The following is a 40918-nucleotide window of genomic DNA, read 5'->3' on the forward strand; positions in this document are numbered from 1 at the left end:
CCCGCGAGCAGCATCCGGCCTGCCTTCAATCGCTTCTTTGTTGCGTCGCTTAACCGCTTTTGTGCCATGACAACATTCTCCAATATCACCATTGGAGATACAACGTTTCAGATGATCAAAAGTTGTCATGTTTTACGGAAATATCAATAGCTGAAGGGCTTCGGTGATTACCGCAGCAGGGTCACCTCTTGATCGATCGACAAGCACGGCTGCAACCGCGGGCACGCCAAGTGTTTTTGGCTTCAGCGCCCCTGCAGAGTCTTCAACAATTGCTTCTAATCCATTTAACAGGCTTGCAGTACCCCGACGAAACATCTCTGCGCGTGAAACAGCAGGCGCATACACTGATGCGCTTTCCACTGCCAGCGTATCGTTCAAATACAAACGTAGGAATATTCCCAATTGCTCGAGAAGTGACGGCGTTGCGGCACCAGCTTGCTGAAAGTATTCGCGGACTGCCACTCGGAGTCTAGGCGAGGCCGCGAGCATGAACACGGCTGCTCCGCGCGCGCGCGCACTTAATGCCGTGTGCTCGAACTGACGCAGAACTATCGGGCGTGCGCCAGAAAGGATTTTGAGCATATCGCTTTGCTCTTGCGCTAGGGCGCCGTCGGGAAGGCCCGTCGGAGTTGTTGAACCACCGGGTAATTCTGATGATGCGACGAGGCTCGGTAGTTCTTCCGCAGCAGCGTCCGCCGCAGCAAGACAAGCGCGACCGTAAGAAGCCTCGCTCTGGTTGCCAATAACCAACGCCGACTGATCAAGACCTAGATGCATTAGGTTGTCGCGGATTTCCCTCGTTCGACGTCCGACGGCGTCGAGCTCAAATCCATTGATTTGTAGCCGTTCCGCGAAAACCAATAAGGTTCCAAGCTGAAGCAATCCTCTTACATCTGCCTCCCCGCGTGCGCGGCCAGAGAGACATTCTCCTGCGGCGTGCAAGCCAGTGTTATCTAAGAATAGGTCCATGTCGCACTCGCAGGCCGATGTTGTGTAACGTCAAGTCGGCTGCCTACAAGATGGTAAACAACCCATCAAACGCGCCGCGTTCCACTTCCAGGATTCAAAAATACTGCATTTCACCAGCATGTTGTCCATTTTTAGTGGCACCTAAAATTGGGGTCCGGTACCGGCGCGCTTTACTTGAATTGGATTAGACGATTTATCCGGCATTTCCGCAAGGGTGTGGCGACACGAGCGGCGGTTTGCCTTCCCCTCTGAGCCGCCGAGCGAGGAAGGTTCGCCGGGGGAAGTCCGGGCGCGTTGTCCGACGACGGCCGTCTTTTGGCCGGCTAGTTTAGCGACCGGCCCGGCGGGCCTTTCGCAGCGAGGGCAGCCCGAAGGGCCGGGGAGGCGGGGAGCGCTTCTTTGCCTACTTTCTTGCGCGAACTAGAAAGTAGGTCGCCTGCCGGGGCGAGACCCGGCGCGGACTTGGAAGCGAAGGAAGAAAGTCGGCGCCCCACAGGGACTTCCTTCGGGCGCTTGCGACACGGCGACAATTGCCGCGGCCGCACCCCAATTTCCAGCCCCGCCAGCGAAACCCGCATAATGCCGGCAACGTTCCGCCGAACCCGCGCCCCTCCACCCCCCATGCCGAACTTCAGTTCCGACCGCATTCTCCCCATCCTCGCCCTGGCCCTGCTCGGCGCGGGTTGCGTGCTGGTGCTGTGGCCCTTCCTCACTTCGCTGGTGTGGGCGGCGATCCTGGTGTCGACCAGCTGGCCGGCCTTCCTCTGGCTGGATCGCGCGGTGGGCGCACGGCGCGCGCTGGCGGCAACCCTGATGACGTTGCTGGTGACGGTGGTGCTGCTGGGGCCGGTGGTCGCCGTGGCGCTGGCGATGGCCGACAACGCCGCCGAACTGGGCCGCGCGGCGACCGCGCTGGTCAAGGACGGCCTGCCCGACGCGCCGGCCTGGCTGGCGTCGCTGCCGGTGGTGGGCCAGACCATCCACGACTACTGGCAGGGCTTCGCGCACGACGGGCGCAAGCTGATGGCTGAACTGGAAAAGCTGGCCAAGCCGGCGCAGGCGGCGGCGCTGGCGGCCGGCGGCGTGGTGGCCAGGGGCAGCCTGGACATGGCGATTTCGGTATTCATCGCCTTCTTCTTTTTCCTGCACGGCGAAGCGCTGGCCTCGCGCCTGCGGGTGGCAATGGAGCGGCTGGCCGGCGGGCGGGCGGCCTATCTGCTTGGCATCGTGCGCGGCACGGTGACCGGGGTGATCTACGGCATCCTCGGTACCGGGCTGGCGCAGGGCGTGCTGGCGGCGATCGGCTTTGGCATCGCCGGGGTGCCGGGCGCGGTGCTGCTGGGCGTGGCCACCTTCTTTCTTTCCGTGGTGCCGGTGGGGCCGCCGCTGGTCTGGGGCGGCGCGGCGATCTGGCTGTTCCAGGGCCGCGAGCCGGGCTGGGCGGCCTTCGTCGCGGCCTGGGGCTTCTTCCTGGTCAGCACGGTCGATAACGTGATCAAGCCGTTCATCATCAGCCGCGGCGCCAGCCTGCCCTTCGCCGTGGTCTTCCTCGGCGTGCTGGGCGGCGTGCTGGGCTTCGGCGTGATCGGCGCCTTCCTCGGCCCGACCCTGCTGGCGGTGGGCTACCGGCTGGCGACGGAATGGACCGGCGCGGCGCCGCCGGCGACGAGCGCGCCCGGCAAGGAATGAGCGCCACCCGCGGAATGTTGCACCCGGAATTGCCGCCGCGCCAAGTTGTTAAAATCTAAACCATGATGCGCCGCACCCCTCCCACCATGGCCCTGCCCGGGCCGATCCCCGACACTCGCCACGACTGGCAGACGATCAAGACCCTGCTGCCCTACCTGTGGGCGTGGAAGGGTCGCGTTGTCTTCGCGCTGAGCTGCCTGTTGCTGGCCAAGCTGACCACCGTCGGCGTGCCGCTGGTGTTCAAGGACATCATCGACACCTTCACGCTGCCCGGCGCCGGAAAGCTGGAACAGGCCGCGCTGCTGGTGCCGCTGGGCCTGCTGGCGGCCTACGGCGCGCTGCGTTTTGCGACGGTGCTGTTCACCGAACTGCGCGAGATCTTCTTCGCCCGCGTCACGCAACGCGCGGTGCGCACCATCACGCTGCAGGTGTTCGAGCACCTGCATTCGCTCTCGCTGCGCTTCCACCTCGAGCGCCAGACCGGCGGCATGACGCGCGACATCGAGCGCGGCACGCGGTCGATCGGTTCGCTGATCAGCTACACGCTGTATTCGATCCTGCCGACCCTGGTCGAGATCGCGCTGGTGCTGGGCATCCTCGGCTTCCGCTACGACAAGGATTTCATGCTGATCACGCTGGTCACGCTGGTGCTTTACGTGACCTTCACGATTCTTGTCACCAACTGGCGCACGGTGCTGCGGCGCGAGGTTAACGAGCTGGATTCCGCGGCCAACATCCGCGCGGTAGACAGCCTGATCAATTTCGAGACGGTCAAGTACTTCAACAACGAACGCTGGGAGCACGACCGCTACGACGAGCAGATGCAGAAGTGGGAGACGGCGCAGATCCGCAGCCAGATTTCCCTGTCCTGGCTCAACCTCGGCCAGTCGCTGATCATCGCCGCCGCCGTGACGCTGATGATGTGGCGCGCCGCGGTCGAGGTGGTCGCCGGCAACATGACCGTGGGCGACATCGTGCTGGTGAACGCCTTCCTGATCCAGCTCTACATGCCGCTCAACCACCTCGGCGTGCTCTACCGGGAAATCCGCCAGTCGCTGACCGACATCGAACGCATGTTCGGCCTGCTGAGCAGGAACCGCGAGATCGAGGATGCCCCGGATGCGCGACCGCTGTTTGCCGCGGGCGAAAGCGGCCCCTGCGAGGTCGAGTTCGAGAACGTCGGCTTCGCCTACGAAGCCAACCAGCAGATCCTGTTCGATGTCGATTTCAAAGTCGGCGCCGGCCGCACGGTGGCCGTGGTCGGCCACAGCGGTTCGGGCAAGTCCACGCTGGCGCGCCTGCTGTTCCGCTTCTACGACACCAGCAGCGGCTCGGTCAAGGTCAACGGTTCCGACCTGCGCGCGCTGCAGCAGGGCAGCCTGCGCGCCGCGATCGGCATCGTGCCGCAGGACACCGTGCTGTTCAACGACACCATCTTCTACAACATCCAGTACGGCCGGCCCACGGCCCCGCGCGAGGAGGTGATCGCCGCGGCGCGGGCGGCGCACATCCACGACTTCATCGAACGGCTGCCCGACGGCTACCAGACCCGCGTCGGCGAGCGCGGCCTCAAGCTTTCCGGCGGCGAGAAGCAGCGCGTCGCCATCGCCCGCGCGCTGTTGAAGAATCCGCCTATCCTGATCTTCGACGAGGCCACCTCGGCGCTCGATTCGAAGACCGAAAAGGCGATCCAGGCGGCGCTGGACCAGGCGGCGATCGGCCGCACCACCTTGATCATCGCCCATCGCCTGTCTACCGTGATGAACGCCGACGAGATCCTGGTGCTCGATGCCGGGCGCATCGTCGAACGCGGCAGCCATCGCGCGCTGCTCGAGCGCAACGGGATGTACGCCCAGATGTGGGCCCTGCAGCAGCAGGAACATGAAGTTTCGGTGTAGGCTAGTGCGCCCCTTCCGCGCTGCGCGTCAGACGCAGCCGCCGAGAGCCGTAACCGACCCCAGCCCGATCGGCAATTCCAGGAGACCGCCATGATTCGTCGCACCACCCTTGTTGCTTCCATCGCTCTCACCGCCCTCGCGCTGCCCGCCTTGGCCCAGGACAGCGGCACGCTCAAGAAGATCAAGGATAGCGGCACCGCCACCATGGGCGTGCGCGAATCCTCGGGCGGCCTCTCCTTTACGCTCGGCGACGGCAAGTTCGCCGGCTTCCACGTCGAGCTTTGCCAGCGTGCGCTGGCCGACGTGCAGAAGCAGCTCGGCATGGCCAAGCTGGACATCAAGTACCAGCCGGTGACCTCGCAGAACCGCATTCCGCTGATGCAGAACGGCACCGTCGATATCGAGTGCGGCTCGACCACCAACAACGCCACACGGCAGAAGGATGTTTCCTTCGCCGCCACGACCTACGTCGAGGAAGTCCGCATCGCGGTGAAGGCCAACTCCGGCATCACCTCGATCGGCCAGCTCAACGGCAAGAACGTCGCCACCACCACCGGCACCACCTCGGTGCAGCACCTGCGCAAGCACGAGCGCGCAACCGGGGTGAACTTCAACGAGGTGTTCGGCAAGGATCACGCCGACAGCTTCCTGCTGCTCGAATCCGGCCGCGCCGACGCCTTCGTCATGGACGGCCAGATCCTCGCCGGCAACATCGCCAAATCGAAGAACCCGGGGGACTTCAAGATCGTCGGCGAGGTGCTCTCGGTCGAGCCGATCGCCATCATGGTGCGCAAGGATGATCCCGCCTTCAAGAAGGCGGTGGACAACAGCCTCGCCGCGATGATGAAGTCCGGCGAGATGGCCAAAATCTACGACAAGTGGTTCATGCAGCCGATACCGCCGACCAACACGCGTATCGGCCTGCCGGCTTCCGACGCCACCAGGGCGGCCTGGGCCAGCCCCAACGACAAGCCGATGGAAGACTACGCCAGGAAGTAGGGCCGCATAGGACGCATGGGATGAAGGCGCGGCGCTGACATGTCGGCCCCGCGCCTTCATTCCATCCGGCGCGAACCAAGGCGGGAGGAAGGGACTTGAGCACCTGGGATTGGCAGGTCTTTTGCAAGGAAACCACGAGCGGCGAGGTGGCGTCGACCTGCTTTGGCAAGGGCGGCGACATCACCTACCTCGACTGGCTGCTTTCGGCCTGGGGCTGGACGCTCTCGGTGTCGGTACTGGCTCTGGTGGTGGCCCTGGTGTTCGGCTCGCTGATGGGCATCCTGCGCACCACGCCGCACCGCGGGCTGGTACTGCTGGGCAATGCGTGGACCGAGCTGTTCCGCAACATTCCGCTGCTGGTGCAGATCTTCCTCTGGTACCACGTGGTACCGGCCCTTTTTCCTATCCTGCGCGGCGTGCCCAGCTTCATCCTGGTGGTGATGGGCCTCGGCCTGTTCACCTCGGCGCGGATTTCCGAACAGGTGCGCGCCGGCATCCAGTCGCTGGCCGGGGGACAGCGCATGGCCGGGCTGGCCATGGGCTTCAGCCTGCCGCAGACCTACCGCCACGTGCTGCTGCCGATGGCCTACCGCATCATCATCCCGCCGCTGACCAGCGAATCGATGAACATCATCAAGAATTCCTCGGTGGCGTTCGCGGTGAGCATTTCCGAGCTGACCCTGTTCGCCCTGCAGGCGCAGGAGGAAACCTCGCGCGGCATCGAGGTCTACCTGGCCGTGACCGGGCTGTATTTCATCTCGGCCTTCGCCATCAACCGCGCCGCGCTGTTCATCGAGAACCGCGTGCGCGTCCCCGGCATGATCGGCGGGGGAGGCCACTGATGCTGGCCCTCGACTTCGCCTTCTTCACGCCGGAACTGATCTCCGGCTACATCGTCAAGGGCTTCATCTTCTCGCTGCAGCTGACGCTGGTCGCCATGGTCGGCGGCATCATCCTCGGCACCCTGCTGGCGCTGATGCGGCTCTCGGGCAGGCCCTGGCTGGTGATGCCGGCGGCGGCCTACGTCAACACCATGCGCAGCATCCCGCTGGTGATGGTGATCCTCTGGTTCTTCCTGCTGATTCCGCTGGTAATCGGCAAGCCGCTCGGTGCGGAGACGTCGGCCATCATCACCTTCACCCTGTTCGAGGCGGCCTACTACTCGGAGATCATGCGCGCCGGCATCCAGAGCATTTCGCGCGGCCAGGTCGCCGCGGGCTACGCGCTGGGCATGAGCTACCGGCAGACCATGGGCCTGATCGTCCTGCCACAAGCCTTCCGCAACATGCTGCCGGTGCTGCTGACGCAGACCATCATCCTGTTCCAGGACACCTCGCTGGTGTATGCGATCGGCGCCTACGACCTGCTCAAGGGCTTCGAGATCGCCGGCAAGAACTTCAACCGCCCGGTGGAGACCTATCTGGTCGCCGCCGTGCTCTACTTCATCATCAGCTTCAGCCTGTCCATGCTGGTCAGGAAACTGCAGCAGCGCATTGCCATCGTCCGCTGAAGGGGGGCCCCTCGTGTCCATGATCGAAATAAAGAACATCAGCAAATGGTACGGCGCCTTCCGCGTGCTGACCGACTGCACGACGCAGGTGGAAAAGGGCGAGGTGATCGTCGTCTGCGGCCCCTCCGGCTCCGGCAAATCGACGCTGATCAAGTGCGTGAACGGCCTCGAGGCCTTCCAGCAGGGCGACATCTTCGTCAACGGCACCTCCGTCGGCGATCCCAAGACCAACCTGCCCAAGCTGCGCTCGCACGTCGGCATGGTGTTCCAGCACTTCGAGCTGTTCCCGCACATGACCATCACCGAGAACCTGTCGATCGCCCAGGTCAAGGTGCTGGGACGGAGCAGGGACGAGGCCAACGAACGCGGCATGAAACTGCTCGACCGCGTCGGCCTCAAGCCGCACGCCCACAAACACCCGGGGCAGCTCTCCGGCGGCCAGCAGCAGCGCGTGGCCATCGCGCGGGCGCTGTCCATGGACCCGATCTGCATGCTGTTCGACGAGCCGACCTCGGCGCTCGACCCGGAGATGGTTAACGAGGTGCTCGACGTCATGGTCCAGCTGGCGCATGAAGGCATGACCATGATGGTGGTGACGCACGAGATGGGCTTCGCGCGCAAGGTGTCGGACCGGGTGATCTTCATGGACCAGGGCAGCATCGTCGAAGACGCGACCAAGGAAGATTTCTTCGGCAAGCCGCGCTCGGAACGCGCCCAGCAGTTCCTGTCGAAGATCCTGTCGCACTGAAATTCCGCCTGATGGAGAGCTCGCTGATCGAAGCCGGCGACCTCGCCGCCGATGCCCGGCTCGCCGCGGGCAAGGGCGCGCCGCTGGTCATCCTCTACAGCCGCGAGGACTGCAACTGGTGCGCGAGGCTTCGTCGCGAGTACCTTGGCCCCATGGCGCGCGACCCGAATGCCCAAGCGCTGCTGCGCGAATTGCATATCGACCGCGACACGCCGCTGATAGACTTCGCCGGTCGCCGTACCTCCAGCGCCGACTTTGCCCGCCGCCTGCAGGTCCGCCTTGTTCCCACCGTAATGTTCCACGGGCCGGACGGCGAACCGCTGGCCGAGGCCATCGTCGGCTTTCGCCTGGCGGATTTCTACGGCGCCTATCTTGAACGCGCGATCGAGGAAAGCCGCGCCCGACTGAAAGCCCGCAAATGAGCACCAAGCCAACCGCCGACAAGGACCGACCCCTGCGCGAGGACATCCGCCTGCTCGGACGCCTGCTCGGCGACACCGTGCGCGAGCAGGAGGGCGCCGGGGTCTTCGACCGCGTCGAGCAGATCCGCCAGCTCGCGCTACGCATCCACCGCGACGACGACCACGCGGCGCGCGCCGAAATGGATGCCGTGCTGCGCGAACTGCCGCGCGAACGCACCAACATGGTGGTGCGCGCCTTCAGCTATTTCTCGCACCTGGCCAACATCGCCGAGGACCAGCACCACATCCGCCGCGCGCGTACCTACGCGCGCGCCGGCGCCGCGCCGCGCGAAGGCACCTTGGCGCATTCCCTCGACCGCGCGCAGAAAGCCGGCATCGACGCGAAACGCCTCGCCGGATTCTTCGCCAGCGCCCAGGTGCGCCCGGTGCTGACCGCGCACCCGACCGAAGTCCAGCGCAAGAGCATCCTCGACTGCCAGTGGAAGATCGCGCGCCTGCTCGACGAGCGCGACCGCACCGAGCTCTCGCCCGAGGAACAGGCCGAGCACGACGAGGCACTGCGCCGCGCCGTGCTGCGCCTGTGGCAGACGCGCATGCTGCGCCGGGCCAAGCTCTCGGTGATGGACGAGGTGAACAACGCGCTGTCGTTCTATGACATGACCTTCCTGCGCGAGCTGCCGCGCCTTTTCAACTCCAGCGAGGACCATCTCGCGCAGGCCGTGCCCGGCTGGCGCGAGCAGGGCCTGGCCGAGCTGCCGCCCTACCTGCGCCCCGGCTCCTGGATCGGCGGCGACCGCGACGGCAATCCCTTTGTCACCGCCGAGGTGCTGGAATCCGCGATGCGCGCGCAAAGCCGCAAAGCCATTGCTTTCCTGCTCGAACAACTGCACCAGCTCGGCGCGGAATTGTCGACCACCACCTCGCTGATCGAGGTGCCCGACGTCGAGCTGATGCGCCTGGCGGAACTGTCGCCCGACCGCAGCCCGCATCGCCTCGACGAGCCCTACCGCCGCGCCATCGCCGGCTTCTATGCGCGGCTGGCCGCCACGGCGATGCTGCTCGACAAGCTTGAGGCACCGCGCCATGCCGTGGGGGAAGCCGAGCCTTACGCCACCGCCGCCGAATTCGCCGCCGACCTCGACGTGCTGCACCGCTCGCTGCTCAGCCACAACTGCGGCCTGCTCGGACGCGGCCGCCTGCGCCGCCTGCGCCATGCCGTTGCCATCTTCGGCTTCCACCTGGCGCCGCTCGACCTGCGGCAGAATTCCGATGTGCATGCGCGCACCGTGGCCGAACTGCTCGCCATCGCGAACCCCGGCACGGACTACCTCGCGCTGGACGAGAACGGGCGCATCGCCTTGCTGCTGGAAGAACTCGCCACGCCAAGACCGCTGACGGCGCCCGGCGTCGGGTATTCGGACGAGACGCGCAATGAGCTGGCGATCTTCCACACCGCGCGCAGCATCCACCAGCGCTTTGGCCGCGCGGCGATCGAGAACGTGATCATCTCCAAGACCGACGGCGTCTCCGACATCCTCGAAGTTGCCGTGCTGCTCAAGGAAGTCGGCCTGCTGCGACCATTGGAACATGCGCTGGACGTGAACATCGTGCCGCTGTTCGAGACCATCGGCGACCTGGCGAACGCCGGCACGACCATGGACCGGTTGCTGGCTATCCCGCTCTACAACAGGCTGCTGGGCTCGCGCGGCGGCTTGCAGGAATGCATGCTGGGTTACTCCGACAGCAACAAGGATGGGGGCTTCCTCACTTCGGGCTGGGCGCTGTACCGCGCCGAGATCGCGCTGACCGAAGTTTTCGCCCGCCACGGCATCACGCTGCGCCTGTTCCACGGCCGCGGCGGTTCGGTCGGCCGCGGCGGCGGCCCCAGCTACCAGGCGATCCTGGCGCAGCCGCAGGGCGCCGTGCAGGGCCAGATCCGCATCACCGAACAGGGCGAAGTCATCGCCTCGAAGTATGCCAATCCCGAACTCGGCCGCCGCAACCTGGAAATCCTCGCCGCGGCAACGCTGGAAGCCACGCTGCTGGGCCATGAGCACGATGCACCGAAACCGGAGTTCCTCGCGGCGATGGAGGAACTTTCCGCCAGCGCGTTCGCCGCCTATCGCAGGATGGTGTACGAGACGCCGGGATTCGAGGAGTACTTCTGGGATTCGACGGTGATCGCCGAGATCGCCGCGCTCAATATCGGCAGCCGGCCCGCGTCACGCAAGAAGACCACGGCGATCGAGGACCTGCGCGCGATTCCCTGGGTATTTTCCTGGGCGCAGTGCCGCCTGATGCTGCCGGGCTGGTTCGGCTTCGGCGCCGCCGTCGCCGCCTGGCGCGAGAAGCACGGCGCGCGGGGCATGGCGCTGCTGGCAGAGATGTACCGCGACTGGGGCTTCTTCCGCACTACCTTGTCCAACATGGACATGGTGTTGGGCAAGAGCGACATCGTGATCGCGGAGCGCTATTCGATGCTGGTCAAGGACACAGTGCTGCGCGCGGCCATCTTTCCGCGGATCAAGGCCGAATGGCAGGCCTCGATCGCCGCACTGCTGGCGATTACCGGGGAAAAGGAACTGCTCGACCTCAATCCGCTGCTGAAGCGCTCGATCCGCAACCGTTTCCCCTACCTCGACCCGGTGAACCACATCCAGGTCGAACTGCTGCGCCGCCACCGTGCAGGCGAGACCGACGACCGCGTGCAGCGCGGCATCCACCTCACCATCAACGGCGTCGCCGCCGGCCTGCGCAACAGCGGCTAGCGGCGGATGCCGCAAAGGATTCGATCCCGGGGTGGCAACGGGTTTGCGCGCCTTGCCGGGCACCGGAACCCGTTTCCGGTGCGGTGGCGAAGGCGGACCTGATCCGCTTGCCACGCGCCGGGACGGACATTGCCTGCCGCCCGGACCGGCTTGTTTCTGGTCAGCGCTTGATTGAACGGCTCACGCGGCGGTGGGCGACGTACAGCATCAGGCCGATGCCCGCGACGACCATTTCGCTGGTCCCGGTAGGCGGGGTCGAAAAATAGGTCTGGATAGCGGCCGGAGCTTGAATCCCCAACTCGGAGAACGCCATCGCGGCGCCCGTACTGACCAGTCCTGCCATCAGCGCCATTAGTGTTTTCATTGCCATGCCCTCAAGGATCTTGTGGTGTTCGTGGCAGCGTTTTGCTGCGTTGATTGCATCCTAGGCGGCACGCCGTGGCAGGCCAATAGTCCGTTCGGACCTGCGCGTGACTTATTTCACGACGCCGGCAATCTACAGCGTCGCGCGGTGTCCGCGACCAATCGGCGGGGACCCGCCGCGCATTGACGCTTGCTTGCAACCCTTTGATTTATTTATCTCTCAGCCGGAGTGAAGCGATTCCGGGAGCCAGTTGTCCGGCGCGTGCCGGGGCGCTAGTCGCGGTAGTGCTTCCCGGCGTAGCGGGTGACGCCGACCAGGAAACGCACCACGCTGTAGGCCATGGAGCTGGCGGCGCGGGTGAGCCAGGAACGATGGCGCTGATCCTTGGGCCGCACCTCGCGCGCGGCATCGGCCATCGCGGCATCGAGGCTGGCGAGCAGTTGCGCGGCGAATTCGGCGCCGCGCACCACGACGTTGGCTTCACGCGCCAGCAGCAGGCTGAAAGGATCGATGTTGGAGGAGCCGATGGTGGCCCAATCGCCGTCGACCACCGCCACCTTGGCGTGCAGGTAGGCCGTCTCGTACTCGAAGACGCGGATCCTGGCCGCCATCAGGCGATCGTAAAGGGACAAGGTCGCGAAGTGCAGCATGAGGTGGTCGGAGCGGCCCTGCAGCAGCAGCTCGACACGCACGCCGCGCCGCGCCGCCGCCACAAGTGCCCTGCGGAAGGTTCGGCCGGGCAGGAAATAGGCGTTGGCGATCACCACCCGCTGTCGCGCGCCGGCGATCGCGGCGAGATAGGCGTTCTCGATGTCGCGGCGGTGGCGCAGGTTGTCGCGGATCAGCAGCGCGGCAGCCATGCTGCCTACCACCGGCGGCGGCGGCGGCAGGACCGCGGGCGGCGGCGGGCGGCGGCCCAGGCGCGCCCAGCGCACCAGGCGCCAGACGTGCCGCACCGCGTGGTGCACCCGCGCGGCGAGCGGCCCTTCGATGCGAACTGCGTAATCGAAGCGCGGCGCCGTTTCCCTGCCGTCGTCGAAATCGTCGATCACGTTGATGCCGCCGACGAAGGCCGTGCCGCCGTCGACCACCGCCAGCTTGCGATGCAGCCGGCGCAGCCGATGGCGGCGGAAGGCGAACCTGCCGGCTTCCGGCCGATAGGTCATCACCTCGACCCCGTCGTCCGCCAGCACCGCGCCGAGTCCTCCTGCAAACTCACGCGCGCCGAAGCCATCCACCAGCACCCGCACGGCGACCCCACGCCGTGCCGCGCGCGCCAGCGCGGCCGCGACACGGCGACCGGTGGCGTCATCCTCGAAGATATAGGTCTCCAGTTGCACTTCATGGAGTGCCGCGTCGATCGCCGCGATCAGCGCCGGAAAGTATTCGCCGCCGGATTCGAGCAGTTGCAGGCGGTTGCCGGCGACCAGGCCGGGCGCCGCCGTCGTCCAGAAATCGGCGCTCACGATCTGCGCCTGGCGGCGGCGGGGCCGAATCGAAACTCGGCGGAAAGCGCCGCATGGTCGGAAATGCCCGACCAGGGCGGACCGGCATGGACCTGCCGGGCCCCCACCCGCAACCCGCGCTGGTAAATCCGGTCGAGGCGGAACATCGGCAAGACCGCCGGATAACTGCGCGACGGGCGCTGCGCGTCACCGGCGAAGACTTCGGTGAGGCCAAGGCGCTGCGCCAGCAGGTCGTCCGCATGGTTGCGCCAGTCGTTGAAGTCGCCCGCGATCAGGAGCGGCGCGCCGTCCGGCACGACCTCCTCGATCCGCCGCGCGAGCGCATCCATCTGGCGCCGCCGCGAACGCGCGAACAGCGACAGGTGCACGCACACGCAATGCAGGGCCTGCCCGAGCCGCGGCACCTCCACCGCACAATGCAGCAGGCCGCGCTTCTCGAAGCGCAGATGGGTCACGTCCTGGTTGTGTTCGTGCAGGATCGGGAAGCGCGACAGGATCGCGTTGCCATGGTGGCCGTGGTCGTAGACAACGTTGCGGCCGTAGGCGTGATTGGCCCAGACATCCTCGGCGAGGAATTCGTGCTGCGCCTGCGACGGCCAGTCCGGGTGCGTTTCGACATGGCCCAGGTGCAGGCCCTGCACTTCCTGCAGGAACACGATGTCGGCCGACAACTCGCGCAGCCGGTCGCGCAGATCGTGCACCATCATGCGCCGATTGAACTGCGAGAACCCCTTGTGGATGTTCCAGGTGGCGATCGAAAGTGCGTGCGTCATGCCGTGATCACTGTCAGCCAGGGAGCTCAGGCGAGCACGAAGCGATCGCCGTCCGCGCCCACCCGGCCCTGCGCGGCGAGCTCGTCGAGGTGCATGCGGATCGAATTGAGCTCGGCGCTCTCGACATAGGGCAGGCTCACTCCCCTGGGATAAAGCAGGCGCCGATCGACCAGTTCGGCGAGGGTATGCGGCCCCTCGCGCAGGTAGCCGATCAGCTTGTCCCCGCGTTCGTCGATCTTCGCCGCGAATCGTCCGAGATCGGCGAGAAACTGCGCGCGATCGGTGATCACGGCGCGATGGTGGGAAGTCACCCAGACCTTGGCATCGAGGTGCGCGATTTCGGCGAGGCTGGCGCGAAATGCGGCAAGGCTGGAGGTGGCGTCGCCGTAATAGGGGCCGAAACCGGTCAGGTCGATGTCGCCGATGAAGGCCACGCCCTCGCTTTCGACCACCAGCGCGCAATGCCCCGAGGTGTGGCCGGGCAGGTGGTGGGCGCGGATGCGCACGCCGCCGCCGAGGTCCCAGCGCTGGTCGTGGAGGTAGCCGGTGGCGTCCGGCCGCGGGTGGTAATGGAAATCGCGGACTATCATCTCACGCACGCGCGCCAGCACGTCGTCCGCGTAACCGTAATGCGCCGCCAGCCCCTCCCAGGATTGCACCGCGCGCAGGTCCGCCGCGTGCACCTCCACCCGCGCCCGCGGCAAGCGATGCAGGCCGGCCATGTGGTCCTCGTGGGCATGGCCGAGCAGCACAAGGTCGACTTCGTCGAAGTCGGCGCCGATGCGGTTCGACACCAACGGCGTATCGAAGGCGACGCGCGTGTCGGCGCCGTGCACGATGACCTGGTTGCCATCGGGATATTTCCCCGATTTCTCGCCGAGATGGACGGCCACGGCGCCGAAGCGCAGGACGTTATCCACGATGCTCGCTTCGCGGGAGTTGCATGAAAGTCGGCGCCGGCGCCACGGCGATCAGGACACCGCGAGCATCCGTTCCAGCGAAATCTTCGCCAGTTTCGCCTCATGCTCGGGTACGCTGATCCGGTTCACCACCTTGCCGTCGACCAGGTTTTCCAGGGTCCAGGCCAGGTGCTGCGGATCAATGCGCTGCATGGTCGAACACATGCAGATGGTGCCGGCCATGAACTGCACGATCTTGCCTTCATGCTTGACTTCCTGCGCCAGGCGCTCGACCAGGTTGAGTTCGGTGCCGACCAGCCAGCGCGTGTTGGGCGGCGCCGCCTTCACCGTCTGCAGGATGGTCTCGGTGCTGCCGATGTGGTCGGACTGCTTGCAGACCTCGAAGCTGCATTCCGGGTGCGAGATGACGAGGCCGTCGGGATGCTGGTTCCTGAACTTGATGATGTCCTTGGGCTGGAACATCTGGTGCACGGAACAGTAGCCGTGCCAGAGGATGATCTTCGCCTTCTCGATCTGCTCACGGGTGAGGCCGCCCTGTTCGAGATCCGGATTCCAGATCACCATCTCGTCGAGTGGAATGCCCATCTTGTAGCCGCTCCAGCGCCCCAGGTGCTGGTCGGGGAAGAACAGCACCTTCTCGCGCTGGGCGAAGGACCACTCGAGGATCTTGGGTGCGTTCGACGAGGTGCAGACGATGCCGCCATGCGCGCCGCAAAATGCCTTGAGGTCGGCGGCGGAATTGATGTAGGTGACGGGCGTGACCTTCTGGTCGGGATCGAGCACGGCGGACAGTTCGCGCCAGGCGCGTTCGACCTTCGCCAGGCTCGCCATGTCGGCCATCGAGCAGCCGGCAGCGAGGTCGGGCAGGATCGAAATCTGGTCGGGGCGCGAGAGGATGTCGGCCACCTCGGCCATGAAATGCACGCCGCAGAAAACGATGTGCTTCGCCTCCGCCTGCGAGGCGAGGCGCGACAGCTTGAGCGAATCGCCGGTGATGTCGGCGTGGGCGTAGACGTCGGCGCGCTGGTAGTGGTGGCAGAGCAGGACCACGTCCTTGCCGAGTTTGGCTTTCGCGGCGCGGATGCGCTCGGCGGCGTCCATGTCGGCGAGGGTGTTGAAGCGGTCGAAGGAAATGGTGGCGGTTTGCATGTTCAGCTTTGGCTCCAGGGCAGGCCGCAGGCGCGCCAACCGCCCGTGCGATTGCGCTGGCCGTTGGCGTCCTTGTTGCCCTCGAAGCCTTCGAGGATGTTGTAGCAATCGGGAAGGCCGGCCTCGGTGGCGGCCCTGGCGGCACTGGCCGAGCGCTGCCCGGACCGGCAGAGGAAGAGCAGCAGCGACTCGCTGACCACGCTGTGCTTCAGCGTCTGCAAGAAGTAGGGGTTGGGATGCTTGGCGGGATAGTCCTGCCATTCGATCTCGATCGCGCCGGGCACGCGGCCGACCCAATCCAGTTCGGCCTTGGTGCGCACGTCGATGAGGCGCGCGTTCGGCGCCAGCCGCAGCACTTCGGCGGCTTCCAGCGGTGTCAGCGCGCCCTCGAAGGCCAGCTTGAGTTCGCGTGCCCGCGACTGGGCGAGGGAGAGGATTTCGTTGAGGCGTCCCATGACAGGCGCTGCAGGAGCAGGAGATTAGAATCGGGGGATCGAGTATACCCGCCCGCAACGATGTCCCGCGACCCCCACCCCCACGAGTTCAACGGCGACCGCCGTGCTGGCGCCGAAACCGGGCCCGGCTCGCGCTTCGCCGAAGGCCAGCGCATCACCTGGGTCAGCGTCGGCGTCAATGTCGTGCTGACCACGATGCAGATCGTCGTCGGCCTCATCGCGCATTCCCAAAGCCTGATCGCCGATGCCATGCACACGCTGTCGGACATCGTCGCCGATGCCTTTGTCCTGTTCGCCAACCGCAAGGGTTCAGAAGCCGCCGATGCCGACCATCCGTATGGCCACGGCCGCTACGAAACGGCCGCCTCGCTGGTGCTGGGCGTGTTGCTGGCGGGCACCGGCGCCGGCATCCTGATCGCGGCCGCCGGGCGCTTGCAGGACATCGGCAGCGCGCCGCCGGTCGGCGTCGCCGCGATGTGGGCGGCGATCTTTACCCTTGCCGCCAAGGAAGGCCTGTTCCGCTACATGCTGGTGACCGCAGAGCGTCTGCGCTCGCCGATGCTGGTGGCCAACGCCTGGCACGCGCGCGCCGATGCACTGTCCTCGCTGGTGGTGGCGGCGGGCATCGGCGGCGCCCTGGCCGGCTTCAACTTCGCCGACGCCGTGGCCGCCATCATCGTCGGCGCCATGATCGTGCGCGCCGGCCTCAAGTTCGGCTGGGACGCGATCCGCGAACTGATCGACACCGGCCTCGCGGCCGGGGAAGTGGCGGCGATCCGCCACACGATCACCACCACCCCCGGCGTGCTCGGCATGCACGAGCTGCGCACGCGGCGCATGGCGCACCAGGTGCTGGTCGACGCGCACGTACAGGTCAACCCGCGCATCAGCGTCTCCGAAGGCCACCGCATCGCCGAATCGGCGCGGCAGCGCGTGCTGGCCAGCCATCCCGAAGTGCTCGACGTACTGGTCCATGTCGATGCCGAAAACGACCTGCAGGGCAACGCTGCGGTAAGCCTCCCGGACCGCGCCATTCTGCTCGCGCACCTGCGCGAGCTGCTGGCCGCCGACCCGCCCGACTTCGAGCGAACGACCCTGCATTACCTCAGCACCCGCGTCGAAGCAGAAATTTTCCTGCCGCCCGGCTTTGCCGACGATGCCCGCCTGGCCGGATTTCGCCAACGGCTGGATGCCGCCTTGCCGAACGACCCCTGGTTCGTCGCCATCCGACTAAACCAGCAAATTGCACCATAACAGGGCGTTTTTGCCGAAGTTAGCACCGTTATGGTGCGATCATCCGGCTATCGTGAAGCAAAAAGACTTGTGGCACAATCGCTTCCCTTCGTGGTGCGAATGGCACGCTACCTGCTACCGGAACGCAATACCGTCGCAGTCCGGTAACGACTACCTACCCCGCAATTGCCATTAATTTTCAGGAGAGCAGCTCATGACCCCCCAGGACGTACTCAAGATGGTCGAAGAGAAGGAAGTTCGCTTCGTCGACTTCCGCTTTACGGACACCCGCGGCAAGGAACAGCACGTCGGCGTGCCGGTTTCGGCCTTCAGCATGGACAAGTTCGAAGACGGCCACGCCTTCGACGGCTCCTCGATCGCCGGCTGGAAGGGCATCCAGGCGTCCGACATGCAGTTGATGCCCGATGCCGCCACGGCCTACATCGATCCCTTCTTCGACGAAACCACCCTGGTCCTGACCTGCGACGTGGTCGAGCCGGCCGACGGCAAGGGCTATGACCGCGATCCGCGCTCGATCGCCAAGCGCGCCGAGGCCTACCTCAAGTCCTCCGGCATCGGCGACACCGCCTATTTCGGCCCCGAGCCCGAGTTCTTCATTTTCGACAGCATCGAATGGGGCGTGGACATGTCCGGCGCCCACGTCAAGATCTACTCCGAAGAGGCCGCCTGGTCGTCCTCCGAGAAGTTCGAAGGCGGCAACACCGGCCACCGCCCCACCGTCAAGGGTGGCTATTTCCCGGTGCCGCCGGTCGACAGTTTCAACGACATGCGCGCCCAGATGTGCCTGCTGCTCGAAGCCTGCGGCGTGCCGGTGGAAGTGCATCACCACGAAGTCGCCACCGCCGGCCAGAACGAAATCGGCACCGTGTTCAACACCCTGGTGCGCCGCGCCGACCAGACCCAGCTGCTGAAGTACATCGTGCACAACGTCGCCCACAGCTACGGCAAGACCGCGACCTTCATGCCCAAGCCCATCGTCGGCGACAACGGCTCCGGCATGCACGTGCACCAGTCGATCTGGAAGGACGGCAAGAACCTGTTCGCCGGCAACGGCTACGCCGGCCTGTCCGAGTTCGCGCTGTACTACATCGGCGGCGTGATCAAGCATGCCCGCGCCCTGAACGCCATCACCAACCCGCTGACCAACTCCTACAAGCGCCTGGTGCCCGGCTTCGAAGCCCCGGTCAAGCTGGCCTACTCGGCCCGCAACCGTTCCGCCTCGATCCGCATCCCCTACGTGCATTCGGACAAGGCCCGCCGCATCGAGACACGCTTCCCGGATCCGGGCGCCAACCCCTACCTGTGCTTCACCGCGCTGATGATGGCCGGCCTCGACGGCGTGCAGAACAAGATCCACCCGGGCGACCCCGCCGACAAGAACCTCTACGACCTGCCGCCGGAGGAGGATGCCAAGATACCGACCGTCTGCTCGTCGCTGGAGCAGGCGCTGGAGTACCTGGACAATGACCGCGAATTCCTCACCCGCGGCGGCGTGTTCAGCAACGAGATGCTCGATGCCTACATCGAACTCAAGATGGAGGAAGTCACGAAGTTCCGCATGACGACCCACCCCGTCGAGTTCGACATGTACTACTCGATCTGAGGAAGCGGGCCAACCGTGGCGGGCCGGCAGCAAAATGCCGGGCTTGTCGCCACGTCGGCTTCGCCCACACGATCGACAAAAGGACGGGCCTGCCCGTCCTTTTTTTCGCCGGTTCGCATGACGGCTCGCCGGCCGCGACGGTCCCGTGACCAGGCGGACACCCATTTGGCGATGCCGCCGCAATTGACATACACTTGAACAATGAAGTTCCTACTGCCCGCAATCGCACTGGCCTTGCCGCTCACGAGCGCGGCCAACACGCTCTACAAATGCACGGACGAATCCGGCGTGGTGCTCTACACCAACCAGAAAGCGCCGAAAAAGAGCTGCATCGTGCTTTCGCATCAGGCCGCGCCGCCACCGGTGGCGGGCGCGGCAAAGCCGCGGGCCGCGGCGACGCCCACCCCTGGCGATTTTCCGCGGGTATCCGGCAGCGAACAGAAGGCGCGCGACGGCGACCGCCGCGCCATCCTCGACAAGGAACTCGCCAACGAACTGCAAAACACCGAAAAGGCGAAGAAGGCCCTGCTGGAAGCCGGCAACCAGCCCGCCGAGAAGTTGCAGCCGCTACGCGATACCGTGGCGCTGCACGAACGCAATGTCGAGTCGCTGAAGAAAGAACTCGGCAACCTGCGCTGAGTCGCCGCCGCAACGATCAGCGGCTGGTGCGCTTCTTGCAAGATTCTCCGGAAATGAACGCTGCCGAATCCTTCAACGCCTTCAGCGGGCTCGACCTGCTTTCTTCCGCCGTCGTGTTGGTCGATGCCGGCCTGGTCATCCGCCACGTGAATCCGGCGGCGGAGAACCTGTTCGAAATCAGCTCGCGCCAACTGCTGGGCCACCCGCTGCACCGACTGGTGGGCAAGCCGGCCGGCCTCGCCGCCGCGCTCGACAACGCGTTGACGAACAACTGGAGCTACACGGGACACAACATCCTGATCGAACCGTCGCCGGAGCGGTCGCTGCATGTCGACTGCACGGTAACCCCGGTCGAGGCCGGCAACGCCCGGCTGCTGATCGAGGTGCGACCCATCGACCAGCAACTCCGCGCCGCGCGCGAGGAACAGCTGGCGCAACAGCAGCAGGCCAACCGCGAACTGGTGCGCAACCTGGCGCACGAAATCAAGAACCCGCTGGGCGGCATCCGCGGTTCGGCACAGTTGCTGGAACGCGAACTGGACAGCGCGCCGCTCAAGGAATACACCCAGGTCATCATCGAGGAAGCCGACCGCCTGCAGGACCTGATGCAGCGCCTGCTGTCGTCGCATCGGACCATGCAGCCGGCGCTGGTGAACATCCACGAGATCCTCGAACGCGTGCGGCGCCTGATCCATGCCGAATACCACGACGTCAGCGTGCGCCGCGACTACGACACCTCGCTGCCCGACGTCACCGGCGACCGCGAGCAACTGATCCAGGCCATCCTGAACATTTCGCGCAACGCAGCACAGGCGATGCAGGGCAAAGGCGAGATCATTTATCGCACCCGGGCAGCGCGCAAGGTCACGCTGGCAAAAAAACATCACGAGCTGGCACTTGAATTGCAAGTAATCGACAATGGACCCGGCATTCCCGATGGCATTCGCGACAAAATCTTCTACCCGCTGGTCTCCGGCCGCGAAAAGGGTAGCGGGCTCGGGCTCACCATCGCGCAAAGCTTCATACAGCAACACGGCGGTGCCATCGAAGTCAGCTCCCGCCCCGGCCGCACCTGCTTTTCGCTGATGCTGCCACTGGTACGAATCAAGAAGGAAGACTGATGAACGACTTTTACCCCGCCCCCTTCTCCGCGACAAGGGGTGAGCACGGCTCGTTGCACACGCAGGTGTTGGGTGTGTCCGTCAGGGGGCTGCGATGAATCCCGTCTGGATCATCGACGACGACCGCTCCATCCGCTGGGTGCTGGAGAAGGCGCTGGGCCGTGAAAACATCCCCGCCAAGTCGTTCGGATCGGCCGACGAGGCACTGGCCGCGCTGGACGGAGGGCAAAGGCCGCAAATCCTGGTGTCGGACATCCGCATGCCGGGCAAGAGCGGGCTCGAGCTGCTGCAGCACGTCAAGGAGCGCCATCCCGAGTTGCCGGTGATCATCATGACCGCCTATTCCGACCTCGACTCGGCCGTTTCGGCCTTCCAGGGCGGCGCCTTCGAATACCTGCCCAAGCCCTTCGACGTCGACCAGGCCGTCGACCTGGTGCGCCGGGCCATGGCGCAAGCGGCACACCAAAATGGTGCGGCCGAAATGCCCAGCACGGTGCCCGAGATCCTCGGCCAGGGCGCCGCACTGCAGGAGGTGTTCCGCGCCATCGGCCGCCTGTCGCAATCCCACGCCACGGTGCTGATCAACGGCGAATCCGGCACCGGCAAGGAACTGGTGGCGCGCGCACTGCACCGCCACAGCCCGCGCAAGGACGCGCCCTTCATCGCCATCAACACCGCCGCGATCCCGCGCGACCTGCTCGAATCCGAGCTCTTCGGCCACGAAAAGGGCGCCTTTACCGGCGCCGGCGCGCTGCGCCGCGGCCGCTTCGAACAGGCCGACAACGGCACGCTGTTCCTCGACGAAATCGGCGACATGCCGGCGGAATTGCAGACGCGCCTGCTGCGCGTGCTCTCCGACGGCAACTTCTATCGCGTCGGCGGCCACCAGCCGGTCAAGGCCAACGTGCGCGTGATCGCGGCGACCCACCAGGACCTCGAAGGCCGCGTCAAGGAAGGCCTGTTCCGCGAGGACCTGTTCCATCGCCTCAACGTCATCCGCCTGCGCCTGCCGCCGCTGCGCGAACGGCGCGATGACATCCCGCTGCTGGCGAAGCACTTCCTGCAGAAGAGCGCGCAGGAGCTGGGCGGCGAACCCAAGCGCCTCACCGAGGCCGCGCTCAAGTACCTGCAGGGCCTGGATTTTCCCGGCAACGTGCGGCAACTCGAGAACCTCTGCCACTGGCTGACCGTCATGGCGCCGGGGCAGAGCGTGGACACTCCCGACCTGCCGGCCGAACTGCGCGAAGGCAGTGAAAGCACACGGCGCGACCTGCCGGCCAACTGGAACGCGGCGTTGGCCGCCGAGGCCGACCGCCTGCTGGCGGCAGCACCCGGCACGGTATTCGACACGCTGAATCGCGAATTCGAATCGACGTTGATCCGTCGCGCGCTGAATGCCACCGGCGGCCGCCGCGTCGATGCCGCACAACTGCTCGGCATCGGCCGCAACACGATCACGCGCAAGATCCAGGAACTCGGCCTCGACGACGCCAAGCCCGAATCCGGCGAGCGCTGAATCCGCGGCGGCGAAGAAATGCGGCATGCGTGCACGCGGTGATGCCGTTTTGACTGGAGTAGGCGCGTCGGCGATAATCCGGCCTTCGCGCGAAAGCATGGCCGTCATGGCCGCCGCATCCGACCTGGGGGATGCCGCCGGGCGGGATGCCTGCCCGGCTTACGCGGGCGCCGACGCTCGAAATTTCCGTATTGGCAAAGGGTCACGATGAATGCGCTGGAAGCTGAATCGATAGAGATCATCCGCGAAGCCGTGGCTACCGCGCGCAAGCCCGTGATGATGTATTCCATCGGCAAGGACTCGTCGGTGATGCTGCACCTGGCGCGCAAGGCCTTCCATCCCGCGCCGCCGCCGTTTCCGCTGCTGCACATCGATACCGGCTGGAAGTTCCGCGCGATGTACGCACATCGCGACCGCATGGTGGCCGAAAGCGGCATGAAGCTGATCACCCACGTCAATCCGGAAGGGCTTGCAGCCGGCGTCGGCCCCTTCACCCATGGCAGCAACTATCACACGGACGTGATGAAGACCCAGGCCTTGAAACAGGCGCTGGACGCGCACGGCTTCGACATGGTGTTCGGCGGTGCGCGCCGCGACGAAGAGAAAAGCCGCGCCAAGGAGCGCGTCTTTTCGTTTCGTGCCCCCGGCCATCGCTGGGACCCGAAAGCGCAACGGCCCGAGCTCTGGAGCCTCTACAACACCCGCATCAAGCCGGACGAAACCATCCGCGCCTTTCCGATCAGCAACTGGACCGAACTCGACATCTGGCAATACATCCACTCCGAAGGCATTCCCATCGTCCCCCTCTATCTGGCGGCGGAGCGCCCGGTGGTCAGCCGTGGCGGCCAGTGGATCATGGTCGACGACGAACGCTTCCCGTTCGCCGAAGGTGAACGGGCGGAAATCAGGCGCGTGCGCTTTCGCACCCTGGGTTGCTGGCCATTGACCGCCGCGATCGAAAGCGATGCCGATACGCTGGAAGCCGTGATCGCCGAAACCTTCAATGCCCGCAGTTCCGAACGGCAGGGCCGGCTGATCGATTCCGACGTCCCCGGATCCATGGAAAAGAAGAAGCAGGAGGGTTACTTCTGATGGACACGCTTCACGCAAATGACATAGCATCCTACCTTGACAACCAGCGCAACAAGGAAACGCTGCGCTTCATCACCTGTGGCAGCGTGGATGACGGCAAGAGCACCTTGATCGGCCGCCTGCTGTTCGAAAGCAAGTGCATCTTCGACGACCAGCTGCAGGCCCTGGAAAGCGATTCCCGCCGCTACGGTACCCAGGGCGAAAAGATGGATCTCGCGCTGCTGGTCGACGGGCTCCAGGCGGAGCGCGAACAGGGCATCACGATCGACGTCGCCTACCGATTCTTCGCCACCGACAAACGGCGCTTCATCGTCGCCGACACTCCCGGGCACGAGCAGTACACCCGCAACATGGCAACCGGCGCCTCGACGGCCGACCTGGCGGTGATCCTGATCGACGCGCGCAAGGGGGTGCTGACCCAGACGCGCCGCCACAGCCGCATCGTGGCGCTGATGGGCATTCGCCATGTCCTGCTGGCGGTAAACAAGATGGACCTGGTGGATTTCGACGAGGCGACATTCGACGCCATCGTCGCCGCGTACCGGGAATTTGCCGCCGGATTCGAATTTTCCGGGATCCAGGCCATCCCGCTGTCCGGCCTCGACGGCGACAACGTGCTGCAACACAGTTCGCGCATGCCCTGGTACGAAGGCCCCACGCTGATGGAATGCCTCGACACGGTCGATATCGGCAGGGGTACCGGTGCGCGGCACGGCGCGTTTCGCATGCCGGTGCAATCGGTCAATCGTCCGAACCTGGACTTCCGCGGTTTCTGCGGCCGGATCGCCGAAGGGGAGCTGCGTCCGGGAGACAGCGTACGGGTGCTGCCGTCGGGGGTACAAACCCGCATCAAGTCGATACTTGCCGGATTCGACGAAGTGCCGTTCGCGCAGGCCGGGGATGCGGTCACCATCACGCTGGCCGACGAAGTCGATGCCAGCCGCGGCGACGTGCTGGTAGCCAGCGACAACCCGCCGGAAGTCGCCGACCAGTTCGAGGCCAAGCTGCTCTGGATGGCCGAACACGGCATGGCCCCGGGCCGTCAGTACCTGCTCAAGCTGGCCTGCATGGAAGCGACGGCGACCATCACCGAGATCAAGTATCGCGAAGACGTGAACACCGGCGCCCGCCTCGCCGCAAAAACGCTGGGCCTGAACGAGATCGCCACGGTAAACATTTCGACCAGCGCACCGCTGGTATTCGAGCCCTACGGCGTCAACCGCAGGATGGGCGGGTTCATCCTGATCGACAAACTGAGCTTCGAAACCGTCGGCGCGGGCATGATCGACTTCGCGCTCCGCCGCGCCAGCAACATCCACTGGCAGGCCCTGGAACTGAACAAGGCCGCCCGTGCCGCGCAGAAGCACCAGAACGCTCGATGCGTCTGGTTCACCGGGCTCTCCGGCTCGGGCAAGTCCACCATCGCCAACCTTCTGGAGAAACGCCTGCACGCGGCCGGCAAGCACACCTACCTGCTCGACGGCGACAACGTGCGCCATGGCCTCAACCGCGATCTCGGATTCACCGAAGCCGACCGCGTGGAAAACATCCGCCGCGTGGCGGAGGTCGCGAAACTGATGGTCGATGCCGGACTGATCGTCCTGGTGAGCTTCATTTCACCCTTCCGCAACGAGCGGCGCATGGCGCGCGACATGTTTGCCGAGGGTGAGTTCGTCGAGGTGTTCGTCGACACTCCGCTCGAGGAATGCGAACGCCGCGACGTCAAGGGGCTTTACGCCAAGGCGCGCAGCGGCAACCTGAAGAACTTCACCGGGATCGACAGCCCCTACGAGGCGCCCGAGAATCCCGAGGTGCGCCTGCAGACCGCCGGACAGGCGCCCGAAATCGGCATGGACCAGTTGTTCGACGCGCTCGAATAGGCATGGATCCCCTGCTGGTCGTCGCCGGCGCCGCAACGGGCTTGCTGGTGGGACTGACCGGCGTCGGCGGCGGTTCGCTGATGACGCCGCTGCTGCTGCTGGTGTTCGGCGTGGCGCCGCTGGCCGCCGTGGGCACCGACCTTTGGTTTGCGGCGATCACGAAAACCTTCGCCACGCGGGTGCATCAGGGTCATGGCCTGATCGACTGGTCGGTGGTCCGGCGACTATGGATGGGCAGCCTCACGGCGTCGGCCCTGACCGTGGCATTCATGAAGCTCTATCCCGTAGACCAGGATGCCATCGGCTTGATCACGGGCGCGATCGCCATGGCGGTGGTCCTGACCGCACTGGGCATGCTGCTGCAAAAACCCCTGCACGCGCTGGGCCGGCGATTCCGCACTGGCAACAGCGTGCGCTTCAAGGCGCTGCAAGGGCCGCTGACCATACTCGCCGGGGCCATCCTGGGCTTCCTGGTCAGCCTCACATCGGTCGGCGCCGGTGCGCTCGGCGCCGTATTCCTCAGCTACCTTTACCCGCTGCGCCTGACACCGCCGCGGCTGATCGCGACCGACATCGCGCATGCGATCCCGCTCGCCCTCTTCGCCGGCGCCGGGCACCTCCTGATCGGCAACGTGGATTTCGGACTGCTCGGCAACCTGCTACTCGGCTCCATTCCGGCAGTCATCGTCGGGGCCATGCTGTCGGCCCGACTTCCCCATGCCCTGTTGCGCGGATTGCTGGCCCTGGTCCTGTTGGCGATCGGCGTCAAGCTCTGGTAACGGGAACCGGGGCCCCCGCGCGGGCAGGCCCGGAAGCCACCACGCCAGCGCCTTGCGCTATAGTCCCCGGCGTCGGCACAATCCGCCGCGCATGCCCAAGGGGAATGCCATGCCCGCCACCACAGCCGCGATTGCATCCGCCCTCGGGCCGCTCGCCCGCCGCTTCGACGTCGATGTGCTCGACAGCTGCGCGTCGACCAATGCCGAATTGCTGGCCCGCGCCGAAGCCGGTGCGCCCTCGGGCACCGTGCTCGTCGCCAACGAACAGACGGCGGGACGCGGCCGGCGTGGCCGCAGCTGGATCTCCAGCCCCGGCGACAGCCTGGCCTTCTCGCTGCTCTGGCGCTTCGCCCCCGGCACCGCGCCGGCCGGGCTTTCGCTGGCGGTCGGACTCGCCGTCGCCCGGGCGCTTGCAAGAGTCGGCGCTGGTGATACGGCGTTGAAATGGCCCAACGACATCCTCAGGAACCGGCGCAAGCTCGGTGGCATCCTGGTCGAACTGCTGCCCGGCGCGCCGCATGCCGCCGTGATCGGCATCGGCATCAACCTGCGCCTGCCGGCGGCGATGCCAGCTGATTTGCGCGCCGCATCCGCGGCGCTCGACCTGCCGGCGACGGACGAAAGCGCGCTGTACGCCGCCCTGCTGACCGAGCTCCTGGCGGCGCTGGAACAGTTCGCCGCCGCCGGCTTCGCCGCCTTGCGCGACGACTGGATGGCGCGCCATGCCTTCCAGGATGCCCCTGTCCTGCTTTCCACCGACTTTGCCTCGCCGCGCGAGGGTATCTGCCGCGGCGTCGATGCCGACGGCGCGTTACTGCTCGAATCCGCCGCGGGCATCGAGCGCGTGCTTTCCGGCGAAGTCTCGTTGCGCCCGGCCTGAGAACGTCGCATGCTGCTCTGCCTCGATGCCGGCAACACCCGCCTCAAGTACGGCCTGCGAGAAGGCGCCGAATGGCGCGTCCAGGGCGCGCTCGATTACGCCGCCTGCGACGGCCTGGTGCAACTGTTGCCGACTTCCCCGACGCGCATCGTCGCCTGCAATGTCGCCGGCGAGTCTGCGCGAAAGCGGATTGAAACGTTGGCGGCACGTCTGCGCATCCCGCTCGACTGGCTGCAAAGCTCGGCGGTCGCCTGCGACGTCAGCAACGGTTATGACAAGCCGCAGCAGCTCGGCGCCGACCGCTGGGCGGCACTGATCGGCGCTCGCGCGCTGCATGCCGGTGCCTGCGTGGTGGTGGTCGCCGGCACCGCCACCACCATCGACGCGCTCGACGCCCAAGGCCGCTTTCGCGGCGGCCTGATCCTGCCCGGCTTGGCCCTGATGCGCAGCGCGCTGGCGCGGAACACCGCCGACCTACCCGATGCCAGGGGCCAGTTCCGCCAGTTGGCGACCAACACCGACGACGCCATCGTCAGCGGTGCGCTGCACGCCACGCTGGGCGCCATCGAGCGCGTCAGGTCGACCCAGCGGCAGGACGTGGCCTGCCTGCTCTCCGGCGGCGCGGCGGCGGAGTTGGCGCCGCACATGCGACGGCCATTCAGCGTGGTGGACAACCTCGTACTGGAAGGCCTGGCGCGCTTCAGCCAATCCGCCTGAGTACACTCGACCTATTCTCTGGAGATACCTGCGTTGGCTTTGAAATCGATCAAGGCGTGGGCCGTAGCGCTGCTTTCCGGCCTGGCGCTGCTCTGCGTCGCCACCGCGGCCTGCGCCGCCGGAGCTGCTTACGGTGAAGAATTTCCGCTCGTCATCGGTGGCCGCGACATCCACGTCTTCCGCGCGCCGATCGGCACGTTCACCGCGGCCGAACGCGCCGAAGCGGCGCGCAAGCGCACCGAGCGCGCCTTCGCCAAGCCCGGTGCAGGCTGGACCTCGATAAAGCCCACCCCGTTGGGCGTGGAAGTGCGCCTGGACGACGACGTCCTGTTCCTCGTGGTTCCCGGCGACGTGCGCACGGAGGCGGGCGAGTCCGCGGAAGACATTGCCAACCTGGCCTCGCGGGCGGTGCAGAAGGCATGGAGCGAAGCGCGCGAACGCGATGACCCGCGTGCGCGCCTGGATGGCTTGCTCAAGCTGGCATTGGCCACCGTCCTTTTGCTGCTGGCGCTGGTCGCCACGCTGAAACTGTCCACCCGCTTGCGCCGGCTGCTCGTCGCCGTCCTGCGCCGACGCCTCGAAGCGCTGCCCGCCACTTACTGGGGCCAACGCATGTCCGGCTCGCTGCCCGGCATCGCCTCGCGCCTCGCGCTGCTGCTGACCTGGCTGCTGGTGATGGCCATGGCCTATTCCTACCTGACGTACGCCCTGGCCCAGTTCGCGCTGACGCGCCCCGCCAGCGAGACCATGTCCGGATCCATCGTCAGCCTGACGATGCAGGCCATGGCGGCGGTGGTCGAGTCGCTGCCGGGCATTTTTGTCGCGGTGGCGATCTTCCTTCTGGCCTGGGTCGCCACCCGCATCTCGTCCGAGTTCTTCGACAGCATCGAGGCGCGGCCGTCCGACAGCGCGATGCTCAACAACCACACCGCGCCGGCGACGCGGCGCATCGTCAACGCCTCGCTGTGGCTGTTCGCCATTGCCATGGCCTATCCCTACCTGCCGGGCTCCCATACCGAAGCCTTCAAGGGGCTGTCGGTGATCGTCGGCCTGATGGTCTCGATCGGTGCCTCCGGCGTGGTCGGCCAGATCGCCAGCGGCGTGATGATCGTCTACACCTATGCGCTGAAGAAGGGCGAGTACGTGCGCATCCAGGACTACGAAGGCACGGTGACCGAGCTCGGCCTGTTCGTCACGCGCCTGCGCACCGGCCTCGGCGAGGAGATCGCGCTGCCCAATGCCTTCGTCCTGGGCAACGTCACGCGCAACTTCTCGCGCATCGACGGCGACCGTGGCTACGTGCTCGACTGCACGTTGACCATCGGTTACGACACGCCCTGGCGCCAGGTGCACGCGCTGCTGCTGGAAGCGGCGGCGGCGATCCCCGAGATCCGCAAGACGCCCGCCGCCTACGTGGTGCAAACGGCGCTATCGGACTTCTACGTCGAGTACAAGCTGGTGGTGCATGTGGACACCGACGTGCCGGCCACCCGCGCACGTGTCGCCAGCGATCTCCACGCGTCGATCCAGGACGCCTTCAACCGCCACGGCGTGCAGATCATGTCGCCGCACTACATGCTCGATCCGCCGACGCCGAAGATCGTCGCCGAAAGGGACTGGCGGCCGCCCCCGGCGACGCCGGGAACGAACGCCTGAGCTCGCCGGGTCCGGCCTGTTATCATCGGCGCCACATCGAAAGCTGAGACCCGCGGGGAAACATCTTGCGCATTCGCGTCCATCGCACTGACGGAAAGACCGGCAACTATTCCCAGGACGATCATCGGCGCGCCGTGTTGCTCGCAAAGCGGTTCGATCCGGCAAAGCTGTTCTGCTCGGGACCGATCGTCATCGGCGTGCACAATCCGTTCAGCATCATCCATCCCGACGAAATCTGCTGGATAGAGGTCGAAACCGACCTGGTCCTGCCCGGGGCGATGCCGAAGAACATCGAGCGCCTGCGCCGCATTCCCGACGTCGAGAAATACAAGGAGCTGCTGGCGCGGCAATGGCCCGGCTGGATGCAGTTTCGCAAGGGCAGGAAGGGCGACCCGTTCGAAGCGCTGATTGAACTTTCCCTGCGCAGCGGCGAATCGATATATCTGCACGTGGTCGGCGCTGTGGACGACATCAACCTGGTCGAGGAATTCTTCGGCGTGCCGGCGATCACCGCCAGCATTGGCGTCCCCGGCAATGTGTACATCAATCCGAAGGCGATCGTGCGCGCCCGCATCTACCACAGTCGCGACCAGGTCAGATTCTCCGACGGCTTCTGGATGGCCGAAGCCGACGATGTTTGAGTGACCAGCGGATTGGTGACGGGTTGAAGGACTCTGCTTGCACGGATCGCCCGAAGTGGCGATCGCGATCGGCGAGCTTTCCGACAACCGCTTCAGCGGACTGCTGCCGGACGACGATGTGTATGCGATCCGCGTGTACCTGATGCACGTGGGGGCGCCGCGCAATGCGGCAAGCAATCACACCCTGGAAGTCGGCGCCGGCGGCACGGCGCTGAAGCCTGCTTCCGCCACGACGGACGCCGTGGTGCACGGCAGGCATGGTGCGGCGTAGCTTCGACGGCGCGGCGACCGTGGTGCAGGTTTGGGGTGACACGGGCCGCAGGGGCCGCATTCTCGTCGTCAAAGGCGAAGCCATGGCGGCGAGCGCTGCTGGCCCACCTGTGCTTCAACCTGGCGATCGCCGGTCTGTTCCTGGCAAGCCTGGGCTGGGTCGAGCCGCGCCTGCGGGCCTGGCTCAAGGTGGACGCTGGCGCTCAGTAATCCCGGTTCGACAGGCGCGGCGGCGGCTTGTAGCCGAGTTCGGTGGCACGCTTCTCGAAATGCGCGGCCTCGGCGATACGGCCATGGATGTTGTACAGCTCGGCGAGCTCCCAGCTGGCACGCGCGTGGCCCAGTTTGGCCGCAAAACGCAGCCAGCGCTCCTGGCCGTAGTTACCGGAATAGTCGCCGAATGCGCCCTTGCCAACGGCTTGTGCAAGCTCGAAGGCTGCCGTCGCATTGCCCCGCGCGGCCTCGGCAAGCCTGGATGCCAGAACCGGATCTTTGCCGCCGGCCTCGAAGAGATCGCCCGACAAGCCGACGTCGTACTGGACGCTGAGGGCCCTTGCCGCGCCGTCACCGAGCTTGAGCACGTCCCCGCGCAAGCCGCTGTGGGGGAACTCGTTGGCGAAGGCGTCGCACAGGGCGACGATCCGACTCGGCCGCCGCGCGGCCCGGATCTCCTGCCAGCGCGCCTGTTCCGTCGCGACGGTGGGCTGGGGCTGGTGGCGCGACACGCCGGCGAGCTGGCCGAAAGGCGCGGGAGCGCCACCGGCCGCGGTCGATGCCGCCGCCTCCGCCACGCCCGGCAGCCACAGCGCCGAGCAGCAGAACATTGCGGAAACCCATCGCAGGGCATGCCGGTTCATTGACCTGACCACCTCCTGGTGCATGCGGGCCTCGACGCGATGCCCGGACGACAAGCGTCGGGCCGGCTTGTGTCGTCATGCTACCCAGGGCCGGCCACGGGACGGAGCCGGAACACGTCCCTAATTCCGCAGCAATTCCCCGGCAATGATGATCTGCCGCACCTGGGTGGTACCGGCGCCGATCTCGATCAGCTTGCCGGCGCGGTAGAGGCAATTCACCTCGGTCTCCCACATGAAGCCGTTGCCGCCGTGGATCTGCACGGCGTGGTCGAGCACCAGCTTCAGCATGTTGCCGGCATGAAGGACGCAGGCCGCGGAGCGTTTGTGGATCTCGCCGCGCCCGGCCTCGTCGGCGGCGGCGACTTCCTTCAGCAACTGGTAGGAGAAGGCGCGCACCGATTCCAGCGCCGCGTACATGTCGGCCAGCATGCCCTGCACCAGCTGGAAACCGGCGATCGGATGGCCAAACTGGACGCGGGTTCGCGCATAGTCGAGCGAAAGGTCGAGCGCGCGCTGCGCCAGCCCGATGACATGCCCGCTGAAAAACACCCGCTCGATGTCGAGCCCGCTCATCACCACCCTGACGCCCTTGTCCTCCCCGCCGACCAGGTTGGCGGCCGGCACGCGGCAATCGTCGAACAGCAGTTCGCCGGTCGGACTGCCGCGCCAGCCCATCTTCTTCAGGCTCTGCGCGACGGAGAATCCCGGCGTGCCGCGTTCCACGACGAAGGCCGAGATGCCCTGCTGGCCGCGATCGGGCGTCGTCCTGGCGTAGACCAGAAGCAGGTCGGCCACGGGGCCGTTGGTGATGAACATCTTGCGGCCATTAAGCACGTAGTGGTCGCCGTCCCGGCGTGCCGTGGTCTTCATCGACCCCAGCGCATCCGAACCGGCGCCCGGCTCGGAGAGGCCCAGGGCGCCGATGCCGGCGAGCATGCGTGGCAGGAAGCGCATCTGCTGTTCTGCACTGGCATTCCTCACCAGGTTGTTCACGCAGAGGTTCTCGCTGGCGCCCCAGCTCGCAGCGAGCATGTTGTTCCAGTAGGTGAAGGCCTCGCCGATGAAGAACTGCGCCACGAGGTCGAGACCCGGGCCGCCGAGCGATTCGGGCACGGTAGTGCCGAGCAGGCCGACTTCGCCCATGCGGCGGTACTCGTCGGCCGGAAACCAGTCCTCGTCGTCCATGCGCCGCAAGAGCGGGTGGTGGCGCTCCCTGGCGTAGCGCCAGGCCATGTCGTAGATCTGCTGGTGCTGTTGTTCGAAACCAAAGCTGCGCAAGTCGATCATGATTCCCCCCATGCGGTTTCCGCGAGCCCGATTTTCACGTGTCGTTCGGCCCGGAAACGCCCGCGTCCGGACGCGTTTTCATCGCGCCAGCAGCCACGTGAAGCCGGCGATGCCACCGAGCAGCACCGGCTGGTGCACCATGTAAAAGCTCAGGCTCCAGCGCCCCAGCACCGCCAGTGGCCGCAACGGCATGGCGACCGGCCCGGCCAGCAGCGCGCGCCGACTGGCCGACAACCATTGTCCTGCGGCCATGCCCCAGAGCATCACGCCGAGCCAGGGCAGGACGGGCACCCAGTCTTCGGTGACGGGAATGCGCGTGACCAGGCCCACCCAGTTGGCCCAGGGAGTGTCGAAGAACGGGTGCTGCAGCAATCGTGGCGCCGCCACCATCAGGGCCCCCGCGATCCACAAACCACCCCGCAGCGAGGCGAGCAAACGCGCCAGCACCAGCATCACCGCCATGCCGTGCAGCACCCCGAAGCTGATCCAGGTCCTGGGAAACATGAGGGCCGAGCCCGCGCTCACCAGCAGCGCACAGCCGGCCACCTGGGCCCAGCGGCGCCAGAAGCGCGGCCAGCCCTGCCCGCTGTGCAACGCCAGCGCCTGCCCGAGGCCGGCACAGAAAACAAACAGAGTCACGATGGCAGTCCGTTGCGTGGCCCAGAACGGGTCGTGAAGGAAGGACTGGCGCGGCTCGATGAGTCCGAAGTGGTTGAGGTCGAAACAGAAATGGAACACCACCATCCAGACCATGGCGGCGCCGCGCAGCGCGTCCAGGCGGTCAGAGCGCAGCGCCGGCTTCATCCGGCCGGACCGTGCGCGGGGGGCGCGCCAGCGGCGTCGCGGCAGGCGCCATCAAGTACCAGGTCAATCATGCTTCCTCCGTCGGCCTTCAAGTCTAGCCGATGAAACCTGGGTACTTGATCGCCCCGGCCCGATGCCGGACAATGCCCCATCGTCCGCAGGAGCTTTCCATGCCCGCCCACTTCCTTGCCACCCTGCCGAACTTCCTCGCCTACCTCGGCGCCGCCTTCGTGCTGCTGGCCGCCTTCGTCGCCATCTACCTCTACGTCACGCCCTACGACGAGATCGCGCTGATCCGCAACAACAACATGGCCGCGGCGATCTCGCTTTCCGGCGCGGTGCTCGGCTTCGCCATGCCCATCGCCAACGTCATCGCCCACAGCGACACGCTGGCGGACCTCGCGGTGTGGGGCGTGGTCGCCGGCGCGGTGCAACTGCTGGCCTGGATGGTGGCGCGCGTGGCGCTGCCGAGCCTCAAGGAAGACATTGCCGCCGGGCGCACGGCACCGGCCACCTTCGTCGCCGCGCTTTCGATCACGGTCGGGCTAATTAACGCCGCATGCATGACGTACTGAAAACCAAAAGGGAGACACACATGGCACTCATGGATTTCATCAAGAAACAGTTCATCGACATCATCCAGTGGACCGAGGACGATGGTGACACCATGGCCTGGCGCTTTCCCATGGCCGAAATGGAAATCCAGAACGGCGCCAGCCTGACGGTGCGCGAATCGCAGATGGCGGTGTTCGTCAATGAAGGCAAGGTGGCCGACGTGTTCGGTCCCGGCATGTACAAGCTGACCACGCAGACGCTGCCGGTGCTGACCTACCTGAAGAACTGGGACAAGCTGTTCGAGTCGCCCTTCAAGTCCGACGTGTACTTTTTCAGTACGCGCCAGAAGCTCGACCGCAAGTGGGGCACGCCGAACCCGGTGACGATCCGCGACAAGGATTTCGGCATGGTGCGGCTGCGCGCCTTCGGCATCTACGCCTTCCACCTGGTCGACCCGAAAGCCTTCCACACCACGATCTCCGGCACGCTGGAAAGCTACACGGCCGACCAGCTCGAAGGCCAGTTGCGCAACACCATCGTCGGCCACATCGCCGATATCTTCGGCGAATCCGGCGTGCCCTTCATCGACATGGCGTCGAACCAGGTCGAGTTCGGCAATGCGCTCAAAGCCAAGATGGAGCCGATGTTCGCCAGCTACGGCCTCGCGCTCGACAGCCTCAACGTGCAGAACATCTCGCTGCCCGAGGAACTGCAGGCGATGCTCGACAAGCGCATCGGCGTGAACATGATGGGCGGCATGCAGGCCTATACGCAGTTCCAGACGGCGGAGGCAATACCGCTCGCCGCGCAGAACGAGGGTGGCCTGGCCGGCATTGGCGCTGGCCTCGGCGTCGGGCTCGGCGTTGGTCAGCAGGTCGCGGCTTCGATGGCGCAGTCGCTGAATCCGGCGGCGGGCCCCGCCGTAGCCCCGGCCGCCGCGGCGCCAGCGCCGACTTCTGCAGCGGCACCGGTTTCCGCCGACGAAATAGTCGCCACCATAGAAAAACTCCACGGCCTGGTCGGCAAGGGCATGCTGTCGCAAGCCGAGTTCGACGCGAAGAAGGCCGAGCTTTTGAAGAGGCTTGGGTAAGACCCATTGGCCACAGAAGACACAGGGGTCACAGAGAAAAGCAAACCAGCGGGTTTTACCCTGTGTCCTCTGTGATCTCTGTGGCTGAAAAGATTCCCTTCTGATGCCTTTTTCCGCCAACTGCCCGGCCTGCGGCGCGCCGGTCGTCTTCAAGTCCTCGGCCTCCTTCCACGGCGTCTGCGAGTTCTGCCGCAGCACGCTGGTGCGCCACGGCGGCGCGCTGGAAAACCTCGGCCGCATGGCCGACCTGCTGGAAGACGCCTCGCCGATCCGGCTGGGCAGCGAGGGCCGCTACCAGGGCGTGCATTTCGCGGTGATCGGGCGCATCCAGTTGCGCTATGCGGCGGGCGTCTGGAACGAGTGGCACCTGCTGTTCGACGACATGCGCGGCGGCTGGCTGTCGGATGCCAACGGCGAATACACGATCAGCTTCCTGACCGCGCCGAAGGCCGAGCTGCCGGCCTTCGCCGGCATCATGCCGAACGACGCGGTGTCCCTCGCCGGCCGCGAGTTCGTCGTCGGCAACCGCGAAGAGGCGATGTGCATCGCCGGCGAGGGCGAGCTGCCCTTCGCCTTCGGCGCCGGTTACGCCGCGCCGCTGGTCGACCTGCGCGAGATCGAGGGCAGCGGCTTCGCCAGCATCGATTATTCGGAAACGCCGCCGCTGGTCTTCGTCGGCGAATCCCTGCCCTTCGCCAGTTTCGGCTTCGCCAACCTGCGCGGCGGGGCGGCTGCAAAAGCCGCCGGCGTGGTCAAGGCGCTCAACTGTCCGCGCTGCGGCAGCGCCGTCGGCATCCATGACAAAGCGGTGCAGAGCGTCGCCTGCCCTTCCTGCCTGACGGTGCTGGAACACGACAACGCCAGCCTGAAGGTGCTGCAAAAGGCCGCCGCCGCGACCCGCATCGAACCGCTGATCCCGCTCGGCAGCGTCGGCCGCTTCCTCAACCAGGACTGGACCGTGATCGGCTTCCAGGAACGCGCCGTGACGGTGGACGGCAAGAATTACCCCTGGCAGGAATTCCTCCTGCATCACCCGCAGGAGGGCTTTCGCTGGCTGGTCGAATCGACCGGGCACTGGAGCTGGGTCAGCCCGGTGGCCAATCCGCCGCGCTATCAGGTGGGCCAGGCGGCGGCGATTTACAAGGGCGAGGAGTTCCGTCGCTTTTCGACGGGCTCCGCCGTGACCCGTTATGTGATCGGCGAGTTCAACTGGAAGGTCAAGGTCGGCGAGACCTGGGAGCTCATCGATTTCGTCGCTCCGCCGCAGATGCTGAGCCGCGAAGCGCGGCAAGCCGAGATCGCCTGGTCGCTGGGCGACTACCTGCCGGCGGAGGAAGTCGCCGCCGCCTTCAAGCTCGACCATGCGCTGCCCGTGCCGACCGGCATCGCCATGAACCAGCCCAACCCCCGTGCCGAGCCGCATCGCCGCGTCTGCGGCCAGTTCTGGAAATTCGCCGCCCTGGTGCTGCTGGCCCAGGCGCTGTGGGTTTTCATCCTCGGCGGGCGCACGGTGCTCGACCAGCGCCTGTTCTTCGCCGTCGACAACGAGGAGCCGGTGACCACCCAAACCTTCCAGCTCGAGCGCGACGCGCGCAACCTGGTGCTGCGCCACGACACCGACCTCGACAACAACTGGCTCGGTCTCAACCTGACCCTGGTCGAGAAGGGCAGCGGCCGTGCCTGGCTCAGCCAGGCCGAGCTCGCCTATTGGCACGGCTATGACGACGGCGCCTGGAGCGAGGGCGACCGCTCGCGCGAGCTGGTGTTCCGCGACCTGCCGGCGGGAACGTATTATTTCGTCATCGACCCGGAGTTTTCCGCCGAGAAGCGTATCGGCGTCACCGACCGTGTCCGCGTCACCCGTGACCAGGCGGCATGGAGCAACTTCTTCTTCGTGCTGATCTTCCTCGCCCTGCTGCCGATGTTCAGCCGCTACCGCGTGGCAAGCTTCGAAGCGGAACGCTGGAAGGACGCCGATTTCCTTTCCAGTGGCGCTGACTTCGGCACCGGGGACGATGGCAGCGATGGCGGCGATGGCGGAGGCGACGACTGATGCATCGCCTCGCCATGATCCTGAGCTTCGCCGCCTTCGCGCTGTTCAACTACGGCCAGTACCTGGGCTGGAGCCTGTTTTCCGAAAGCGCCGACGCCCAGCCGGCGCGCTCGGCCAACGCGGCGCGGGCCTTCCACAAATGATGGGCTCGAACCCATCCGCAAACATGTGTAGCCATACCGTTCGGGCCGTCATTCCAGCTTGCGCCCGAATGACCTGCTGCCGTTGATTGCCAATCGATAATGCGCTTTGCCGCATGAAAGGACACCCATGCAGATCCTTCTGATTTCCGGCATCGGCGTCGCCATAGTCGCCGTGCTGTTCGCCTTGCAGAACAACGTCCCGGTGACGATCAGCTTCTTCGCCTGGAGCTTCGGCGGCTCGCTGGCGCTGGTGCTCCTGATGGCCCTCGGCCTCGGCGTCCTGATCGCCGGCCTGGTCACCTCGCCGGCATTGATCGGCAGCCGGTGGAGCGGCAAGCGCCTGCGGCGCCAGGTGGCCAGCCTCGAAGAACAAAATCGCGCCCTGCAGCAACGTGTCAGCGAACTCGATGCCCAGCTCGAATCCCTGTTGGCGGCGCAGGCCCTCGCCCCGACAACGGCGCTGATCGAACACCAACCCTGAAGGCCAAGAGTCGGCGCTGGCGACACGGCGGCAGCAAGGCGCCACCCGCCATCCCGGCATCCCGACATGCAAGCTCCACTGCTCGCCTCCGTATTCATCGTCGCCTCCTGCGGCCTGGCCTATGAGCTGATCGCCGGAGCGCTGGCGAGCTACCTGCTGGGCGATTCGGTGACCCAGTTCTCCACCGTGATCGGCGCCTACCTGTTCGCCATGGGCATCGGCTCCTGGCTGTCGAAGCATGTTGCCGCCGCATCCGTGTCCGAGCTGCTGCTGCGCTTCATCCAGATCGAGCTGCTGGTCGGCCTGCTCGGCGGCCTCTCCGCCGGCCTGCTGTTCCTCTTGTTCACGCTGCACGCCGGACCCTTCCGCTTCGCGCTGTACGGGCTGGTGCTGCTGATCGGCATCCTCGTCGGGCTGGAAATTCCGCTGATCATGCGCATTCTCAAAAGCGAGGTGGAGTTCAAGGACCTCGTCGCCAAGGTGCTCTCCTTCGATTACATCGGCGCGCTGGCGGTGTCCTTGCTGTTTCCGCTGCTGCTGGCGCCGCATCTCGGGCTGGTGCGCAGCGCCCTGCTGTTCGGCCTGTTGAATGCACTGGTGGCGGCCTGGGCGCTGTGGTTGTTCCGCGAGCGCATCGGCCGGCTGGCCGCCTTGCGCGCCCAATGCGCGGTGGTGATCGGCCTGCTGCTGCTGGCCTTTGGTTTCGCCGGCCAGTTCGTCAGCCTGGCCGAGGCCAACCTCTACAACGAAGACATCGTGCACGCCGAATCCAGCGCCTACCAGCGCATCGTCGTCACCAAGTACCGTGACGAAACGCGGCTCTACCTCAACCACAACCTGCAATTCTCCTCGCGCGACGAGTACCGCTACCACGAGGCGCTGGTGCATCCGGGGCTGGCGTCGCTGCCCGGCGCACGCCGCGTGCTGGTGCTGGGCGGCGGCGACGGCATGGCGGTGCGCGAAATCCTCAAGTATCCGCAGGTGGAAAGCATCGTCCTGGTCGACCTCGATCCGCGCATGACTGAGTTGTTCGCGCAATCGACGCTGCTGCGCGACTTGAACGCAAATGCGCTGGCCTCGCCGAAGCTGAAGATCGTCAATGTCGACGCCCTGCAGTGGCTGGAAGCGTCGCAGGAAATCTTCGACTTCGTCGTCGCCGACTTTCCCGATCCGTCGAACCACAGCCTCGGCAAGCTCTACTCGACGGCCTTCTACCGCCTGCTGAAACAACATGTAGCGGAGACCGGCCGCATCGTGGTGCAGGCCACCTCGCCGCTCTATGCCCGGCAAAGCTACTGGACCGTGGTCGCCACGCTGGAAGCGGCCGGCTGGCAGACCGCGCCCTACCACGCGCTGGTGCCCAGCTTCGGCGAATGGGGCTACATCCTGGCCGGCCGCCGCGACTACCGGCCGCCGGAAACGATCCCGGTGGCGACGCGCTTCGTCACGCCCGACGCCCTGCCCGCGCTGTTCCACTTCCCCGCGGACATGGCGCGCGTCGCCGCCGAACCCAACCGCCTCGACAACCAGAACCTGGTGCGTATCTTCGAGCGCGAGTGGGGGCGGGTGCAAGCACATTGAAGAAGAGCAATGCAGGATTCCATACCCGGTAACACCATGACTCGCTTCGCATGCATGGAGCCGCCTTGCATCCACTGCCGGCACGCATCCCCATCGACCGCAATGACTGCTGCGGAACATCCTGCATCCGGGGCACGGAATTTTGCGCATCCCCGCTGCTCAACCGCATTGCCGACGGTGAAAGCGCGGCAAAGGCGGCCGTCATCTCACCCGAGATCACCTCCATAAGGGCACCCCAGACCATTTGATATCAAAAAGGGGGCTCAACTTCCGACCATAGTCCATTCGGGCTATTGCATCGCAGGTCGGCATACGAATAGGCTTGGAAATATGCGCTTAAAACAACATCTTCAGGAGATCAACATGAAAAAGCTGCTTGCCGTGGGCATTCTGGCAGGGGTGATCGCCGCGCCGGCGGCCGCCACCACCTGGACCGACTGGACCAGTGCCGATAGCTACAGCGCCAGCGGCAACGCCGGCGGCGTTACGGTGAGCTTCAGCAGCACTTCTGCGCTTTGGGGTTGGCAGATCGCTGGCGGTAACAATTACTACGCCCCCTGGCCGGGCAGTGCGGCGCAGCCGGACAACACGGACATCCTGGCGCTGGGCCAAGGGGGTACGCGAACCATCACCTTCAGCCAGGCGGTGACGGGTGTACAGTTGGCCCTGGTGAGCTGGAACGTTCCCGGAAGCGTCACCTTCAGTCACGCATTCTCCAGCAGCGTAATTGGCTGTGGCTATTGGGGCTGCGGTTCGATCACGCCTGTCCCCGGCAACACGGGCTTCATGGCTTCCGGCGAAGTGCACGGCACCCTCACCTTTTCCGGGCCGATAAGCACGCTCACGATCGCTGACGGTTCGGAGTACTGGCACGGCCTGACCGTGGGATACGAGTCGCTTGCTGTTGCTGCCGTACCAGAACCCGAGACATACGCGATGATGCTGGCGGGACTCGGGCTGCTTGGGCTCGCGGCGCGGCGCAGAAAACAAAAACCAGTTGCGTGACGCACCGCGACGCAATAATCAAAAACGGGAGTTTGAGCTCCCGTTTTTTTTGGCGGTGACCCATCCTGAATAGCGTTGACAGCTTTCCTGCAAAGAAAGGGGAAGGCAATGGAATCGCGGATCAGGAGGACGCAGCGGAACTACGCGATGGCCTTTGCGTTGGCCGTGGTGGACCAGGTTGAGAAAGGGGATCTGACGTACAGGCAGGCGCAGGAGCGATACGGGATCCAAGGCAAGTCGATGGTGCTGACCTGGTTGCGCGAACATGGACACCAAGACTGGGGGACAGTGGCATTATCCGATCGCATGAGTGATCGAAATTGCCCTGAAGTATCGATGCCGCGTTGCCAGGCGTACGCGAAGCCGGCGACGGCCCGAGCGCGTGGCTGGACTATTGTGCAGCGGGATTGCGCCGGACGCTGGACTGGTTTTGCGTCCGCGCCAGGAACAAGTGCTGCACCTTCTGCGCGACCACGGCGCCATGGCGCCGGCAGAGGTATGGGCGACGCTCGGCGTGTCGCGGCACAGAGCGATGGATTTGCTGCGCCCGCTGCTGGATGCCGGCGTGGTCGAAAAAGTCGGCGGCAACAAGACCGGTCGCCATGTCTTGAGGCGCGCATGAAGGAAGCCGAAATCCGCACCGAACACATAGGCCAGGGCAAGCCCATCGCCGATCAAATGCCGATTCGGATCAAGTCCGGGGCAGGCTATTCCGGCGAACGCCGGAATCCAGAAGACCCAGGATCCTGGACACCGGCATTCGCCGGTGTGACGGCTTGTTCAGTGGTTCCATAGCACGGAACCATGCGCCGCCGCGACTTCCTCGCCGCGACCTCGGCCGCCGCCGCCCTCGCGGCCTGCGGCTCGAAGGCCGCGCCGCCGCT

At 65.7% G+C, this 40918-nt stretch carries 42 protein-coding genes and 1 pseudogene; 33 read left to right on the top strand and 10 right to left on the bottom strand.

Going from position 1 to position 40918, the window contains the following annotated elements; translation table 11 throughout:
• Positions 1-132: 132 nt before the first annotated feature.
• Positions 133-969, bottom strand: a complete 837-nt coding sequence (locus tag J0M27_RS17165) for a hypothetical protein (RefSeq protein WP_294994511.1) — start codon at positions 967-969, stop codon at positions 133-135.
• Between the two features lie 621 nt (positions 970-1590).
• Here J0M27_RS17165 and J0M27_RS17170 point away from each other — a divergent pair.
• From J0M27_RS17170 to ppc, 8 genes are all read left to right on the top strand, one after another.
• On the top strand, positions 1591-2658 hold the full coding sequence (locus J0M27_RS17170; RefSeq protein WP_294994514.1) for an AI-2E family transporter: 1068 nt from the start codon (positions 1591-1593) through the stop codon (positions 2656-2658).
• A gap of 65 nt (positions 2659-2723) precedes the next feature.
• Positions 2724-4556: an ABC transporter ATP-binding protein/permease gene (locus tag J0M27_RS17175; protein WP_294994619.1), complete on the top strand. Its 1833-nt coding sequence runs from the start codon at positions 2724-2726 to the stop codon at positions 4554-4556.
• A 90-nt stretch (positions 4557-4646) separates the two neighbouring features.
• The gene (locus J0M27_RS17180; RefSeq protein WP_294994517.1) at positions 4647-5555 is read left to right on the top strand and encodes an amino acid ABC transporter substrate-binding protein; all 909 of its coding nucleotides are present in this window, start codon (positions 4647-4649) and stop codon (positions 5553-5555) included.
• 95 nt (positions 5556-5650) lie between these two features.
• A complete protein-coding gene (locus J0M27_RS17185) occupies positions 5651-6397 on the top strand; it encodes an amino acid ABC transporter permease (protein ID WP_294994519.1) in 747 nt (248 codons plus the stop codon).
• On the top strand, positions 6397-7065 hold the full coding sequence (locus tag J0M27_RS17190; protein ID WP_294994522.1) for an amino acid ABC transporter permease: 669 nt from the start codon (positions 6397-6399) through the stop codon (positions 7063-7065). Before J0M27_RS17185 ends, J0M27_RS17190 begins: the two co-directional genes overlap by 1 nt.
• Positions 7066-7084: 19 nt before the next feature.
• Positions 7085-7813 (top strand): amino acid ABC transporter ATP-binding protein, encoded by a 729-nt coding sequence (locus J0M27_RS17195; RefSeq protein ID WP_294994525.1) that lies wholly within the window; start codon positions 7085-7087, stop codon positions 7811-7813.
• Between the two features lie 11 nt (positions 7814-7824).
• A complete protein-coding gene (locus J0M27_RS17200; protein ID WP_294994528.1) occupies positions 7825-8235 on the top strand; it encodes a hypothetical protein in 411 nt (136 codons plus the stop codon).
• Complete coding sequence (gene ppc, locus J0M27_RS17205; RefSeq protein ID WP_294994531.1) at positions 8232-11003, top strand: phosphoenolpyruvate carboxylase; 2772 nt, start codon at positions 8232-8234, stop codon at positions 11001-11003. Before J0M27_RS17200 ends, ppc begins: the two co-directional genes overlap by 4 nt.
• 160 nt (positions 11004-11163) lie before the next feature.
• On the opposite strand, the gene J0M27_RS17210 is transcribed toward ppc, so the two are convergent.
• The 6 genes from J0M27_RS17210 to J0M27_RS17235 form a co-directional block, all read right to left on the bottom strand.
• Positions 11164-11355 carry a hypothetical protein gene (locus J0M27_RS17210; RefSeq protein ID WP_294994534.1) on the bottom strand — a complete coding sequence of 64 codons (192 nt, stop codon included), beginning with the start codon at positions 11353-11355 and terminating at the stop codon, positions 11164-11166.
• Between the two features lie 284 nt (positions 11356-11639).
• Complete coding sequence (gene clsB / locus J0M27_RS17215; protein ID WP_294994536.1) at positions 11640-12833, bottom strand: cardiolipin synthase ClsB; 1194 nt, start codon at positions 12831-12833, stop codon at positions 11640-11642.
• Positions 12830-13606: an endonuclease/exonuclease/phosphatase family protein gene (locus J0M27_RS17220; RefSeq protein ID WP_294994539.1), complete on the bottom strand. Its 777-nt coding sequence runs from the start codon at positions 13604-13606 to the stop codon at positions 12830-12832. The genes clsB and J0M27_RS17220 overlap by 4 nt, the downstream gene beginning before the upstream one ends.
• A 26-nt stretch (positions 13607-13632) precedes the next feature.
• Positions 13633-14526: an MBL fold metallo-hydrolase gene (locus J0M27_RS17225; RefSeq protein ID WP_294994542.1), complete on the bottom strand. Its 894-nt coding sequence runs from the start codon at positions 14524-14526 to the stop codon at positions 13633-13635.
• 51 nt (positions 14527-14577) lie between these two features.
• A complete protein-coding gene (nadA, locus tag J0M27_RS17230; RefSeq protein ID WP_294994545.1) occupies positions 14578-15675 on the bottom strand; it encodes a quinolinate synthase NadA in 1098 nt (365 codons plus the stop codon).
• Positions 15676-15677: 2 nt separating this feature from the next.
• Positions 15678-16130 (bottom strand): rhodanese-like domain-containing protein, encoded by a 453-nt coding sequence (locus tag J0M27_RS17235; protein ID WP_294994548.1) that lies wholly within the window; start codon positions 16128-16130, stop codon positions 15678-15680.
• A gap of 60 nt (positions 16131-16190) precedes the next feature.
• On the opposite strand from J0M27_RS17235, the gene J0M27_RS17240 reads away from it, so the two are divergent.
• The 14 genes from J0M27_RS17240 (at position 16191) to J0M27_RS17305 (ending at position 30388) form a co-directional block, all read left to right on the top strand.
• Entirely contained in the window at positions 16191-17384 is a 1194-nt protein-coding gene (locus J0M27_RS17240) for a cation diffusion facilitator family transporter (protein WP_294994551.1), read from the top strand.
• A 193-nt stretch (positions 17385-17577) separates the two neighbouring features.
• Complete coding sequence (gene glnA / locus J0M27_RS17245) at positions 17578-18987, top strand: type I glutamate--ammonia ligase (RefSeq protein ID WP_294994554.1); 1410 nt, start codon at positions 17578-17580, stop codon at positions 18985-18987.
• Positions 18988-19188: 201 nt separating this feature from the next.
• On the top strand, positions 19189-19626 hold the full coding sequence (locus tag J0M27_RS17250) for a DUF4124 domain-containing protein (protein WP_294994557.1): 438 nt from the start codon (positions 19189-19191) through the stop codon (positions 19624-19626).
• 53 nt (positions 19627-19679) lie between these two features.
• On the top strand, positions 19680-20747 hold the full coding sequence (gene glnL / locus J0M27_RS17255; RefSeq protein WP_294994559.1) for a nitrogen regulation protein NR(II): 1068 nt from the start codon (positions 19680-19682) through the stop codon (positions 20745-20747).
• 94 nt (positions 20748-20841) lie between these two features.
• Positions 20842-22263, top strand: a complete 1422-nt coding sequence (ntrC, locus tag J0M27_RS17260) for a nitrogen regulation protein NR(I) (RefSeq protein WP_294994562.1) — start codon at positions 20842-20844, stop codon at positions 22261-22263.
• 207 nt (positions 22264-22470) lie between these two features.
• Complete coding sequence (gene cysD / locus J0M27_RS17265) at positions 22471-23355, top strand: sulfate adenylyltransferase subunit CysD (protein WP_294994565.1); 885 nt, start codon at positions 22471-22473, stop codon at positions 23353-23355.
• Complete coding sequence (cysN, locus tag J0M27_RS17270) at positions 23355-25235, top strand: sulfate adenylyltransferase subunit CysN (protein ID WP_294994568.1); 1881 nt, start codon at positions 23355-23357, stop codon at positions 25233-25235. Before cysD ends, cysN begins: the two co-directional genes overlap by 1 nt.
• A gap of 2 nt (positions 25236-25237) precedes the next feature.
• Positions 25238-26014, top strand: a complete 777-nt coding sequence (locus J0M27_RS17275; protein ID WP_294994571.1) for a sulfite exporter TauE/SafE family protein — start codon at positions 25238-25240, stop codon at positions 26012-26014.
• A 109-nt stretch (positions 26015-26123) separates the two neighbouring features.
• Positions 26124-26894: a biotin--[acetyl-CoA-carboxylase] ligase gene (locus J0M27_RS17280; protein WP_294994573.1), complete on the top strand. Its 771-nt coding sequence runs from the start codon at positions 26124-26126 to the stop codon at positions 26892-26894.
• A 9-nt stretch (positions 26895-26903) separates the two neighbouring features.
• Entirely contained in the window at positions 26904-27611 is a 708-nt protein-coding gene (locus J0M27_RS17285; RefSeq protein WP_294994575.1) for a type III pantothenate kinase, read from the top strand.
• Between the two features lie 33 nt (positions 27612-27644).
• Positions 27645-29267 carry a mechanosensitive ion channel domain-containing protein gene (locus tag J0M27_RS17290; protein ID WP_294994578.1) on the top strand — a complete coding sequence of 541 codons (1623 nt, stop codon included), beginning with the start codon at positions 27645-27647 and terminating at the stop codon, positions 29265-29267.
• Between the two features lie 65 nt (positions 29268-29332).
• Positions 29333-29908 carry a hypothetical protein gene (locus tag J0M27_RS17295; protein WP_294994581.1) on the top strand — a complete coding sequence of 192 codons (576 nt, stop codon included), beginning with the start codon at positions 29333-29335 and terminating at the stop codon, positions 29906-29908.
• A gap of 55 nt (positions 29909-29963) precedes the next feature.
• Positions 29964-30179 carry a hypothetical protein gene (locus J0M27_RS17300; RefSeq protein WP_294994584.1) on the top strand — a complete coding sequence of 72 codons (216 nt, stop codon included), beginning with the start codon at positions 29964-29966 and terminating at the stop codon, positions 30177-30179.
• Between the two features lie 35 nt (positions 30180-30214).
• Positions 30215-30388: a hypothetical protein gene (locus J0M27_RS17305; RefSeq protein WP_294994586.1), complete on the top strand. Its 174-nt coding sequence runs from the start codon at positions 30215-30217 to the stop codon at positions 30386-30388.
• Here the strand turns inward: J0M27_RS17305 and J0M27_RS17310 are convergent.
• From J0M27_RS17310 to J0M27_RS17320, 3 genes are all read right to left on the bottom strand, one after another.
• Complete coding sequence (locus tag J0M27_RS17310) at positions 30382-31059, bottom strand: hypothetical protein (protein ID WP_294994589.1); 678 nt, start codon at positions 31057-31059, stop codon at positions 30382-30384. The genes J0M27_RS17305 and J0M27_RS17310 overlap by 7 nt on opposite strands.
• Positions 31060-31155: 96 nt before the next feature.
• A complete protein-coding gene (locus J0M27_RS17315) occupies positions 31156-32334 on the bottom strand; it encodes an acyl-CoA dehydrogenase family protein (RefSeq protein WP_294994592.1) in 1179 nt (392 codons plus the stop codon).
• Positions 32335-32400: 66 nt separating this feature from the next.
• Positions 32401-33126 (bottom strand): heparan-alpha-glucosaminide N-acetyltransferase, encoded by a 726-nt coding sequence (locus J0M27_RS17320; protein ID WP_294994594.1) that lies wholly within the window; start codon positions 33124-33126, stop codon positions 32401-32403.
• Between the two features lie 170 nt (positions 33127-33296).
• Between J0M27_RS17320 and J0M27_RS17325 the strand changes: the two genes are divergently transcribed.
• From J0M27_RS17325 to J0M27_RS21410, 11 genes and pseudogenes are all read left to right on the top strand, one after another.
• Positions 33297-33701 carry a DUF350 domain-containing protein gene (locus J0M27_RS17325; RefSeq protein ID WP_294994597.1) on the top strand — a complete coding sequence of 135 codons (405 nt, stop codon included), beginning with the start codon at positions 33297-33299 and terminating at the stop codon, positions 33699-33701.
• 20 nt (positions 33702-33721) lie between these two features.
• Positions 33722-34771: an SPFH domain-containing protein gene (locus J0M27_RS17330; RefSeq protein WP_294994599.1), complete on the top strand. Its 1050-nt coding sequence runs from the start codon at positions 33722-33724 to the stop codon at positions 34769-34771.
• A gap of 103 nt (positions 34772-34874) precedes the next feature.
• Positions 34875-36824, top strand: a complete 1950-nt coding sequence (locus J0M27_RS17335; RefSeq protein WP_294994602.1) for a DUF4178 domain-containing protein — start codon at positions 34875-34877, stop codon at positions 36822-36824.
• Positions 36824-36967, top strand: a complete 144-nt coding sequence (locus J0M27_RS17340; protein ID WP_294994605.1) for a hypothetical protein — start codon at positions 36824-36826, stop codon at positions 36965-36967. Before J0M27_RS17335 ends, J0M27_RS17340 begins: the two co-directional genes overlap by 1 nt.
• A gap of 127 nt (positions 36968-37094) precedes the next feature.
• Complete coding sequence (locus J0M27_RS17345; RefSeq protein ID WP_294994608.1) at positions 37095-37448, top strand: lipopolysaccharide assembly protein LapA domain-containing protein; 354 nt, start codon at positions 37095-37097, stop codon at positions 37446-37448.
• Positions 37449-37514: 66 nt separating this feature from the next.
• Entirely contained in the window at positions 37515-39029 is a 1515-nt protein-coding gene (locus tag J0M27_RS17350; protein ID WP_294994613.1) for a polyamine aminopropyltransferase, read from the top strand.
• A gap of 363 nt (positions 39030-39392) precedes the next feature.
• Positions 39393-40034 (top strand): PEP-CTERM sorting domain-containing protein, encoded by a 642-nt coding sequence (locus J0M27_RS17355; protein ID WP_294994616.1) that lies wholly within the window; start codon positions 39393-39395, stop codon positions 40032-40034.
• A gap of 108 nt (positions 40035-40142) precedes the next feature.
• A pseudogene (locus J0M27_RS17360) lies at positions 40143-40316 on the top strand (IS3 family transposase); the annotation flags it as partial.
• Between the two features lie 169 nt (positions 40317-40485).
• Positions 40486-40656 carry a hypothetical protein gene (locus J0M27_RS17365; RefSeq protein WP_294994621.1) on the top strand — a complete coding sequence of 57 codons (171 nt, stop codon included), beginning with the start codon at positions 40486-40488 and terminating at the stop codon, positions 40654-40656.
• A complete protein-coding gene (locus J0M27_RS17370; protein WP_294994623.1) occupies positions 40653-40829 on the top strand; it encodes a hypothetical protein in 177 nt (58 codons plus the stop codon). Before J0M27_RS17365 ends, J0M27_RS17370 begins: the two co-directional genes overlap by 4 nt.
• A 9-nt stretch (positions 40830-40838) precedes the next feature.
• Positions 40839-40918 (top strand): twin-arginine translocation signal domain-containing protein (locus J0M27_RS21410; RefSeq protein ID WP_365963052.1); only part of this gene is annotated, 80 nt, incomplete at its 3' end.

This window comes from Sulfuritalea sp., assembly GCF_017302275.1.
Lineage (GTDB): Bacteria > Pseudomonadota > Gammaproteobacteria > Burkholderiales > Rhodocyclaceae > Sulfuritalea.

Bases quoted from the DNA above. Each gene is read 5' to 3' on its own strand.
- J0M27_RS17165 (WP_294994511.1), bottom strand. From the start codon at position 969: ATGGACCTATTCTTAGATAACACTGGCTTGCACGCCGCAGGAGAATGT.
- J0M27_RS17170 (WP_294994514.1), top strand. From the start codon at position 1,591: ATGCCGAACTTCAGTTCCGACCGCATTCTCCCCATCCTCGCCCTGGCC.
- J0M27_RS17175 (WP_294994619.1), top strand. From the start codon at position 2,724: ATGCGCCGCACCCCTCCCACCATGGCCCTGCCCGGGCCGATCCCCGAC.
- J0M27_RS17180 (WP_294994517.1), top strand. From the start codon at position 4,647: ATGATTCGTCGCACCACCCTTGTTGCTTCCATCGCTCTCACCGCCCTC.
- J0M27_RS17190 (WP_294994522.1), top strand. From the start codon at position 6,397: ATGCTGGCCCTCGACTTCGCCTTCTTCACGCCGGAACTGATCTCCGGC.
- J0M27_RS17195 (WP_294994525.1), top strand. From the start codon at position 7,085: ATGATCGAAATAAAGAACATCAGCAAATGGTACGGCGCCTTCCGCGTG.
- J0M27_RS17200 (WP_294994528.1), top strand. From the start codon at position 7,825: ATGGAGAGCTCGCTGATCGAAGCCGGCGACCTCGCCGCCGATGCCCGG.
- ppc (WP_294994531.1), top strand. From the start codon at position 8,232: ATGAGCACCAAGCCAACCGCCGACAAGGACCGACCCCTGCGCGAGGAC.
- J0M27_RS17210 (WP_294994534.1), bottom strand. From the start codon at position 11,355: ATGGCGCTGATGGCAGGACTGGTCAGTACGGGCGCCGCGATGGCGTTC.
- J0M27_RS17220 (WP_294994539.1), bottom strand. From the start codon at position 13,606: ATGACGCACGCACTTTCGATCGCCACCTGGAACATCCACAAGGGGTTC.
- nadA (WP_294994545.1), bottom strand. From the start codon at position 15,675: ATGCAAACCGCCACCATTTCCTTCGACCGCTTCAACACCCTCGCCGAC.
- J0M27_RS17235 (WP_294994548.1), bottom strand. From the start codon at position 16,130: ATGGGACGCCTCAACGAAATCCTCTCCCTCGCCCAGTCGCGGGCACGC.
- J0M27_RS17240 (WP_294994551.1), top strand. From the start codon at position 16,191: ATGTCCCGCGACCCCCACCCCCACGAGTTCAACGGCGACCGCCGTGCT.
- glnA (WP_294994554.1), top strand. From the start codon at position 17,578: ATGACCCCCCAGGACGTACTCAAGATGGTCGAAGAGAAGGAAGTTCGC.
- J0M27_RS17250 (WP_294994557.1), top strand. From the start codon at position 19,189: ATGAAGTTCCTACTGCCCGCAATCGCACTGGCCTTGCCGCTCACGAGC.
- glnL (WP_294994559.1), top strand. From the start codon at position 19,680: ATGAACGCTGCCGAATCCTTCAACGCCTTCAGCGGGCTCGACCTGCTT.
- ntrC (WP_294994562.1), top strand. From the start codon at position 20,842: ATGAATCCCGTCTGGATCATCGACGACGACCGCTCCATCCGCTGGGTG.
- cysD (WP_294994565.1), top strand. From the start codon at position 22,471: ATGAATGCGCTGGAAGCTGAATCGATAGAGATCATCCGCGAAGCCGTG.
- cysN (WP_294994568.1), top strand. From the start codon at position 23,355: ATGGACACGCTTCACGCAAATGACATAGCATCCTACCTTGACAACCAG.
- J0M27_RS17275 (WP_294994571.1), top strand. From the start codon at position 25,238: ATGGATCCCCTGCTGGTCGTCGCCGGCGCCGCAACGGGCTTGCTGGTG.
- J0M27_RS17280 (WP_294994573.1), top strand. From the start codon at position 26,124: ATGCCCGCCACCACAGCCGCGATTGCATCCGCCCTCGGGCCGCTCGCC.
- J0M27_RS17285 (WP_294994575.1), top strand. From the start codon at position 26,904: ATGCTGCTCTGCCTCGATGCCGGCAACACCCGCCTCAAGTACGGCCTG.
- J0M27_RS17310 (WP_294994589.1), bottom strand. From the start codon at position 31,059: ATGCACCAGGAGGTGGTCAGGTCAATGAACCGGCATGCCCTGCGATGG.
- J0M27_RS17315 (WP_294994592.1), bottom strand. From the start codon at position 32,334: ATGGGGGGAATCATGATCGACTTGCGCAGCTTTGGTTTCGAACAACAG.
- J0M27_RS17320 (WP_294994594.1), bottom strand. From the start codon at position 33,126: ATGAAGCCGGCGCTGCGCTCTGACCGCCTGGACGCGCTGCGCGGCGCC.
- J0M27_RS17325 (WP_294994597.1), top strand. From the start codon at position 33,297: ATGCCCGCCCACTTCCTTGCCACCCTGCCGAACTTCCTCGCCTACCTC.
- J0M27_RS17330 (WP_294994599.1), top strand. From the start codon at position 33,722: ATGGCACTCATGGATTTCATCAAGAAACAGTTCATCGACATCATCCAG.
- J0M27_RS17335 (WP_294994602.1), top strand. From the start codon at position 34,875: ATGCCTTTTTCCGCCAACTGCCCGGCCTGCGGCGCGCCGGTCGTCTTC.
- J0M27_RS17340 (WP_294994605.1), top strand. From the start codon at position 36,824: ATGCATCGCCTCGCCATGATCCTGAGCTTCGCCGCCTTCGCGCTGTTC.
- J0M27_RS17345 (WP_294994608.1), top strand. From the start codon at position 37,095: ATGCAGATCCTTCTGATTTCCGGCATCGGCGTCGCCATAGTCGCCGTG.
- J0M27_RS17350 (WP_294994613.1), top strand. From the start codon at position 37,515: ATGCAAGCTCCACTGCTCGCCTCCGTATTCATCGTCGCCTCCTGCGGC.
- J0M27_RS17355 (WP_294994616.1), top strand. From the start codon at position 39,393: ATGAAAAAGCTGCTTGCCGTGGGCATTCTGGCAGGGGTGATCGCCGCG.
- J0M27_RS17370 (WP_294994623.1), top strand. From the start codon at position 40,653: ATGAAGGAAGCCGAAATCCGCACCGAACACATAGGCCAGGGCAAGCCC.